Below are 57,671 nucleotides of genomic sequence, written 5' to 3' on the forward strand. Positions count from 1 at the left end.
GCTCCGTCAGGCTTTCGCCCATTGCGGAAGATTCCCTACTGCTGCCTCCCGTAGGAGTCTGGGCCGTGTCTCAGTCCCAGTGTGGCCGTTCACCCTCTCAGGTCGGCTACGCATCGTCGCCTTGGTGAGCCATTACCCCACCAACTAGCTAATGCGCCGCAGGCCCATCCCCAAGTGACAGATTGCTCCGTCTTTCATTATTCCACAATGCTGTGAAATAAATTATCCGGTATTAGCTACCGTTTCCGGTAGTTATCCCAGTCTTGAGGGCAGGTTGCCTACGTGTTACTCACCCGTCCGCCGCTAACCTTCAGGAGTGCAAGCACTCCATCAAGTCCGCTCGACTTGCATGTATTAGGCACGCCGCCAGCGTTCGTCCTGAGCCAGGATCAAACTCTCCAATAAAGTTTGACTTGCTCATTTCAAAGCTAACGTATTAACGTTTGCTTGTGTTACATTGACGTGATCCATTTGTTCAGTTTTCAAGGAACTTGTTGGCTGCTTTGCCGATCATTTTCAATCAGCAGCGCAGGATTATATCTTATCAAGTAATTAACTTGATGTCAACACTTTTTTTCGACGCCGTTCGACAAGCTTCAGAAGCTTTCGTCAAAAGCGACAGTTAGTAATATACCATGATACAAAAGATATAGCAAGCATTTTTAAAAGAAAATATGTAAAGTTTCGCATAACATCGATCCTATCATGATTTATATCTTATAGAGATCGATATTTAACCCAGTCTGTAGGCAGCCTTGCTATGAATGTGCTTAATCATAGACCTCAAATTTCTGAAGTATCATCTCGAAATGTAATTGATTTCCTATAGAAAAGGTTTTAAGGTTAGTTCATCGCTTTTTAACAGACCGACCATATCTATAAGAAAGGAGTTCGCCGAATGGCAGACAAAGGCATCGCTCTCCAGAAGCCAAAAGAGACCCCAAGTCCTGCGCACGGAGAGGCACATCAGGCCACCGTATATAAAATTCTGATCGCCATCAGTTTCGTGCATTTGTTTAATGATTCAATTCAGTCCGTGATTCCTGCAATATTTCCTATATTAAAGGATAATCTGCTGCTTACCTTTACGCAGATCGGTTGGATCTCCTTCGCTATTAATTTTACTTCATCCATTATCCAGCCAGTTATCGGGTACGCCGCGGATCGAAGGCCGACACCGATTCTGCTTCCGATCGGTATGTGTTTCACGTTTGCAGGTGTATTCATTCTTGCATATGCACATACATACATCCTGGTTCTGTTCGCCGTCGTTCTGATCGGATTAGGCTCTGCGACCTTCCACCCTGAGGGAATGCGGGTCGCACATATGGCTGCAGGCATGCGAAAAGGGTTATCCCAATCCATCTTTCAAGTAGGTGGCAATGCCGGACAGTCACTTGCCCCGCTTTTGACACGATACATTTTCGTACCGTTCGGACAGTTTGGCGCGATCGGTTTCACCTTCGTTGCCGCGGCTGGTATCCTCGTGCAATCCTATGTTGCCCATTGGTACCACGGCATGCTGAAAGCTGGTTACACGTTTAAAAAGAAAACTGCCGGACGCATGCTCGATCCCGCTCGCCGGAAAAGCGTACGTAATGCAACGCTGGTTCTCGTCATTCTCGTGTTTATCCGCTCCTGGTATGGCGCAGCCATCAGCAGCTATTATGCCTTCTACCTCATGGATGCATATAAGATCACGATTGATAATGCTCAGATCTATATTTTTCTGTTTCTAGCTTCCGGAGCTGTAGGCACCTTCTTCGGCGGTCCGCTGGCCGACCGCTTTGGCCGCCGCAATATGATCATGCTCTCCATGATCGGCACGGCACCCATTGCGTTGATTCTGCCGTTCGCCTCCCCGTTCTGGGCGGCTGTATTGCTGCTGATCGGCGGTTTTGTCCTATTGAGCAGTTTCTCGGTCACCGTTGTGTATGCCCAAATGCTGCATCCGGGCAATATCGGTACAGTATCCGGGCTGATCACCGGGTTTGCTTTTGGCATGGGTGGGGTCGGTTCGCTTGTGCTCGGTAATCTCGGAGATGCTTGGGGAATCGGCAATGTTATGATCGCCATCGGCTTCTTGCCGCTGCTTGGTCTGCTTGCCCTGCTTCTTCCCGGTGATGACAAGCTGGACCAGTGGTCGAAGGAATAGTCGTACTATGGAAAAAGACACTCATCGGGCTGCACAATGGTGCGTTGGTGAGTGTCTTTTTATTTCATTTTTTTGACGAGTTTTATGAACCAGTATAGGAATATCCATGGGAGCACGTACTTCGTCAGCCACTCGAAGCTCATGCGAATCATTCCAGCAGCATCCTCAGCCGCGATATCCCCGAGCACCGTAACCATAATAAAAAATAGAACTATTCCAATGGTTACATAGAACACTGTATTATATTTCATTCCCTTCCTCCTTTCATCCGACTTCACACGCTACCGAAATATTACATATCACGGGATGTATAATCAACATTTTTGTTGACGGTTCCAATAAACGAGGGCCAACTTTAAAAGGAGCAACGATGTTAACATTGTAATACTTGTATCAAAGCGAGCGCCAGTAAAAAGAGGAGATGTCCCGTCAATTCGCATGACATGGAGCAGCTCCTCTTTTGCTTAACCACGATTGTATTCTAGATGAATCTGTTTAGGCTTTCATCAGATTTTGTTCAGATAATCCAGCAAACGGTACACAATCACGGATATCTGAGCCCGAGTGGAAGTCTCACCAGGCGCAAAGCGGTTGCCGTTCACTCCCTTCACCAGACCTTGGTTTACAGCAAAGGCTACGGCAGCACGTGCATCCTCCGAAATTAGATTCGTATCGTTGAATGACAATGAGCCTGCGTTGGAGTCAATCTTCAACGCTTCCGCGATCATGACCACCATATCCTCACGGGTCAGCGGATTCTTCGCCCCCGCTTCTTTGCTGCGTGTTTCCCAATCGATACCTGTCTCGAAAATACGATCAAGCAGCGTCGCAAATTCGGCACGAGTCACCGCATTGTTCGGAGAAAACCGGCCTGCACCTGTGCCGTTCGTGATATGCTGCGAGGCAGCAACCTCGATCTCATCCTTAGCCCAGTGGCCGACAATGTCGTTAAAGGCCACGTTATTCTCGGCAGCCACGTAAGATCCCGGTCCGTTAATGCGGAACGTGATCGATCCCCGCGCAGCCGATTGCAGCAATCCTGCGGATTGCAGGTCTTCTTTTTCCGACTGCACATAGGCACCAACCTTACGTGCATCCTTCACTTTTGCCGGGTCATAGTTCAATGTCAGCAGAAGTGGGTGTTTGAACTTGTCTGCATGTTTCACCGTAACGATCGAAGAAACAGCGTTTAAAGTATTTCCGGATCCCGCTTTGCTTGCAGCTACAGAAACCGCTAAGCTGAATCCGCTGCTCGTTGTGAAATCATCCAAGGCATCGGCAGGCACCGTCAGGGTAAATCCGTTACCCGTAATAACAAGTGGTTTGCCGGATGCTTTCAGTTTATCCACGGCAGTCTTGCCGAGAGTAAAGGCTACCTCGCTATATTTGCTGAAATCCAGCTTCGATACGTCCAGCTTCACTTCTTTGCTGTCACCAGTAATTCCTGCAGTAATCGCTGCTTCCGACAAGGCTGCCGTTGCAGACTCTGTGCCATCCGCATTTTTCTTGGTGGTTACTTTGGCATCCCCCGATACTTCAGGAGCCGGAGTGGACGGAGTTCCTGTAGAACCGCCACCGGAGGACGAGCCTCCACCGCCGCCGGATCCGCCACCTGGGTTACCGGGATCAGGGGTGCCTGGTCCAGGCGCGCCCGTCAGCTGCAGGTCAACCGTCGCTTTTCCTTCAAGACCTTGACGGTCTTTGACGGAAAGCTCAACGGTATAGTTGCCTGAAGATAATCCGTCTAAGGCAATGTTAAATCCACCATCCTGCTCGACATCGAAACTACCTTGCTTGGCAACGGTTTTGTTAGCTCTTTTAATGACATAACTGGCATCCAGCCATTCGCTAACGTCAAAATCAATGGCCCATTCATCCCACATCGCTGGAGCAGCCGTTACATAGAGGTCATCGACCGTTCCGGATAATGCAGGATGGCTCTTGCCGGAAATTTTAACATCAAGCTCGGTATTGATCTCAGGTGCCGCTCTCTTCACGAAGAAAGGAATCGTCGCATAATCCGAGTGGACTAAGAGATCGGTATCCAGGGATAAAAGCTCGATCGAATACAATCCGTCCTGAACCTCTACCTCTTTCTCGGTCTCATAATCGGCATATTTCCCGTTCCAGCCGATCGTAAATGAGGTGTTGGCATCAAAATAGGCTTCTGCACCAAATATTTGGCCAATAATACCGTCGCCGTCAACACCCGCTCCTGGATTAAGACTGTCATACAAGTCCACGATGACAATCTGCATCGGATTGTAAAATTCGAAAGCCAGGTTGAGCTTGCCCAATTCACCCGTCTCGGTTAACGGAACATGCGGTAAGTAGTTTTCGGTATCACTGTAGGCTTTCGTATACTTCACGCCGGTGATCTCAAGATTAAAGTACGCAACATACGGAACCGAATAAGTATGGGTACCATTCGTAAAGGTAATATAGCCTTGCTGTTCCGATACGCCCTCTATCCCTTCCGGCACTTGGAGAGTTACCGTGAGTTCTTCTTGACCGTTGAGGGTAAAGGTGCTTTTATCCGTTTCAACACTTACCCCCGGCGTGACCTGCGTGTTATTGATTTGCACATTAAAAGTCCCGCCCGCATTTCCAATACTCTCTACTTTTATTTTTTTCTGAACGGTCTTAGCAGCTTTTCCGGTAAAATTACCAAAATTAATGCTTCCAGTAATGTTCTCCTTATGGTTAGCTGATCCATTCTCCTGATACGAAGTCTTGTCCAGGACCTTCACCAGAGCCTCTGCCTGGATGGTATGGAGTGCTTGTACGCGCCCGGCTCCTTGATCCGTTACACCGTAAGACTCGGTATTCAGTACTTTGGCGATGTTCATCAGTGCGACTTTGACATCGAATGGAGTCCAATCGTTATGTTTCTCCAAAATGAGAGCCGCAAGCCCGGCCACATGCGGGGATGCCATACTGGTACCCGTAAAGCGATCATAGGATTGGCTGTAATCTGCATCTGCAATGTCTTTCCCGTAGGCCGGAACGGATGACAAAATGCTCGTTCCCGGTGCTACAACGTCTGGCTTAATGTCCAGCGTCTTTTTAGCCGGGCCACGCGAGCTGGAATCATTCATTTCATCGCCGGCGGTTCGGTTTTTAATAAAATCCGTAAAATTCACTTTCAGATCCGGGTTGGCATCGAGCAGCGACTTGATATAATCGCCGTCTTCTTTGCTCATACTAAAGGTTGGGATGAAGGCAAAGCTGTCCCCAAGTAAAACACCAATTGGCCCAGGGTTCTGATTGAATACAATGACGCCCGTCGCGCCTGCTGCCTTCGCATTGGCGATTTTATCGACAAAGGCGAGCTCGCCGCGTTTAATCAAAGCGATTTTGCCCGTAACGTCTTTATCTGCGAAATCCTCGGGTTTGCCCAGATCGGCATAAACCAGTTCAAAATCTCCATCCAGAGCGACTTCTGGATCCTCTGCGAGATTCCAAGCCATTAATTCAAGCTTATACGTAGCATCTACCACCGTAACCGGAGCGTTAACGTCTGCCGGAGGCACCTCTTCATCCTCGATAGATTCAACAGGGACTTCATCAGTGACCGGCCCCTCTTCTGGGCCATCACCCGATTGAACTGGCGTGGCATCCTGCTCCGTATCAACGGAAGGCGTAGTCTCATCGATTGGTGATGCAACTTCACTCGATGTTGGCCCAACTGCTTCGTCTGCCTGTGCTCCTACATCCGTCTGCACTTCAGGTGTAACGGGCTGTTTTGGCTCAGCTCCAAGCTCCAACGGACCCTCATTGTTATCAATTGGCTCAACCGGCAATTCCGCATCCGTGAAAAAGTGCGATGTTGCCGCCATTTCGTCACTTGGACCCGTTGAGTTTCCTACCGTAATCGGAAAAGCCGCTGCCCCTGGCGATCCAACCGTCCAGCGGTTAGGCCCTGAATTGCCGCTTGCAACGACTGGCGTGACACCAGCCAGCGCAGCATTATTGAGTGCTACGGACGTAACATAGTCCGGATCATTGCGTGAATTGCCCAGCGAGAGGTTAATTATATCCATTCCGTCCTGAACGGAACGGTCAATACCACCCAGTACCCAGCTGGAATAGCCGCTTCCGTATGGCCCAAGAACACGGTAAGCATAGATATCCGCTTCCGGCGCAATGCCCACGACTCCATATTCGCCAGCATCGCGGGCTCCGATGGTACCCGCTACATGCGTTCCGTGATCTGTCCAATACGTACTTCCCCTGTCATCGACCTGTGGGGGATCGGAAGGATCATTCTCCCAGTCGAGCGGAGTCGTCTCATAGGGATCGTTATCATTGTCGACGAAGTCATATCCGCCCTTATAAGCATCCTTCAAAACAGGGTGTACGTAATCAATACCCGTATCGATAACGCCTACTTTAATGCCTTTACCTGTATAACCGAGATCCCATACTTCCGGAGCACCGATGAACGGCCCCGTATCCTTCATGTATGGATTCACTTCGCCCTTCGGTCCAACCGTTACCTCCAGATCGGGATATACGCCTAGAACGCCAGGGAGATCAAGCAGCGATTCAATCTTGCTGCCGTCAATCTCCATGGACACCCCGTTGAATGCGTAACTATATTGCTCCGAAATTTCGTGCGTTATATTCTTCGTGCTCAGGCTGCGTATAAAAGTCTGCTGCTCCAATTGCACCTGTGCCTCAACCTTCGCCTCTGCGGAAGAACTAAAGGATTGACCCTGAATAGAGGAAAGTCCTTTGGCTAAGGCCACTGGCTCAGTAGACAGCTCTACAATGACTCTTGTAGGACCCCCGGCAGATTTCTGCAGGCTTTGTTCAAGCACCGGAAACTCCGCAAGCTTAGCTCGCTGTTTCAGAATATCCCTTATCTGCCTAGCTTCATCGGCACTGAGCTGATTGTCCAGCTCGACTTGCCGTTCTGACGGAGCGGCCCCAGCCGCTGGTGCAACGAGTGATAGCGTTAATAAAAAACTTAGTAGTGCGGACCATAACTTTTTACTCAAGGCTTTGCCCCTCCCATAAGATAGATTTCCCAATCACATTAGGGTCTGGGATGTCATCAGCATATCTGTGCTGCCTTTCGATGGTATCCACTCCTTTCGGCATTAGACTGACCCGTGGTAAATTATTCTAGATTCTAAAATTAGATTCCTCCATCCTTTTCTGTATGTTTTTGTTAAGTTCAGTCGAATGTATAGGAGGTTTTGACGAATGCCAGGAAACGTCATAGATTCAAGGGAATTAAGGCTTACATAGAAAGTAAGGGAGGAGAAAGGAAATCGAGGAAAAAGAAAAACCGAGGCTATGAAATAGCCTCGGTTTTTAAGGGGTCCAACTGATTCTGCAAGATATATCCAGATTGTATTATGATTCGTCTAGCAACCGTACGAACTCTTCCTCATCTTCCAGGATGTCGATGCCGAGCTGCTGGGCTTTAGCCAGCTTGCTGCCGGCTTTTTCGCCTGCAATGAGGAGGTCCGTTTTCTTGGACACGCTACCGGTGACTTTGGCGCCGAGCGCTTCCAAGCGTTCGGTTGCCTCTTCGCGGGTCAGCAGATGGAGGGTGCCTGTCAACACAACCGTTTTACCGCTGAAATAGGAATCGGTGCTGACCGGCGTCGGTGCCTCCGGCGCTTTCGCTTGGACACCCAGTGAGAGCATCTTCTGAATGCTCGCTTGGGCAAACGGGTCCGCGAAGTATCCAGCAATGCTTTCGGCCACGATGCCGCCCACATCCGGCAGCTCGACCAATTCTTCTGCGGTCGCAGCCATCACGCGGTGCAGATCACGGTAGTGATCGGCCAGCATTTTGGTTGTGGATTTACCGGTATTCGGAATCCCCAGTGCGAAGAGGAACGATGCAAGATCCCGCTCCTTGCTCTTCTCGATAGCATCCAGCAGGTTCTGGGCTTTTTTCTCCCCAAAGCGCTCCAGCTTCAGCAAACTGTCAAAAGAAAGCGTGTAAAGATCAGCCGGTTCTCTCACGCCCAGTTCGTCGTATAACTGGATCGCGGTTTTATCGCTGAACGTCTCAATGTCCATGGCATCCCTGGAAGCAAAATGCGTGATCCGGGCCACGATTTGCGGCTTGCACCCCGTTTTGTTGTTGCAGAAGAGGTGGGCGCCGCGCTGTTCCAGCGGGAAGCCGCAGGATGGACATTGTTCCGGATACAGGATCTCTTCGCCATCCTGCTCCTCCGTTACTTTGCCAAGGATCTCGGGAATAACGTCATTCGAACGGCGAATGAAGACCCGTGAGCCGAGCGCGAACTTGAGGTTCTTGCGCTCAATATCCCCGATATTGTTCAGCGTACAATTTTGCACGGTAACTCCGGCAAGCTCAACAGGCTCTACACGCGCCAGTGGCGTGATTTTTCCGGTCCGTCCCACATTCCAGGTTACCGACTGCAGCACGGTTGTTGTTTCTTCCGCTTCGAATTTATAAGCAACTGCCCAGCGCGGGAACTTGTCGGTATATCCAAGAACTTCGCGGATGCGGAAATCTGTAACCTTCACCACCGCTCCGTCGATGAGATAATCGAGCTCGGAACGGCGTTTCTCAATATCCGCCAGTTGCTCCATCACATCATCAAACTGCTCAAAATAGAAAATGTATGGATTGACCTTGAGCCGGTTCTCGCGTAGGAAATCCATCATCTCCTTGTGATCAGCAAAGGTGATTCCATCCGAATAACCTACATTATAGAAGTAAGCGTTCAGTTTACGCTCGGCCGTTACCTTTGGATTTAGATTGCGGAGCGCCCCTGCGGCGGCATTGCGCGCGTTTTTGAGCGGCTCTGCCGCGGTTTGGTTGTATTGTTCCAGCACGGACAGGTTCATGATGCCTTCGCCCTGTACTTCAATCGTACCTTCCGTGTACGGGATCGTCATCGGCACCGACTTGATGGTTTTCACCTGAGCCAAAATGCCTTCGCCAACCGCACCGTTGCCCCGTGTCGACGCCTGAACCAGCTTGCCGTCCTGATAGGTCAGATTCAGTGTCAGCCCGTCAAACTTCAGTTCCAGTGCATAACAAGGATTCGGCAGTGGATTGCCGGGATTCTTCGTATTGTAGTCATTGACCAGCCTGACGACGCGATCATGCCAGGTACGGAGCTGCTCGATGTTCTGAGCCTTATCAAGGCTCCATAACGGAGCCAAATGGCGGTGCGGGGCAAAACCCTTCAGAATCTCCCCGCCCACCCGCTGGGTCGGAGAATCCGGAAACGTCACTCCGGTCTCGGCCTCCAACGCTACCAGCTGGTCGTACAGGGCATCATACTCCTTGTCGCTTACAAGCGGCTGATCCAGCGTGTAGTAATGGTAATTGTAATTGTTTAGCTCCGCAATGAGCTTCTCCATCTTTTCCTTGAAATCCATGCAGGGGCAATCCTCCTTCAATAATATAAGGCCATAATAGGTTGCGTTAAGATTTTCTGCCTATCATCACGTGCGATTCGGATCGTTCTTCCGTTGATGCCGATTCTCCTAGTTGTATCCTTATTCCACTTTCGTAATCGGCGCAAAGCCGGCAAGCAGGCGTTTCACGCCCACAGGCGCCGGGAATGCTATCTGCAATTCCATGTCGTTGCCGCTGCCTTTTACCGCTACGATTGTACCGGTTCCCCATTTGCCATGGGCTACTTTGTCGCCGGCTTTAAATTCCCCGCTGCCGGAAGCGGCCGCTGGACGGGATGCAGCACCGGTTGTCATCGTCACCCGGCTCTTCGGTGCGGCTTGCGCGGATGCCGTCGAACCGCTGAGGGAGAGGTCCACGCTGCGGCTTCCTCCAAAGTTGCTGCCTCCACCGCCGCCGAAGCCGCGTCCTGCATAAGATCCGCCCACATTGCCCCCGCTACCACGGCGGTATCGGTCATGCGCCATCTGAGTGTCTTCCTTCAGCTCTTCCGGGATTTCCTCCAGGAAGCGTGAAGGCGGGTTCGCCGTCGTGCGGCCAAATAGCGTACGCATGCGTGCACAGGACAGGAACAACTGCTTCTCTGCTCGCGTGATCCCTACATAAGCAAGCCGGCGCTCCTCTTCCAGTTCTTCGTTATCCATAGAGGCACGGCTGTGTGGGAATACCCCTTCCTCCATGCCGATAATGAACACCACTGGAAACTCCAGACCTTTGGCACTGTGCATCGTCATGAGTACGACAGCGTCGTCGCGGTCTTCTTCGTCATCGTTCATCGAATCGATGTCCGCGATCAGCGCAAGATCTGTAAGGAAGGAAATGAGGGATTTATCCTCGTTATTCTTTTCAAACTCTTGCGTCACCGACAGGAACTCGTCGATGTTCTCAAGACGGGATCTGGATTCGATTGTATTCTCGTTTTGCAGTTCGAGGCGGTACTCGGACATCTCGAGTATTTTTTCCGTAAGCTCAGTGACCGACAGAAACTCGACCATTCGGCTGAGCGCGGCAATCATGTCGTAGAAGCCGACCAGCGCGTTGCGCGTCCGTCCGGCAAAACCGAGGTCGTCTACGATTTCCAGCACGCGGAAGATCGAGATGCCCCGCTCTGCGGCTGCAGCCGCCAGTTTCGCGACGGTGGTGTCGCCGATGCTTCTTTTTGGCACATTAATGATCCGCGTCAAGCTGATATCGTCGTCCGGATTGGAAATCAGGCGAAGATAAGCAAGCATGTCCTTGATCTCTTTACGATCATAGAACTTGATGCCCCCGACGATCTGGTACGGGATATCCGACTTGATCAGAATTTCCTCAATGACCCGGGACTGGGCGTTGGTCCGGTACAGAATCGCATGATCCTGATAGCTCTTGCCGTCCTTGATGTTCTTGCTAATTTCCGAGGTCACAAAATACCCCTCATCATGCTCCGTATCCCCACGGAACACTTTAATCTTCGGTCCTTCACCTTGCTCGGTCCACAGATTCTTCGGCTTGCGGCCTGTATTCAGGCCAATGACATTGTTGGCAGCGTTCAAAATATTCGCTGTAGAACGGTAATTCTGCTCCAGCAGAATCGTCCGCGCCTCGGGATAATCCTGCTCAAAATTCAGGATGTTCGTGATATCCGCGCCACGCCAGCGGTAGATCGACTGGTCGCTGTCACCGACAACGCAGATACGGTGATGGCTGTCCGCCAGCATGCGACAGAGCATGTACTGCGCCCGGTTGGTATCCTGGTATTCGTCCACGTGGACATACTGGAATTTGCGCTGGTAGAAATCGAGAACCTCCGGCACTTCCTTAAACAGCTGAATCGTGGTCATGATCAAATCGTCGAAATCAAGCGAATTGTTACTCTTTAAGCGTTTCTGGTATTCGGTGTAGACCTTGGCTACAAGAGATTCAAAATAGTCTCCGGCTTTCTGTTCATACTGCTGCGGGGAGATCAGCTCATTCTTGGCGGCGCTCATGGCGGCTTGAATCGCCTTCGGCTCGAATTTCTTCGGATCGATGTTGTGCTGCTTCATCACGTTCCGAATAACGGACAGCTGATCGGTCGAATCCAAAATACTGAAATTCGAGGTAAAGCCGATCCGTTCAATGTCTTTACGCAAAATCCGCACGCACATCGAGTGGAACGTTGATACCCAGATGTCCTGGCCTTCCCGGCCAACCAGTTTGGATACCCGCTCCTGCATCTCGCGGGCTGCTTTATTCGTAAAGGTAATCGCAAGGATGCTCCATGGTGCGGCTTTGCGCGTGGCGATCAGGTACGCGATCCGGTGCGTCAGCACCCGCGTCTTGCCGGAGCCGGCGCCCGCCATAATGAGCAGCGGTCCGTCGGTTGCTTCAACGGCTTGACGCTGCTGTGGATTCAGACGTCTGACGGCGTCGTGTATATCAATGGAATGCATAGTGTTGCCTCCTAATAGGTGTAGATTTGATAAGGGAGAAACTTGGGTAAAGGTGAAAAGATGAAAAATGGTTCTGGTCTGGCAGATCAATTACATTAAAGAGAATGGATAGGGTATAGTTTGCTGCGTGTCTAAGACACTCTGATTTCTGCGCTGCTTAGCTTAATGAATTACAATATTTAAATGAAATAAATACATGCTTATCCGTCACAAGACAGATGGAAAAGACACACTAATTATAGACCCTAAGGTTACCGTAACGCGTCTCTATTTTTTTGCAGATGGAATACAGAAACCACTCAGCCCTTCACGGCCTTGACCGTTTCGAGCGCCTGCACCAGATGTTCGTACACCACGTTGCCCACAACGATCGTATCACTGATAGCTGCAGCCTCCTGTGCCTGCTCGGCATTGGTTATTCCGCCACCGTAGAACAAACGGGCATTATCCAGCGATCTTCGAACCGTACGGACAGTTTCCATATCCCCGAACGTGCCGCTATATTCCAGGTACACAACTGGCAGATTCATCAGCTTGTCCGCGATCTGTGCATAAGCAGCGGCAGCACTCGCTTCAATCGAAGTCTCTGCTCCGGTCAGCTTCGCCACCGCGGCATTCTCGTTCAATACGATATAACCTTCGGTCACAACGAGATCCCACGGGATCATATACCCGTAGCGTTCGATTCCTTCGCGATGCCGGCCCATGATCCAGGTCGGATCCTGCGTATTCATGACCATCGGGACCATATATAGATCAAATCCGGGTACAACGGCTTCCAGATCGGATACTTCCTGCACGCACGGCAGCTCGTAACGTCGAACTCGGGACAGCAGGTCCACGGTATTTTCATAAGTGACTCCGGTTGAGCCTCCGATCATGATGGCATCGGTTCCTGACAAACATACCGCATCAAGGGTCTCGTCATCGATCTCCTTGTCGGGATCCAGCTTAAACACATGCCTCCAGGATTGTATCATCTCTTTCAAGCGTCATTCCTCCACGTTCACGGGTTACTATTATACTAAAATAAGTCTATGCTAGCACGGTAAGCAAGTCAATTTATGTTCGCATAAAATACGAACATTTTTTTGGTAATTGTCATTTATCCGTTCAGTCGATATCCGAACCGGGCCGCTGGAAAGGAATTTGGGCGGGTACTTAGCTAAGAAAAACGTCTTCCGACATACAATTCCAGACCGCATTTAGATGATGATTTTCTTGTGATACCAGATAGGCTAAGCTTCGAAGATTAGACTTTCTGATATCATAAAAAAGCCCGCGTCTCTTTGGGAGACAACGGACTCCAATATTCAGCATCACTATATATGAAATTAGCCTTTTCAATTGACGGGCGATGCAACATGGGGGAAAACCATGAAAAGCACCCTCTATGCGAGTCACTTTTTAATGGTATATCTCAAACTGTTCTGCTCCAGCTCCGGCTCTGTCAGCAGATCCGAGTAAACGCCGTACACGCCCCATTTTTCATAATTGTTCACGGTGTTCGTGTCATTGATGGTGTGGACATAGGTCACGGCACCCGCTTGCCTCAGCTTCGCTACAAAATTCGGACTTACCTTGTACTCCGGCATGGTAACGGCGTCAATGCTGTTTTCCTGCACGAAAGCCGTGATCTCGGCGGGTGAATCCTGCGTGGCATACAGCGTATAGATAATAGACTCAAACGGATAGATATCCTGAACCATATCAAGCATCGGCTCATTGTAAATTTGGACGACGACCCGATCCAGAAGTTTCAGATCCCGTTCATTAGCGGTACTTACAATCTCCGTGAACAGGTGCTGAATATCCTGATCCTCCTGCTCCTTCGTATCCGTCACGATATAGATATCGGGATGACGCTCCATCATATCCATAATTCCCTCAATATCCATCGGCTGATATTGTTCCAAAATCGGCGTATTAATGAATTCCTCATGGCTCAGGCGGGCCGCCTGCTTATCCTCGGGGAGTTTCTCCTTCTGACCCAGCTGCTGGGTCATGCTCTCCGTCCACTCGTGCCTGGCTACGACTTTGCGATCCTCCGTCAGCATCAAATCAATCTCGAATACCCTGGTGCCTTGCTCGTAGTTAACGACCATGGCTTCGTAGGCGTTCGTGTAGGGCTGTTCCCCGATGCTTCCCATGGCATGGGCGATCAGGCGATAGGCTGCAAATCCTTGCGGCGCTTCTTCTTCCAACTCCAGATGAGTCAGAAGCAGTATCATAATGGCGGAAAATAATAGAAGGACAGCTGCGATCCGTTTCATGGTATCCCCACCCTTTGTTTCGTTCAATGCTGTTGCTAGGTAAATACCCGGTTGAAGGGTGGGCAAAACAAATAACCGCCACTTGGGGGCTGCCAAGTGACGGAATGACTTATATAAATACTGCTGCTGATCACTAGCTCTTGGTCTTCAAAAGATGAATATACCATTTCAAACCCGCATTGTGGTTAAACACGCTGACTTTATCCACGACATCAAATAATCCGCAGCTTTCAATCTCGCCAATCTTATGTTCTACCATGAGATAATCAGGATCTTGGGTGTTCTTATGAGAATATAGGGAAGAGATGATGACGCCATCCGGTGTCAGGTAACGAGCATATTCTAACAGCTTGCTTGGGGTATTGGGCACATACTGCAACGATTCATTAAAAACGATGACGTCGTAGCGTTTATGCGGAACATAGTGATTGATGTCTGCGTTCTGGAATTGGTCCCTTGATGTTTTGCCGGATGCGATTCTGATTGCTTCCTCGGACAGGTCAACACCTGTGTAATTCGACTTTTCATTGTCTAACAGCATTTCAAACAATAGGCCGGCTCCGCATCCCATATCCAGAATGCCCTCGTCACCGTTAAACTTTCTGATGTAACCGTACACGACCGAGTATCTGGCATATTCCGTGATGTCCGATAAATAATCCCACATGCGGGATCTGTACTCTTCGTCCCATTGCTCTTGGCTGCTTTCGATGAAATCCTGGACCTTGGCGTTTTCCATATTGATTCCTCCCATAAAATGCTTATTGGATGTGATCCTCCTGATAGGCAAATGAAGCGGCAAATGAAAACACGATCATTTCGAAAACATTAGAAATCCCCGTAACACTGAGATTGGAGCATCATAACTAATCTGCGACTCTACGTAATGGATAATCTAGCAATGCATCGATGAGTCCACTATTTCATTATAATAGTATTACAGTTATATTTTGTAAATCATTCCAGACTACTATTGTCCGCTGTGTTGTACATGCATGTTTAAGTGAGAGGAATGAATCGAATGTCCGAAGTTTTTCTCGGCTATATCACAGACTTACAGGAAGCGACAGCATTCGATATCATTATAAGAGGCGTCGGCACTTGGTAAGCATCTTTAGTCGAAATATGCTTCTAGGACAGGTAAATAAAAGACGCCATCCGGCTCATGCCAGAAGACGTCATCATTTAAATTACAATCAATATGCGTTTTTGAATCCGTTGCGGATCGTGCGCAGAATGATTTTGATATCAAACAGAATGGACCAATTCTCGATGTAGAAAATATCGTGCTTGATCCGCTCCTCAATCGAAGTGTCCCCACGCAGGCCGTTGCTCTGCGCCCACCCCGTGATGCCCGGGCGTACGTGGTGTTTCACCATGTACTTCGGAATCTCCTCTTTGAACTGTTCAACGTAATAAGGGCGTTCCGGTCTTGGGCCCACAACGCTCATATGTCCGAACAGGACATTAAAGAACTGCGGCAGCTCATCCAGACTGGTCTTCCGGAGAAACGAGCCGAACTTGGTGCGGCGTGGATCATTCTCCACGGTCCAGCCCGTATCCGGCGCCCCTTCCGGCAGCGGCTTCATCGACCGGAATTTATACATATAAAAGTTCCTGCGGTTCAGCCCGACCCGCTCCTGCTTAAAAATGACGGGTCCCCGGGAGGTTATTCGGATACCGAGGTAAATCCCGATCATCACCGGCAGGGTGAGGATAATCGCCACTAACGAGAATACAATATCAAACGCTCGCTTGAACAGTCGATTTGCTGCTAAATCCAGCGGGATATCACGCACGTTTATCATCGGCATCCCCGCGAAGTTATCAAACACCGGCCGTGCCGGGAGGTAATCGAAAAAGTCCGGGATAATCAGCGTCCGAACACCGGCCTTTTCACATGCGGCGATGATCTCCGGATACTTGTGATGCGCATTTAGCGGAAGTGCTAGTACGACCTCATCGACGAGCTTTTCGTTTAGCACCTTATGTAGATCGCTAACCGAACCGAGAATAGGTTTAAGCCGTCTCGCTTCGATGTCGTCCCACTGCTGGTAATCGTCCAGGAAACCGATGACTTCATACCCCAGCTCCGGGTATTGCTTCAGGTTTTTGAAGAATCTCTTGCCCAGCGTACCTGCACCCACGATGAGCACGAATTGGCGATTGTAGCCTTTTTCCCGAAAATGCTTTAAAGATTTCTTTAAGAAATATCGGTATAGGATAATGAAGGCTACGTTAAGAATCATGTAGATGGCAAGATACCACCGGGAGATATTCACTTCCTTCACGAAGAACATTAAACTCAGGAGGACGAACATCCCAATGAAATGCATCTGGAAAATCTTCATGAACTCGTCAGCAAAGCGTTTTTTCCTCTTCGGTGAGTATAAGGAGATCATGATGCCAACAGACAAGGCTACTGCACCATAAACTAGACTCCACAAAGTATAGGTTTCAAGAGGGAGCGGTTTTTCGTACGGAAACCAGCTGCTCTCAAACTTGATCCACCATGCACACAAAAATGCCAGTTGGATAAAAGCAAAATCGGTAATCATATACAATTTGGTCAAAAAGCCTTGGTTCTGGCGGATCATGATTTCACCTCCACTCCACCTGAAGATTGCGTTATGGTTGCCGGACGAATGGGCTTAAGCCGGTTCATAAGCAAGGATAGGAGCAATTTTAAACCCACGCCTGCATAGACGGCTCCATTAACGAATATGTTGTATTTCTGCCGGTAATGCTTCCGATGAAAAAGTATCATCGCCCGGTGGAACTCATAAATGATCTTGAACGGCCTGCGCCGGGCGCTGCCGCCTTTATAATGGATAATCGTGGTCCGAGGATAATAGTGAATTCCCCATCCCGCCTGCTTGATGCGATAACACCAGTCGATATCTTCCCCGTACATAAAAAACGTCTCGTCCAGCCCGCCTACCTGCTCGATCGTCTCGCGGCGTACCAGCATGAACGCACCAACCAAACAATCCACCGGATACTCGACGTCCGGATTCAAATACCCCAACTGATACTGGTTAAACTCCGGCTTGTTCGGGAACAGCTTGCTGAGCCCAAAAGCATAATAGAAGGACGCTGAAGGCGTCGGGAACCCTCTTTTGCAAGCCTTATCAAGCGAACCGTCCGGGAGGACGATTTTACAGCCGGAAGCACCAATGATCGGATTGTAGTCCATAAAAGCGACCATCGTCTGTATCGTATCCTGCTGGATAATCGTGTCGGAATTTAGCAGCAGCATATATCGCCCTTCCGCCACTTCCATCCCCTGATTGTTGGCTTTGGCAAAGCCGGTATTCTCCGTGTTCTCGATCAACTTGACCTGCGGGAATAACTCCCGAATGGTCTGAACCGACTCGTCCTTCGAGTTGTTATCTATCAAAATGACTTCATATGTATACTCCGTCTCTGATGCAAACACGGATCGCAAACAGTCCACCGTCAGCTGACAAGTATTGTAGTTCACGATTAAAATGCTTAAATCCATTGCATAACGTCTCCTGACAAATATAGTAATCTATCGACATTATAGCATAGTTCATGGGGAAAGAAGGAATATCAGATAATTGATGCTTTAGTTTTTATGAAAGGTGCCCCCTAATATAAGCCAATAATCAAAAAAAGCCTAATCATTAACAGACTAGGCCCTTTTAATTATTCTCATATTCAATCGAGGTATGTCGGATTGCCCTTTACTTCAAGCATAAATCGTTTCAGGGCATCTCTCCAATGAGGTAAGTCAGTTAAACCGTTCGTCCGAATGGACATATTATCAAGAACAGAATTAGTCGGCCTTGGTGCAGGGCGAGGGAATTCTGCAGTTGTGCAAGGAGTTAGTTCGGCTTTCATGGCCAATCCAAGAATCTCTTGATACTCTTCAAAAATCGCCTGGGTGAACTCATACCATGTACATGTTCCCTGATTGGACGCATGATAGATTCCATACTTCTCTGTTAAGGCGAGCTCTAACAAGAAAGAAGCCAAATCCGTTGTGTAGGTGGGTGAACCCTTTTGGTCGTTAACAACCTTTAACAGCGGTTTTTCTTGACCTAGACGGAGCATCGTTTTAACAAAGTTATTCCCTTGCAGTCCGAACACCCATGATGTTCTCACGATAAACCACTTGGAGCAGAGTGTTTGGGTAAGGATTTCGCCGGCTAACTTAGACTTTCCATAAACACTCTGAGGATCAGTCTGGTCGTATTCCACATAGGGCATCTTACCTTGACCGTTAAAAACATAATCCGTGCTAATATAGATCAGTTTGGAGCCTGAAGACTCAGCTGCTGTTGCAAGATTTCGTGTTCCCACGGCATTAATGAGATAGGCCTGATCCATATCAGACTCGGCAGCGTCAACAGCAGTATATGCCGCACAGTGAATGATGCAATCAGGCTTGTTTTCCTTAATGATTTTATGGCATTGAGCCAGGTCAGTGATGTCGAGTTCACTTCTTCCATACCCTAACACATCATGCTTAGAGTCAGTAAATATACGTACAACATCCTTCCCAAGCTGCCCCTGTGCTCCGGTTACAAGCACCCTCATGAATGACCACCCAAACGCTTCCCGTATTGCTTGGTTACATATTCCCTATAAACACCTGACTGAATACGTTGCCACCAATCTTTATTATCCAGATACCACTGAATCGTTTCTTTGATACCCGTCTCGAAATTATGCTTGGGTTTCCAACCAAGTTCATTCATGATTTTCGTTGGATCAATTCCATAACGACGATCATGTCCCGGGCGATCATCTACATAAGAAATCAGAGACTCGGGCTTCCCAAGCTCTTGGAGTATTTTTTGAACGATATGAACATTGGTGCGTTCATTATTTCCGCCTATGTTATACACCTCTCCATTAACGCCTTTGTGTATAACCAGGTCAATAGCACTGCAATGATCTTCAACGTACAACCAATCCCGGATATTCAACCCATCGCCGTAGACAGGTAGCGCTTCATCATTAAGTGCACGGGAGATCATAAGCGGGATTAGCTTTTCTGGAAATTGAAAAGGGCCGTAGTTGTTAGAACAACGTGTAATATTGACCGGGAGTCCAAAGGTCTCGTGATAAGCTCTAACCAGCAGATCTCCTCCTGCTTTACTAGCGGAATATGGACTGTTAGGAGCCAGGGGCGTCTCTTCAGTAAAAAGTCCAGTTTCACCCAGTGACCCATAAACCTCATCGGTTGATACTTGTACAAACTTCGTTACATTATGTTTTTTGGCCGCATCCAACAAAACCTGAGTTCCAAGCACATTAGTGTTCACAAATACTTCTGGCTCTAGAATGCTTCGGTCCACATGAGACTCAGCAGCAAAGTTAACCACAACCTCAATCTGATGCTGCTCAAAAATTTGCTCAACCGCTTCTTTATTCGCGATATCTGCTTTAACAAACGTATAGTTAGCATTATTTTCAACGGATTTGAGGTTCTCCAAATTCCCTGCATAAGTTAAGGCATCCATGTTGATGATCTCATATGTGGGATACTGCTGTAACATGTATATAACAAAATTGCTTCCAATAAATCCAGCACCGCCGGTAACAAGTAGTTTCATTGAAGTCCCCCCTAGTTAAAGTTCAATTCTGCGTTCTTCAGTAACGGGTGGTTTTTATCTTTATCTGAAAGAATCGGATTTGAAGTTGGCCAATCGATCCCTAAAGCCGGATCATTCCATAATATTCCCCTGTCGTGTTCTGGGGAATAAAATTCATCTACTTTATAAAAAACTTGTGTATTTGGAACAAGTGTACAGAATCCATGTGCGAACCCTTTTGGTACCAGTATTTGGCGTTTATTGTACTCGCTAAGAATCACACCAACCCAATTGCCAAAAGTGGGGGAATTTTTGCGAATATCAACAACAACATCGTATATTGCCCCTGAAAGGACACGAACCAATTTGGTTTGTCCTTTAGGGTTTAGCTGATAATGCAACCCTCTCAAGACACCTGCATCGGATGAAAGAGAGTGATTATCCTGAATGAAATAATGATCAATATTATGTTCTTTTAAAACAGCGGTGTTATAGCTCTCCATAAAAAAACCCCTATTATCCCCATGGACTTTTGGTTCAAGCAGGTTAACACCATTTAAAGACATAGAGGTGATAATCATAGTCCCACTCCTCCTAAATTTTTAATTTACCGAATTCCTCTGTAAACACCAAGTCATGAGCTAATTCATTGGCCCTTGCTAAGGAAGCATGTGTACCCGCATCAGTCCACCAACCATTTAGGACATCATAAGTCAGCTCACCTCTAGCAATATATGCATTATTAACATCTGTGATCTCTAATTCACCACGTGCGGAAGGCTTCAATGTTTTGACAATTTCAAATACATGATGATCAAACATATAAATTCCAGTTACTGCATAATTGGATTTTGGATTATTCGGCTTTTCTTCTATGGATACAATGCGGTTACCTTGTATCTCAGGGACGCCAAACCTTCTCGGATCTTCAACTTGTTGAATTAATATCTTAGCACCCTTCTCCTGTTCTCTGAAATTTTCAACAAACTTAGAAAGGTCATCTTCGAAAACATTATCTCCTAGAATAACAACCATTTGATCAACACCAACAAAATTTTCAGCAAGATCCAATGCTTGAGCGATTCCACCTGCTTCATCTTGAACTTTATAAGTAAACGTAACTCCCATCTCTTTGCCACTTCCAAGGAGATTTACAACATCACCCATATGCTCTTTACCAGTCACGACAAGAATATCCTTTATTCCTGCATGTTTAAGTTTAAATATCGAATGAAATATCATTGGATATTTACCTACGGGAAGTAAATGTTTATTGGTAACTTTGGTTAATGGGTAGAGGCGTGAGCCTGTGCCACCTGCTAATATAATTCCTTTCAATGAACTCATCTTCTTTCTTTTTTTATTGCTTAAATAAATTTTCTTCACTAAACTTGTCTCCAAACAGTAAATCATATTCCAACAATTCGTATTTATCCAAAATATCTTCCTTACCTACTTCTACTTCATTTAATAATTCTCCATTACTTTTAATCATTAGGTCTTTGGATAAACCAATGTATTCTTGATTAAGTTCTTGAAGAAAATCATAAAATAGTGGCGGCTGTAAGTTTGCTAGTTGAAAAACTTTAGGAAGAAGAAGAGAAGGACTAATCCCATCTAAGTGTGTATCTATACTTTTACCAAGATTGTTCCATATTAATAATGGAGTACTTTTTAAATATTTTTGTTGTTCAAGCCCTTCATTTTCACCAGAATCCAAATCTTGGTAAACATCCGAACCTAAATTCGGTAAATGATCACCAAAAAAAACTACAATTGTAGGCTCGTTAATATTATCTATTAAATATTTTAATGCTTCGTCTGCATCTTTTACTCCTTGCGAATATATCTCTAAAACTTCCTTTGTCTTTTCTCTAATTTCACCAGTAATTTCAATTTCTGATGGATACTTAGATTCTTTGTTATAAGCTGAGTGATTTTGCATTGTTATTGCATATATGAATGTAGGCTTTTCGCTTCCATGTATTTCTTCAATTATTCTTTTAGACACTTCAATATCCGCAATATATACTCCCCGTCTCTCAGGATTAACAAAATCGTCTTCACCAATAAATTTATCGAAATTAAAATGCCGGTAAACATTATCCCTATTCCAAAACCATTTTACATAAGAATGTAAAGCGATGGTTTGATAACCGCTCTTTTTCAATACATCGGCTAGAGAAGGATACGGTCTTTTAATGTATTGTTGATAAGGCATTGACCCTTGCGGTAAAAACCGCATGGACAAACCTGTTAGAGCTTCAAACTCAACGTTAGATGTACCGCCTCCAAATTGAGGCGATAACAACCAACCTGTCGTACTACTATCTTTTAAGGAATTATAAAAAGAAAGGGGATTCTCTGAAAAGTCAATATTTTTGGATATTGTTGGATCCCAGAATGCTTCATTCATAATATAAATAATATTAGGAGCCTCTTCCATAGCGTTATATATTGTCGAACTCGTTGGACTATTTATGGAATTGACTATCTGAAGTATGTTTTCTTTATTATAGTTCGCGGGCGGAACAACTATTGCATTAGGAACATTTAATACAAAACCTAACAAGGATCCGTTCTCCTTGTAATTCAGCGTCTGCTCCCAATTAATATTTACAATATTCATTTTGTTTAAGACACTTTTTGATAAAGGGATTTTATCCCATAGGCAGAATGAAATAATTATACAAACTGAGAAAAAGAATACTACTCCCCTTTCTAGAAGGGATATTCTAACAGCTAATACTCGCTTCCTGAATTTAATTGAAGCAATTAATAATACAGCTAAAAAAAGCAGATATATAAAGTTTATTTCTTTATACATACCAGGCAGGAGATTTAAAATTTGTTTGGCAAATATAAAATCCCATGGGAAGAAGGGCTCCTCTAAAAAATTCATTTTATATTTCTGAATTAATCCAAACAATGACATTAACAACTGATATAAACTAAAACCAACAATAAAGTTCGGAATCACAGACACTAATATCAATAGAATTGATATACATAATAAATAATTGATAATAAAAGCCCCAAAGCTATCGCCGATCCATACAAATGTTAAAGTTAAACTGCCTCTGACTATAGATTCTAGGATAATCAGACCAACAAAAGTTCCTAATAATACCGTGAGCATTCTATGGATGCGCTTATTCCTGATTATGTTCATTACTTTATAACTGTTCTCCTAGTGTTTATGATGTTTTCAAAAGTTTCAATCACTTCTTGATCGGATAATTTACTGATATCAATATTGTTACTGGAATATATATAATCATCATCAATGATTAATTTATAATCAAAATAAAATTGCGCCAATGATCTCAACATCAATTGAGGATTATATCTAAATCGGATATACTCTTTTTCCTTTTTATTCCTCTCCTCGTCAAACATAATATGATGATGAATTAATAGAGAGTTTGGAGAATTAACAAGTCGTTTCCCTGATTTCCGCAATATGTATGAAATTGCGGAATCTTCATAGACATTTGGGTAGCCCTCAACCTCTGGGAACCACCCCTTAAACAACGTTGCCCCTACCGGATTCCAATCTGTATCATATCTTTCTAATGTTGAGAGGTCATACACTGATTTGTTAATATTGTACAACTTGAATTGAACTCTATTCCCTGAAATTTCTTCATATCCGCCTGTAAATTGTAGTACATTACTTGGAAATGTCACTCTACAAGTTACTGAGCCTATATCATCTGATTCTTCAGCACGAACTAACAATTCTTCAAGCCAACCTTCAGTAACCTCTATGTCGTTATCAAGGGAGATATAATATGAATTTGGTGTTGCATACTTCATCGCTTCTTTTCTTCCACCAGCTGGGCCTAAATTTGATGAATTGTATATAACTTTCACACCCGGTATGCCCTCAATATGGTCTTTTATAAATGATACGCATGATTCGGAAGAGCCATTTTCGAATAGAATAATCTCATGTGGAATCTTGACTGTATTCTTAATAGATTGGATACATTGTAAAGTTTGATCTTCTTTACCAAAAGAGATCATTATAAATGATATTAATTTATGAAAAACACCATCTCTAATTGACCGACGCAGTTTTGCTTGATCGGAGATGACGATAGACATATTTTTCTGCTTATCGTTAGATTTTATTGATTTTTGATTGGTATGGATACGATGTTTATATAGGAATTCTGGTACATGAACAAATGCGGAGTTTGGATAATGAAACGCTACTCTCAGTACCATGTCATAATCTTGTGCACCATCATATTCCGAATTAAAAACCCCTACTTTTAGAAACACATCCCTACTAATCATTTTGAAGTGTGACGCATACATTCTAACATCCAAATGATCTTCAAATATATTATCTTTCGGTAAGTGGTCACAAGAAAACCTTCCAATTTCCTCCGAATCCTCATTAATATGAATTCTATTTGTGAAGGAATATTTAGTTCCAGGTCCCCAATACTCTAAGCACTTCTCGATAGCATTCAACTCCAAAATATCATCACAGTCCAAAAAAGCTATAATGCTCCCTTCTGATTTTGCCATACAGATATTTTGTGTCTTTGAAATGCCTTGATTATGTTCATTCTTAAATAATCTAACCTTCTTATTATTTTTGTAGGTATTTAATATCGTGCTTACTTTTGGATCTGGTGAGCAATCATCTACAATAATAACTTCAATATGTCGATACGTTTGATTGATTGCTGAGTCAATGCAAGAAGCTAAGTATTCGACATTATTATAGACGGGAATAATAATTGATACTAAAGGATACTCATTTTTTTCACTTGTATTAACTTCTGTAACTAAATTTGCTTCAGGTTTATATTTTATTTTTGTTTTAAGGGAAAGCAGTTTATAATATGTTTTCTTAAATTGTGATCTAAATGGTTCAGGTGTTCTTCTCATGACGTTGAAAAATTTCCCATGAGCCTTTCTTATTGTTTTTGAATTCTCTGCTTTTACTATCACTGGTTTTATGATACTTTTAAGTGCACTATTCGACTTTCTATAAAGAGCTTTATTATATTCATTAATTACTCTTAAAGGTTTGGTGAACCTCCAAGAGGTGGAGTTCAATAATTGATTAACTAGAGCATTCGCCTCCAAATTAGCTTCCACCAAAACTTTATTAACTTCTTCAGCTCTATTCATTTTTTCAACTAGCTCATCTTTTTCATTCAACAGGACTTCCTGTATACCAGTTAGCTCATCTATTAAACTCCTATTTCGAGCGTCCTTTTCACTTAACTCTTGTTCTTTGAGTTGATGTGTTTCTATTAACGATGCAATTTCATTCTTCTGTGAAGCAATCAATTCCGAAATGCCGTTTACTTCTCCGGCAATTGATGTAGGAACATCTTCGGACAAACAGAGCGTGATTATAAATATACCCTTCGTTCTTTTGATTTCCGGAAAATCACAAATGATCTGAGTAGACTCATCCAGAATCAGAAATCTCCGTGTTTGCATACTCGGTAATTTAATTGCACCTTCACTATATCTAAGTAATGATTCTGTGATAGCTGGGTTAAACCAATTTAAAATAAGATTATTGTTTTCATCCAGGAATTCAAGCTTTGTTATTTCTAAAAACGCGGGTGCAATGCAGTCAATCAGGATATTTAGTTGTTCAGTTCCTGATCCCACGACCTTAAAACTTAGTTCGGTATAGCCACCATTACTAGGCAAAGATACTACTTCTGTTTCGCCTTGAAAATCGGGTGTAAATTTCAGCGATGCTTGATGGTACAGATTTACTTCGTTCACATAATTATTTACTTCCGTGGAATTGACAGTCTTTTTCCTGGATACGTTAATAAATTGATACACATCACTATCAGATTTCCTTTGAAGATATTTTTGCAAACTATTAGGAAAATCACTATATCGTTGCCTTAACTCTGTTTCTTCAGGTTTTAGAACTGACTCGTAAGAATCAACGATCTCTAATCCCGCACGTTCCATAAGGCTGTGTACGCTTTTTCTTGTAAAAAAGCGGATATGGGTGTTATCTAACAGCCCTAAATTGGTATAATCAAATTCACCAAGGAGCAGTTTCATGATTACAGCATTATGTCCTATATTAGGAATAGATGTTAAGACCTTCCCTTCTTCATCAAGGAATTTTTTGGAGTATGTCAATACATTCCATGGATCCCTTAAATGTTCTAGCACATCCGCAAATATAAGAAAGTCAAATTGCCGTTCTCCTAACTGAGAACCCCAATATTCTAGTTCATCCAAATCTGCCACAATCATTTTATCGCAAAACTGAGAAGCGATAGAAGCTGCATCAGCATCTATTTCCACACAATATACGACGCATCCAAGTTCCTCTTTGAGATACTGGGTCATATATCCAAGTGCCGGTCCAAACTCTAGAACACGTGATCCAGGCTTAACTTGTCTCAATATTAATGAAAGAGAATTGTCACTCGACATATCAATGTTATATTTATACTTCATTGCTGATTGCTACCACCTTACTTTGCCAATTATGATCTAGCAAAACTAAACCTTCCGCAACATACTCCGGATGTTCAACCCAAAATGAATTCACACGACTTTTATAGTCATATCTAATAAGAGCTGAACTCTCAAAAAAGCCTACATCAACTAGGTACGAACCCGGTAACAAGTTTAATTCCTTATACTCAAGAATTAATTTATAGGTTCCACAACTTCCTTCTAAAGCTTTTTCGTCAATCTTAGTGTTTAGTCCGCAAATGTAAGTGCCCTGATTATCGAAAATTGCAACACCGCCTACAAGACCATCAATTGGTTTGTGGATTGTGTATGTTACTTCAACAAATATATTCCCACCCATTTTAAACTTCGAATTTACTGTACCTGTCTTATCAAGAAAAACAACTTGATCGATGGAAAGATGCTCTTTCCTTTCAATTGCTTCTACTTTTTCATTAGACTCTTCTACTTTTTCAAGTCCATATTTTACGAAGTCTTCATACTGTTCAATTACAGTATTCACATCACCTCGCGCATGAACTTGACCATCCATCATCCAAATTACCTCATCACAAAAATTCCTAATCGAATATGAATCATGACTAACAAACAGTATCGTTTTCCCCTGTTCTTTAAATGATTTCATTTTCTCGATACATTTTAGTTGAAATTGCATATCGCCTACAGCTAATGCCTCATCAACAATTAAAATATCAGGATCTACATGCACTGCACAGGCAAAAGCCAACCTAACCAACATTCCTGATGAGTAAGTTTTAATTGGTTGTTCAATGAATTCACCTATCCCTGCAAATTTTTCGATTGATTCCATTTGATCAAGGATTTGTTTTTTTGTTAATCCCATAATTGTACCTTGCATAATAACATTATCTCTTCCTGTAAATTCCGGATTAAAGCCACTCCCCAGTTCTAGTAAAGCAGCTATTCTACCGTTTATCGTTTTTTCTCCGGATGTTGGGTTAAGTGTTCCTGCTATAATTTGAAGTATTGTGCTTTTTCCCGAACCATTCTTACCGATTATACCTATAGTGGTGCCTCTCTTTACCTTGAAAGACACATCTCTCAGCGCCCAAAATTCATCATATTTTTTTTTGTTTTTCGAGAAGCTCTGGATAATCCGATCTTGTGGCCTATTATAAATTCTATAACATTTGTTTATATTTGAAAGTTCAATTGCGTTATCAAAGAACATCTGCAAACGCTCCTTTAGTTTTTCTAAACCAAGCAATACCCAACATAAATATAATCAGACCTACCAATGTCCCCACTAAACACCATGTCCAATTAGGAGTAGATCCCCAAATTAAGATGTTACGCATATCTTCGACAACATAACCTATAGGATTAATGTAATAAATCGGCCTTAATGTTTCAGGAATTATACTGATAGGGTAGAATATTGGACTCAGAAACATAAGTGCTTGGACTACGACCACTAAAATATGTTGAATATCTCTAAAAAAGACACCTACAGAAGAAAGAAACCAAGCAATGCCCAACGAGAGCAACACAAGAGGTAGAAGGACAAGCGGCAGGAAGACAACAGTCCAATAAATTACCCCATTTATGATTAAATTTCCAATCATAAGAATAACTAAGCTAATTATTAGTTGAACAAATGCAGAAAAAAGAGAGACGACTGGAAGTACCTCCAAAGGGAAAACTACCTTTTTTACATAATTCACATTACTTAAGATCAAAGAAGGAGACTTGGTGACAATCTCAGAAAAAAAATTAAACGTAGAAATACCGCAGAATAATATTAGTGCAAAGTCAAGTGTACTCGTTCCTTGTTGCCCCCAACGAGACTGGAGAACAAAGCTGAAAAAATAAGTATAAATGACTAACATAAATAATGGGTTCAAAATAGACCATACTACTCCAAGATAGGAGCCTTTATATCTAAGCAATAAGTCTCGTTTAGTTAGTTCCATTATTAAATCTTTCTTATCCATAAAATAACTGATAGGATTTCTCATAATTCCTCCATAAATTAAATCTCTAAATGTGTATTAGAATAATTATTATGCTAAAATATTGTCGTATCTACAAGAAAAGGAGCTAATTACGTTGTCGAATCCAGTATACGGTAAAAAAGCCGCTGAGTCGAGGATAGAAGGAAAGCGATCCGCTTTGTTATGGGTGTTAATTTCAGGAATTATCTTATTTCTGTTCTGGACGCCTTTCCAGACAGCTCTATTCAACGGACAAGAGCTACAATTCGAGAAACCAATCTTCTGGGCTGCTATACTAGCAACTCTATTATTATTTCTTTGGATTGCACAATTTTATAAAAGCATCCAACTCAAGGATGAAAGAGATTGGCTTGCTGTGGGTGTGCTTTTACTACCTCTAACTTACATACTCTCACTCATCAGTGCGGCTTCCCATAGTCTTGCCATGAATATGGTCGTCATAAATTGCATTTATGCCATTATGTTCATCATTGGATTATATGTACTTCGTGACAAATTAGGGAACCGAATCATTCAAAGTACAATTATGACTGTAGCATATCTTATTGTTGGTTTCGGCCTACTCCATTGGTTCGGCCAAGGTAAGACTGCCGGTGCTATTGCAAAATGGTTTTCTAACACGGTCTTAAACGGTACGTATACTCATGCGGTCATGACCGACTCTAATGGTCTTCGTCTGACTTCGGTATTTCAGTACGCGAATACTTATGCAGCTTTTCTAATGGCTTTCTTGTTCGCGGCAGTCTTTTTTGTTACAACATCTAGAAAATGGTATGGGCAAGCGTTTCATAGCTTCATGCTGGTGCCCATCATTGTTTCGTTGCTCTTAACGTTATCTCGTGGTGGTTTGGTCATGCTGCCGGTAGTATTTGTTCTGCTGCTCCTATTCCTGAAGCCGGCCAAACAATTATTGTGGATTCTTTATTGTGGTATAGCGGGTGTAGCTTCGCTGATCATTTCTAAACCGGTAACAGAGTTAGGGTTGAATTTGAATGAAACCTTCAGCAGCAGTGGCGCCCTTAAGGGTTGGGGAATTTTGCTCAGTGCGTCCGCTATTGTAGGAATCCTTGGATGGGTCATTCAAAGTTTCATTGCTCCAAAACTGGAAAAAGCATTAAGCAATTGGTCCGCTAAAAAGGCCTCCAACATGTGGATTCCCATCGGTTCCTTAGTTTTGGGTGGCTTGCTGATCTTCCTATTCATCGGCACCAATCTCAAAAAAGTATTGCCACAAAATATCAGCGTCCGGCTCGAAAACATTAACTTCAACCAACATAGTGTCCTTGAACGGTTCACATTCTACAAGGATGCCATGAAAGTTCTGGCTGACTACCCTATTATCGGTGCTGGCGGAGGCGCTTGGGCTTCACTGTATGAGCAGTATCAGAACAACCCCTATACAAGTACTCAGGCCCATAACTTCTTCCTTCAATACTTGATAGAGGTTGGTCTTATTGGCTTTCTAGTATTTATGTCATTCATTGTGTATATCTTCTATAAATACATCCGAGGGTACGTTCAAACTGATGATGAGGGACGCAACAGTCACTTCCTATATCTCATCTTGGTACTGTCGATATTGATTCACAGTATTTTGGACTTTAACATGAGTTACGTGTTCATGGGAATCCTTGTGTTCCTTGGACTCGGTGGCATGGCATCCGTAATGAACAGCAAACCAATTAAAAAATGGAATGTGCAAGATTCGACAGCAAGAAATATCTACTCTGCTGTTGTAGGCCTTGCTTCTATTATTTTACTAATTACTTCTATCCGTTACGTACAGGCTGCTGAAGCTGGTTTGGAGGCTCGAAAAATTGTCCAGGTTAGTACATCGTTCGAAGAGATTAAGGCACCACTGGACAAAGATCTCAGCATTCGACCTAGCCACCCGGAATCCGTCCTTCTATTAAACTCATTGTATCAATCTCTTTATCAGCAGAGTCAGGATGAAGGCTTTTTCCAACTATCTACTAATCTCTTAAATCAAGTTCTTGAAGATGAGCCTCATAACAAATCTATGCTGAATCAATTAGTTAAGAGTTATGAAATGAACAAACAGCCTGAACAAGCTTATGAAATTCTTATCAATAATGCCTACAAGTTTAAATGGGATATCAATTGGTACGAGCAGATAATAAATAAAGGGTATGACCTGGGAATGAAAGCCTTAGGGGAAGGGGACACTGCCGGAAAAGAAAAGTACTTTAATTCGGCAACATCAGCCTTTGTTAAAGTACAAGAAGGTATCAAGCATTTAGCTACATTACCTGAAGGCCAACTACAAGGTAACCCTTTCGAAAACACACCCGACATGATCCTCCATACAGGAAAAATGCACTTCATGATGAATCAGCCGAAGCAAGCATCAGAAGCTCTTAAGCTCGGCATACAAGAAGATCTCTCGCAGACAACCCAACAGGAGATTGTACGTTGGTATCTGGCAGCATTACAAAAACAAAACTTGAGTGATGATGCCCTTATGGGGAGACTAACCCAAGTTGATCCGAATGCGAAGGACAATGTTCAACAACTTGCTAATCTTCAATTTTAACTAAAAAGGAGGCAGTTCGTGGTAGAAATCTTCTACCCAACTGCCCCCTTTTTTTCTTATGTGTATAAAATCGCTTTTACCGAACTTTCCCCAAAACCCCGCTTAAATATGCAATCAAATCATCTTTCAAATCTTCCCGTTGCAATGCATAATGAATGCTGGTTTCAATAAATCCCAACTTCTCGCCGACATCATGACGCATCCCATCAAAATGATACGCATAGATGGGGCTCCGATGAGCTAAGGTGGAGATCGCATCTGTCAGTTGAATTTCCCCGTTCTTTCCAACCTCCTGATTCTCTAGCAGGTCGAAGATTTCCGGCGGCAAAATATAGCGGCCCATGATGGCCAGGTTAGAAGGCGCCTCGGCACGGAACGGTTTCTCTACCAACCTCAACGTTTCATAGATTCGTTCTGATTTCTGAAGTCCATCTACAATCCCGTAACGGTCCACTTCATCCCAGGATACCGGCTGAACGCCTACAATGGCAGATTGGTAGGTGTCGTAGACTTTCATCATCTGTTTTAGGCAAGGGATCTCCGACTCCACGATATCGTCGCCTAGCAGCACGGCAAACGGCTCATCCCCGATGAATTTGCGCGCGCACCAAATGGCATGACCCAGCCCCTTAGGCTCCTTTTGACGGATATAATGGATATCTGCCATGTTGGAGGGCTTGCGCACTTCTTCGAGGAGGTTCCATTTCCCTTTCTCAGCTAGGTTATGTTCCAGCTCAAATGAAGAATCAAAATGATCCTCAATCGCCCTCTTCCCCTTACCCGTCACAATAATAATGTCCTCAATGCCGGAAGCGACCGCTTCCTCGATGATGTATTGTATGGTCGGCTTGTCCACAATGGGAAGCATCTCCTTCGGCATCGCTTTCGTGGCTGGCAGGAACCGCGTACCAAGTCCAGCGGCCGGTATGATCGCTTTACGAATGTTCATTTTATCTTCTCCAATCCCGTAAGTCTCCCATATTGATGACATTGTATCATGAGTCCGGCCAACCCATCGATTAAAATCGGTTTTTGTCAAAGGCAAGCGGCTTCAGCGAAAAGGCCAAGAATGTCTCCTGGTAGTCGGAGAGCATAATGGTCACCACCCCTTCGGGAAGCGTCAGATAGAAAAGATTACCCCAGTAATGGTCGTACTCCATCTTAAAAATGCTTCCCTTTCGGTATGTATAGAAAGACGAAGGATAGGCACCTGGTAGGTTCCCCCAGGCCTTACTTTCATTTTCCCATCCGCTGGTGTAAGTAAGAACTGTGCAGAACCATAATCGTTCATTGTTGCCACCGTTTTTCTGTCAGGACGAACCAGTAAACTTACACACCTCTTTCCGTTACCACATACCCAAGATTCTGGAACTTGTTTAGAAATATACCCGGTTGTTCACTTTTTAGGGCGCGTAAGGTAGGTATAAAAAGACAATCCACCTGATATCAGGAACGTGGATTAACTGTCCTTGATCTTCATGGATTTTACAAATTGATTTATGTCATCGGTAAGGGCAAAAACGACCTGGTTTGCTCTTTTTATGTATTAACTCCGTTATTATATTACAATGTAGTGAAAGTTTTTTTATGCTTCTCCTCCACACTGTTGTTATTACCCTCTGTAAAAACAAAACTTAAGTTTGGTTCGATTATCCAACTCGTGCAACGCCTTACCAAATTAGTAGATAGAAAAATCGTTATCATAAGACCAATTCCAATGAGTATTAGCTTACCTATTGTACTTGTGAAATTTCTATAATATTCAATGTGTTCAAGATATTTAATAATAAATCCGTGAAGAATAAAAACATACAATGTATTTTTACCTAAGTTTGATATAATAGGCAGTTTCTTTGTTGGCGTTAATGTTAGGATACAAGTTCCAACAACAACAGAGAATAGATAACCTATGAGTCTATATACTCCTGAATACCAGTCTTCATATCCCAAAGATTGATAAGGTAGTGTACCAAAAAACCATTTAACATGAATCGAATCATTTACCATTAACAGTAGAAAAAAGCATATTAAAAGCAGAATCACAGCTCCTATTTTTATTCGTGGCTGATCTAATTTGTTTATCCATTCTCTTTTAGAGTAAAAACCTAAAAGAAAAAACGGGAAGAAATACAATATACGAGAAATGCTTGCATAGTATTCCACATCCTTAGCGTAACCTGCTAATAGGGAAATAACGACACATACCAAAAAAATAAATTTTATTTTAATTAAATAAGGAGTAACTATTTTCCAAATAATCATACTGAACATAAACCACATGATCCAATAAGGATAGAAATAAGTAAACTCGAGCTTTTCTTGCTCAAAAATGAAGTAATCAAAAATAGTATAGATGGTTTCAAATATTAAATAAGGAATCACAAAATTGATTATGACCTTTTTATTATAGTTTTTGTTATCGATATTTTTAGAAAAATATCCTGCTATAAAAATAAATAACGGCATATGAACCGAATAAAGGAATTTAAATATTGGGCCAATCGTTATCCCTCCATTGAATGGTTGAAACAAATGACCCATCACTACCATTAATATAAGTATGAATTTTAGATTGTCAAAAAAAACATCTCTTTCTTTCACAAAAAATTAGCTCCTTTAAAAGTTTAATATTCTATTTTTCGACATAGTTCATGATCTTTCCTCTATTTACGATGTTTACACACGATTAGAAAATTAATTACGACACTTAGAAAACCACCATTTACAAAAATCCTATTAAAAGCCCCTCTCATCCTATTCAAAAATACAAAAAACATGCCTGACCCTTTCAAAGGTCAGACATGTTGTATACAATCCGTTCCTTACTTCACCAACTGCCCCCGCGTAACTCCAAGCTGGTTGGTCGCCTTCAGCTTTTTCCACACCTGGGTGCCGCTGATCTCGCCGCGCAAGGCGCGGTTGTAGAGATCGATGACCTCGTGGACTTGCTCCGGTGTTTCCTCGAGGAACTCCACACGGTAGCTGGATACGCCCAGCTCCATGAAGTTTGCCAGGTACTCGGCTCCGGATTGCTCGATGGCGTTGTACACGGTATTACGGCAGCCTTCGTCTACCCGTACCGGGTGGGACATGCCGATCCGGTCCTGCAGGGACACGCGGCTCTCTTCACAAGGACGACCACAGTTCGTAAAGTCCGTTCCTTCGCTGAGGAACGTACAGTACACGCAGTGCTCCGTATGGAACATCGGCAGATGCTGATGAATGACGATCTCCATCTTGGATGTGTCGGCCTTCCCGAGAAGATCCACCATCTGCTGGATGTTCAGGTCATAGGAAGGCGTGACGGCGTCGCATCCGGCTTCGACAAACAGGTCAGCCGCCTTGTGGTTGGCAATGTTCAGGGAGAAGTCGCCGATCAGCCGGGGATGCTTCGCCCCCGGGTTCTCCATCCGGTGGCGCAGGTAGAAATACAGCGCACCGGTGTTGCGCACCAGCACGGCGTCCGGCTGGAGGCGCAGGATGTTGTTGTGGTAGCCGTTCTCGCCCGGCATGTGGATGCGCGGCGTTGCCAGCGCAATCTGCTTGCTGGCTGCACGCACGGCTTCCACCGCTGCCGGGAACTGCTTGATGAACTCGAAGTCGGCGTAGATCATCTCGACGCCGGCCGCAAGCGCAGCCTCAACCTGCGGCAGGCTGCGGCACAGCGCGGTGAGCTTCGCCTCACCGCGGGCCACGGGCGCTGCGGGCACAGCCGCATCGCCATACACCGACACCGCCCGTTTCACGTACACGGGCGGCTTCGGCCGCTCGCCGGCGAGCAGCTCCACCGCACGGCGGCGGATGCTGTTGAGCTCGCGAATCGGCACGATGACGTCGCCGTACAGGTCGACGTCGAGTGCCTCGAGCTGGAACACCGTTCCGCCCAGGCGGCCAAGCTGCTCCTCCAGGATCTCCTGGCTGAGCGGCCGCTTCTGGGCAATCTCCAGTTCCAGCTCCGAATCCACCTGGACCGTCGTGCCTTTCTGCACATCGGTCCACCAGGTCGACAGCAGCTGTCCGGGACGGCCACTGACGCGTACATGTACCGGGAATACCCGGTACGGCTTCTCCGTCTCGTACGTCTGACGGAGGCGCTTATCCAGCGCGGGATCGTTCGTCTTCCAGATCCGGTCGCCGACGTGCAGCTTGCGCAGGTCCACGTCGCTCCGGCCGGGAACGATATCGACGATCCAGCCTTCTTGCGCCTCGCCCTCCAGCTTGACGCCTTTGCGCCGGACGTCGTAGACGCGTCCGCCTTCTTCTTTTTTCGTTGGATCCCCGGCATCAAACACGATACCGTCCCCGCGCTTCAGCGGCGCATCCAGCTTGCAGACGACGCCGTCGCGCAGAATCTGTTCCACCCGGCCGAGGTACACGCCGCGGCTTTTCGGGAACGTGCCTTCAACCAGCTTTTTATTGTTCGTTCCATCCAGGAAGCCATGCGTGAAGCCGCGGGAGAAGCTCTGCTGCAGCTCGCGCACCTCTTCCTTGCTCGGTCTAGCATCCTCGCCGTCAAAATACCGGTCGATCGCCTTCCGGTACTTGCTCACCACGTTGGCCACGTATTCCGGACTCTTTAACCGGCCCTCAATCTTGAACGAGGTCACGCCTGCTTCAATCAGCTCCGGCATCAGATCGATCGCGGCTAGATCTTTAGGCGAGAGCAAGTAGGCAACGTCGCCCATCGGCTTCTGCTCGCCATCCACGATCAGATCGTACGGCAGACGACAGGCCTGCGCGCACTCTCCGCGGTTGGCGGAGCGGCCGCCCCACATTTCGGAAGTCAGGCACTGGCCCGAGTAGGATACGCATAGTGCACCATGCACGAATACTTCCATCGGCAGCTTCGCCTGCTCCCCGATCTTCTGGATTTGCTTCAGATTGTTCTCGCGCCCGAGCACGACGCGTTCCATGTTAAACGGCTTCGTGAATTCAACGGCCTCCGGCGACGTAATCGTCATCTGCGTTGAGCCGTGGATCGGGAAATCCGGGGAAATCTCGCGAATCATTTTCACCAGGCCCAGATCCTGCACGATCACCGCGTCGACGCCTGCATCCACGCACGCATCGATCAGCTCCTTGGCATCCTCCAGCTCGTTCTCGAACACCAAAATATTGAAGGTCAGGAACCCCTTAACCCCATAACTGTGCAAGAAGGCCATAATTTCGGACAGCTCGTCCATCCGGAAATTGTTCGCCCGTGCGCGAGCATTAAATTTTTCGACCCCAAAAAAGATCGCGTCCGCCCCGTTCGCCACCGCGGCCCGCATGCAATCCCAATCCCCTGCCGGCGCCAGCAGCTCCACGTCTTCTCTTCGTAGTGCTTTCGTGTCCATCTATATCCTCCCAGACCGGTCCAAGCCGGCGTGCTGTGTACTACTATTCTTCCATTGAAACCTGCAAGCCATACTCTATGTTCATAGAACAGGGCATCCGACATCTATATCAATTGTTTGTAAATACTTTGAAAGCTTTTCAACTTATCTAGTGTACCAAAAGTCCGGCTTCTCTTCTACCTGCTAACTTGATTTCCACACATTTGATAGTGTTGCCATAATCCGCATGGCACTCGGTTATTTACAAAAACAAAAACAAGCCCTCCCATTGGAAGGCCTGCCTCACATTATCCTCTGCGGCTGCTACTGGTGCATGATCACCATGCGGGGCTAGTGCTCTTAACTCTTTTCTTTGCCTAAGGAGATTGCTTTCCCTTTCCTTACCAGGGAAATTGCATTACGATCTCCGAATCCTGTAGTCAGAGCCTCCTTAACATCTCAACGGTTGACAGCCATCCAAGCATGCCCCGGACTACGCACCGTGCGCACAGGAAGCAATGCACACGATGTACAAAACTTTAGATCGGAATCGCCTCGAACCGTCAAGCGGTCCAGGAATCCTTCACCACAGGTTTCCGAGTGCACGTCCTGCACCTAGTTTTGCCAATGCACATCCTGACCACATGCCCTCCCCTTACTCCGCGCCCTCCAGCACAAAATCCATGCTGGCCAAACGCTTGCCGTTCACAACAATGTGAAGACGGTGATCGCCGGAGTAGAAACGGCGGGTGGAGATCGGTTTAAACGATTGCTTCTTCTCCACCTTCCAGCTTCCCGGTGCATAGATCTTGTCCGAGCATTTATAGCGTTTCGGCGCAAGCTTACCGCTTGCCTTCATATAATCGATCTCGTAATCGATGCGGAGCGCCATCGGATAGCCGGTTTCGTTGACCACTTGAAAAGCGAACTCCAAATCGTCTCCCATCGCTATGACGGATCGTTTGATGCGCAGCTCGCGCACCTCCAGTCCTTCCAGCTTCTCAAGCTCCTCGTATCCGAAAATAGCCAGCGCCCGGATATCTCCCTTCCGCAGTAGCGAACGCAGCGCATGCCGTACGATCCAATCCGTTAGCGGATGCTTGCCATACCATTTGGCGGCGATCTCCAGCACAAGCTCCGGGTGATCCTTGGAGATATCGTTCAAGTGATTGGCGACGCTTTTTCTAACATATAAGGAAGGATCCTCTTTCAACTGCTCCAGGATCGGCAGCGCCGGGCGCGGATCTTTAATCAGAGCCGGCAGCTGCGGCGCCCAAGGCAGACGCGGTCTGCAGCCTTCACTCGCTAATCGGCGCAGATGCTCATCATCGGACTGTGCCCAAGTCATCATCTGAGCCAGCATCCGTTCCTGATCCTGGTTGATGAAAGGCCGAACCGCAAACTCTGCCGTTGAAGAATGCGTGAATACCGCCAAAGCCTCCATCGATGTCTCCAGATCCTCCATCCCATTAACCTCTACATAATCCGGAAAGAAGACATATTCCACGCCTCTAAAATGCGGGGCTACCTGCGTCAGGATCCCAATGGCTTCCGGGTAAGAAGCAGGCAGCGTGTCCGTTAAAGCCAGCGTAATATGACGGATGCGCTGCTTGAACTCCTCCTGACCCCAGGCTTCATTATGAATCAGCTCCATGAACCGGTTCGAATCGAATGCCGGATAAACCTCTTTCAACCGGTCGGTCACTTGCTGGAACAACGTATTTGAATATAGATCCTTCAGCGTTTCTCTCATATAAGATCTCCCTAAAAAAATAATTTTTACGATATTGTATCCACGTCTTATGGAATCCTGAAAGCCCTTTATTTATGCGATAACCCGGCGGTTCCAACCCATCTCCAAAAGTGCCGTCGACCGCTCTAACCCTGTGCCCCGCCTCTTCCCAATCCAAAACATGTGGTGTAGGATGAAGTTGCACGCCTTTCGCTTTAGTGCGGCAGTCTGGTTAATTCCAGTTTGCCAAATTAGTGGGGCGTTTTGCTTTATCCGAACCCGGCCTCCCCTGGGGGGTCGCCATACGATACATAAATGGATTGGTCCATTAACAATTTTCTTATCTCGAAAGAAAAACCTCTATCGACGCACGTTCAAAGATGACAGACCGCATGTAGAGGAAGCTTTCCTTTCGAGATAATCGCAGTGCCTTCTCCAAGATCCGACGGTAAACCGACGGATTCTCCTGCAGGAACTCCTGCAGCTTCTCGGCGAACAAGGACTCAAGTCTCGAAGTTTATGCTCTTGGTTATCTCTAAAAATGTAATACATACATCATTACCCCATTTAAAAGACAGGAGGCGAAGCTCGAAGGATTACAACAAATCGCACATCAGGAGATGAAGAAGACATGGAAAGTTGGAAAAAGAATTTATGGATACTATGGTTCGGCTCATTTATCGTTTCATCAAGCTTCTCGATGGTCATACCATTTCTCCCGCTTTTTCTGATTGAGCTCGGCGTTACCAAGCATACGGAAATGTGGTCGGGACTGCTGTTCAGTTCCGCTTTTTTTGCGGGCGCCTTGTCCTCTCCCTTCTGGGGAGCCGTCGGCGATAAATATGGACGCAAACCGATGATAATCCGCGCGGGGCTGGTGCTCTTTGTCATCTATATTCTGATGGCATTCGTCACGAATGAGTATCAGGTATTGGTTCTCCGCCTGCTGCAAGGCCTTCTCTCCGGTTTTATTCCGGGCGCAATCGCCATTGTAGGCACCAACACCCCTGAGAAAAAAGTTGGCTACGCCCTCTCCATGATGTCCACGGCAACCGCAACCGGCGGCATTATGGGCCCGATGATCGGAGGCACCCTGGCCTCCCTGTTCAGCAACCGAATGGCATTCGGATTGGCAGGGATGCTGTGCTTCGCAGCCACGCTGCTTGTCATATTCTGGGTCAAGGAAGAGAAATTCGTGCCCAGCAAAGAGCGCGTCTCCGTCATAAACACCTTTAAGGTCGCCGGACATAACAAGGCGCTGATGACCGTGCTCATGCTTACGGTGCTGACGCAGTTTTCCGTCATGACGATCGAGCCGGTATTGCCGCTGTATATCGCTCAGATCGGCGGCTCTTCATCGCATACCTCGATGATTGCCGGCTTTGTCTTCTCCATCGTCGGGATCGCCAGCATCCTGTTTGCGGCCCGCTGGGGACGCTTATCCGATAAAATCGGGTTCCAAAAGGTGCTGCTGATCGGTCTGCTCGCCGGCGGAATCGGATCGCTCGCCCAGATCCTGTTCAGCAACATTTGGGCATTCTCGGCCATCCGCTTTGCTTACGGCGCGTTCTTCTGTGCCGTATTCCCGGCGCTCAACGGCCTTGTCGTCAAACATACGCCAAGCGAATTCCGCGGGCGTGCGTTCAGCCTCAATCAGACAGCCAACCAAATCGGCGGGATGGCTGGACCACTCGCTGGCGGCATGATCAGCGGCATCTTTAACATTCACTCGGTATTCTTAATGACCGGCGTCTTAATGCTGATTACGACCGCCATTACTTATTGGACAATGCGGCCAACGCGACAGCAGCCTGTTGAAAAAGGATCGCTCTCTTCATAAAATCTCTTTACTTTACGCACGCGGGATGATTTCATATCTCGCGTGCGTATTTCATTACGGATTTGTATTGAATCATCGGGTGGGCTTATATAGCCCACCATCGTTAACTCATAATCGCTCGATTGTCTATATACTCCATTACATAATTAATGTCATTGATATTTAATCCTGCTAATAACGGCTTCGTTACGCATGATTGCCTTTCACAGCAGCATTCTGCCTCGCTACATATCATTCAATTCATTGCTGCACCATTCACTTGTCACGAGCAAGATGAAATCGGCGAATATTCCACTAGCGCGCACATCTTGCCTGCATACCTATTCTCCTCCGCCACTTCACGCATGCATATGACGATCCGCTTCATCCCAAGGCACCGCGTAACCGCTGCCCTTCGCGCAAAATATCGAAGAGGAGCTGTATTCCGGGTCCGCATTTTTATCGTATCCTTTACGTTCAATGACCTCGGCCTCGTTATGGCACCGCCCATACCCGCCGTAAACCAGGGAGATCGTACCTCTTCCCTTGGTGTAGGCGGCTAATTCCATGCTGTAATTCATCATGGTCGATACGGGAGCCGATCCCGTGACTGTCACCTTGTTTCCGACCGTTTCCGGCGGCTCAAAGCTTGCCTTCGCCATGGTCAAATCCGACATCAGCCGTCCGATATACTCGGCATCGACCTTCACCTTGAAGTGATAGTAAGGCTCCAGCAGCATATTGACTGTCTTCTCCAGCCCTTGGCGTAATGCACGGTAGGTGGCTTCCCTAAAATCCCCGCCGTGCGTATGCTTGTTGTGCGCCCGTCCCTTCAGCAGGGTAATCTTGATGTCCGTGACGGGAGAGCCTGTAAGCAGCCCGTGATGATCCCTCTCACCGATATGCTGGGCGACCAGATGCTGATAATTGACCGGAAGCACGTCGGGATGGCAAGCATTGGCGAACACGATGCCGCTGTTCCGCAATCCCGGCTCCAGCCGGAGGTGCACCTCCGCATAATGCTTCAGCGGTTCAAAATGGCCACAGCCCACAACGGCTTCTGTTATGGTCTCTTTATATAAAATCTCCGGTTCACCGAAGGTGATCCGGTAACCAAAGCGCTCGAACACGATTCGTTCCAGTACTTCAAGCTGAATGATACCCATCACATGGATATGAATCGCCTGAGCGTGCTCATCCCACTGGACAGACAGGGAAGGATCCTCCGCATCCAGCAGACGGAATTCGCGCAGCATATCCTTGGGATGAATGGAGGACTCGAATTGCACCTTCGACTTCAGTGTCGGTACAAGCTCATAAACGGTCCGGCCACCACTCAGTGTCCCGAGCCCGTCGCCTGCCGCAGCTGATGAAATACCCGTCAATACAAACAGATCACCCGCTTGCACCTGATCGACATTCGTTACGCGCCCTCCATTGATCAAACGGATATGCGTCACCTTCTCCGTGATCGTCTCCGTTCCGGAGAAATAAGCCATCTCATCGCGCACCCGCAGCATTCCGCCCATGGCTTTGATATACGTCAGTCTTGTGCCCTGTTCGTCATGACGAATCTTATATACCCTTCCGGCAAAATCAACGCTGGGGTCATAGTCCGTAACCGTCAGCAGATCCAGCTGATGCAAGAAATGGGACACGCCCACGTTTTGCAGAGCTGATCCGCTGAAGCAGGGGAATAGCTGTCCTCTCTTTAGCATCGCTGTCATCGTATCCAGCCACCGTGAGACCTCAACTCCCTGTTCCATATAGAGCTCCAGCAGCTTCTCGTCCCGCTCCGCGATAGCCTCCATGAGCGAGGACTGCATCACGCCTTCGTGCAGTACATCCTCCTCCGTGATCATACAGACGTCTGCGGAAAGCTCGCTCTGAATCTCTGCAAACACACGCGCCACATCCGCGCCTTCCCGGTCGATTTTATTAATAAACAAGTACGTAGGGACGCCATGCTTACGCAATAACTGCCACACCGTCTCCGTATGCCCTTCGACACCTTCCACAGCGCTAATGACGACAACTGCGGCGTCCATGACCTGAATGGCACGCTCCATCTCCGGCGAGAAGTCGACGTGACCCGGCGTATCGATTAAATAATAAGTGGAGCCGTTAAAATGCATGGTGGCCTGATCGGCAAATACGGTGATGCCCCGTTCCTTTTCAATGTCATGTCGATCGAGAAAAGCGCTCTGATGATCCACGCGGCCCCGCTCCTGAATCGTATCGGTCATATATAACAACTGCTCCGCCAACGTGGTTTTGCCTGCATCCACATGGGCGAACATGCCTATCGTTTTTTTCATCCGCTTATTCCCTCTTCTGCAAGCCTGGTTTAATTACTTATCCATTGCTCTCACGATTTAATTTTAACATATCAGATCGCATAAACGTACGTATGTTCTATATTTTTCGAACGAGGGTGAACCATTCCGCTATCTAAACCACAATAGCTGCCCATCCGCACCCCATGTGTGCAGCAGGACAGCTATCGGTGTTATCGAAAATTCATTCTAATCCATGTGATCTGAGCTCATAATTCCATCCTGCGGATTATTTCACCAGCTCAAACGAGGACAGCGCACGCGCCAAGGCGGCTTGCTGCATTTCCGTTGCATTGGCATCATTCAACGTCGTCGTAATCGTGTACGCGATATCTCCGTTTTCAAACACGATTTCCTGAGTCGTAAAACCAACGCCGTTCTTCACCTGATGCACCTTGAACGACACGGCAGGCACACCGGCAAACGTAATGTTATCCACGCCAAGCAATTTCACCGTCGTCCCTGAAGTCGAGCTGGCTTCATTATAATAACGCTTCAGGTTGCTGACGATGAATTCTGCGGATGTATCCTTCTGAGCAAGAATTTCAAACCCGCCTCCGGCAAATCCATATTCCACCGTTCCCTGCTCGAACTGATCATTCAGCGGTTCCCAGTACTTTGGAATATCGATATGATAGCGGTACGTTTCGGAGTTTTTGCTTCTCATCTTGGTTTTATCGGTCAGATAGCCTTCATCGCCAATGCGGCCGAAGTTCTCCGGTACCACATCGTAATCGATCTCGATCGATTCCAGCACCTTCTTCCAGTTGGAAGCCGTCCGTTCCTGGCCATCCGGTACCGCATACTCCAGATAATAGCGGTAGCCGTTCTTCTGGATCATCACTTCATATTCCGTCACCCATTTATCTCCGAAGTTGTACCGAACCTCTTGAATCTGCCCTTTGACGCCGGATATCTCGACAGGCGTAAGTCCGACGTATTCGTAAGAATCTGGGACAAAGGATTCCGACAGCCAGTCTTTAAGCCGCTGCCCCCAAGCTGTGAGCGTGCCATCAACCCCTGTGGGAGCGGATGTCACCGAGACGGACAGATAACCTTCCCCTTCGCTGCCGTATAACATATCCTTGTTGTTGATTTCCCAGCCTGCAGGAATGCCAAACCATATGCCGTATTCTTCATTTCCTGCTTCACGGAGTCCACCTACGATAGAGGAGACGTCTTTTAATGATTTGTCTCCCGCCTGATAGGTCGTTTTGAAAGAACCCAGCAAGCTCGCGTGTTTGTCCATATCCTTATAGTGAACCGCTTCGGCATCGGCAAAATACAGCTCATAGACGCGATCATTGGCATAATACTGCCTGCCTTCCCATAGGACGCCGTCGACATCGCGGGAAATGACTCTGGCATACGGTCCGCTTGCGACCGTCTCTTGGTGAAGCACAACATCTCCAGAATCGCTCAGTTCTTTCAGGAGCCGTTCTAACAGATCGTCAGGACTCAGCTTTACTTTCTGAGAGGAGGCATGAACCTCAAGATAATAGCGGCCCGTCGCATCATTGAAAGCAGCACCGCTCTCGTCGTCGGTTCCTCTCCCAACGATCATCCAGGAAGGATAATTCATACTCCATTCATAATAGCTATTTCCGATTCGGGTCTTCCCGGTCGTATTGTTGATCTCGCCCTCGTCAAGCTTCTCTTCCTTATCCGTGACCATGAGGCTGATGGACAGCTTGCCTTGGGAGGAGCTTACCTTGGCACCAATCCCCCCCGCAACCGGACGTAGCGGTACCATCAGCGTTCCGGACACCATCGTCGGTTCTACCGGCAGCTGTACCTTTTTCCCGTCAATCCATGCGGTTTTGTTGCCGATAACGAGCACAACCGTATGCGGTCCTTGCAGCAGTCGAACCCGGTTCTCGCCCTCCAGCTTGATCTCGCTGCCAAAAGCTTTTTTAAACACGCCCAGCGGTACCATCAATACGCCCTGCTTCAGCTGCGGCTTGGCAATCGTATACGAGGTGCCATTGACCGAAGCTGTGCTGCTGCCGCTTTGCACGGTCAGTATACGCTTCTCCGGCACACCGTCATCTCCCCATACGGGGAGTGACAACGACGTAAATAGCATTAAAGCCGATAAGGTTCCGGCTGTCATCTGCCGCAAACGTCGGCTTGATTCCGTTTTTTCTCTCTTCACCATTACTCGGCCTCCCCAACGCTTGACGAAGCAGCTTCGTTACCATCCTGGCTGAGCGTCAGTTTTACATTCACGATATCTCCATCCCGCTGCATCAGCAGCTGAACCTGCTGGCCTGGGATGAAAGGCTTTAACCGTTCGTTGATATCAACGACGGAATAGATTCGTTTTCCGTTAATTGCATATAACACGTCATCCTCTTGGATTCCAGCTTTCCGCGCTTGCTCGGACAGCACCTTCGTAACGGTCAATGGGTCGTCCGAAGGCAGGCCCACGATGGCGGACCAGCTTTCTTCCAGCTCCAATCCGAGGCCGGCTCTTCGAACCTCGCCGTATTCCAATAAATGATCCACAATATAATGGACCGTTTCCGCAGGGATGGAAAAGCCCATATTTTCAATGCCAACGGCGGCAAACTTCTTGCTGTTGATGCCAATGACCTCGCCTTTCAGATTGACGAGCGGCCCTCCGCTGTTGCCAGGGTTAATGGCGGTATCAGTTTGAATCAGGCGATAAGAGCCGTCTACACTCCGGTTTAAGCCGCTTACCACACCCACGGATGCCGAGTTTCTTAACGAGAAAGAGATTGGCGTACCAATGGCAACCACCGTTTCTCCAACCAGCGCATTTTGCGCGGATGCGGCAAATTTGGCCGGTTTCAGAGACTTGGCGTTAATTTTGACCAACGCGATATCACTCATAGGATCGCTGTATACGCCCTTGGCTTTATAGGATTTACCGTCTGAGGTTACGACCGTGATTCCGGTTAGCCCGTCCACCACATGAGCGTTCGTCACGATCCAGCCGTCTGACTTCCAGATCACACCCGTACCGTGCGCCAGGTTATATCTGTCATCCACTTCGCCGCTTCCTTGTGCTGCCTTCCCGATAATGCCGACAACCGACGGCGACATCCGGCTGATCACCTGCGGCACCGCATTTTGTTCATATGTATTCTTGGGCTTAGCGCTTGCTGCAGCCGCAATGTCTGTATGCATAAGCACATCGCCGCTTCCTGCCAGAATGATGGCCCCCAGCAGCGCAGCCGCCGATCGTTTTTGCCATTGTAAATTCTTCAATTCGTTTGTTCCTCCCCCGGTTCCATCCTCAACCCAACTTGTACTCCTCAATTTATCATGTTTTTCCATTTGTAGCCATTGCTTCTAGACCTATTTCTTTTACGTTTTTCCTGCGGAGCATGTAACTTTTCCCCGAAGAAACAAAAAGACGCCTCCATACTGCCAACAGCAGACGGGCGTCTTGTTTGTATGTATTTCATTACATTCGTCATATGAAGCCGCTTTAAATTAGGTACCTAGGCCAACCTAATTGTTAAACCATCCTGTAATCATGGCATAGTCAGAGTACAAGAACACAAATAAGCTGACGAGACCGAAAGCGATTGCGAATTTATTTTTTTGGCGGGCCATTAACAAGCGAACCACACCAACAAAGATCAGAATCGTAAACAGGATCATGAAAATATCAAATGTCTTAAACGTCGCGCTCGCATCCGATGCTGCTGCAAGGATCATGAAACGTACCTCCTCGTGGGTTTCTTCTCGGGCAAATTTACATATCTTCTTCTATGTTATCCATGTGCCCGTCCAGATGCAAGCCCTCCGCCCCTAAAAATGAAAAAAAGTCATAGAAATTTCTCATTTTTAACCAAATTTTCAGATATTAGCATGACTTTCATCACGGCAAAGGCGGGATCAAGCTTGCGTTAGGGAGTCAGGCATAGGCTGCTTCGTATATCGAAGTGACTCCGGACAGGATCGAGAAACGTTCACTCCTGTTCTTCATACTCCTCAGGAATCGATTCCTGCTCTATTGCCGTTTCCTTCTCCAAGTCTTCACTTGGCCATGCCACGGAAGGATCCGTGATCGTAATCCGATCCTCAGGTTCCTTTTTGACATCCAGCACAACCTCATTGGACGGTTCACTGCTTACATTCAGTTCGTTCACAGCTACTACATGGATCGCATATCTGCCGGACGGACCTGCCAACATATTGCGGTTCGGAATAAGATAGGAACGGCTCACTAAAGGTTCATCATTCAAACGATACAGTACTCCGTCCGGTCCTATGTAGTATACATGATAGTTTATGCCTTCCTGCGCATCTGACCAGATTAAACCAATGGATTCATCTTCCTCATGTAGGATGGCCTGAAGATCGGATATTTTATTCGGACGGCTCGAAACTTCGTTAGAATAGCCACTCTTGCCGACGCTGTTCACAGCCTCAACCACATAGTAGGCGGTCTCCTGAAAACGCACATCGGATGTTACGTAAGCGCCTGACTTCACATTCGCTCCGTCAGCCAATAACGTATAACCCGTTCCGGACTTCTCGCTGAAATAAATATTGTAAGTTTCCCCTTGTTGCTCTGTCCAGGTTAATTGAATCTGACCCTTCTCATATTGGAATTTCAAATCCTTCGGAGCGATTGGTGCCGTTATCGGCAAATCCGGCTGAGATGCCAAGGTCTCTGTCCCCGCATGAGACTGTGCTGACCCCGGAACGGCAGGAGTTGTGGATGATAATCCCGAAGATGAGGTTACGACACCTTGGATTACCGGGCGGGAAGTTTCTGGTGGTGTCTCTACCTCCCCCTCCGCAGTATCCGAGCTGATGTGCTCCACGGCTTTCAACCACTTCGCTGTAGCCAAAGCCGCCTCTTCCCGGGTAACGGTACCCTTGGGATTCAGAACATCGGCTGCGGATCCCTGAAAGAGACCTAACTCCATGGCCAGTACGATAGCATCCTCAGCATAATGGCTGAAGGAGCCTTCATGTAACTCCAGCTCCAGCTGCGTGGCTTCCCCGTCCGAGGTTTCCCGATCGGTAGTCCCTTGCAGAGCTCTTTGATACAGCACAGCCATATCCTGACGTGTCAGCAACTGTCCAGGTCCAAATCTTCCATTTCCTATCCCCTTCACCAGCCCTGCATGAACCGCAGCTTCGATTGCGGAGAAGGCATAGTGATCATTAGGTACATCCTTGAAGGTAGCGACTTCCGGAAGCTCAGCCGTGTTCAGGTTTAGAGCATTCACCATCAATATGACAAAATCCTGTCGGCTGATGGCCACTTTCGGATGGAGATCCCTACCACCGTCACCGGGATGGGGTCCTCCTTCAGTTAACCGGAGAATGGCTTCCTGCGCATCGAAGAGCCCCATATCTGAAACGGGTACACCCTCTTTTGCTTGAACGCTATCGGATGAGTTTATGTATAAAGCACTTGCTGCCAGAGCTATCAGAACGGAACAGGTGATCCTCTTCATACAATCCCTCCATTTTGTCGCAATCATCAAGATCATACCATATCCTGGAATGCGAAGATATTGAAGGATGAAATGAAAATAGAAAAAAAGAGCCCCCGTTATCAAACCGGGGACTCCGTTATTACACTAACCTTATTCATCTGCTGAAATATGAAATGTTATAAGCTGTGTGCTTCACAGTTCACTTCCAGCATGGAACAGATTCGTTTAAGATACTGTCCATTCATCCGGTCTCCCTTGCAGAAGCAAGGGAGCAGCTATTAACGTGCCGCTTCCACCTTGTTCAATTCCTTGGTTCGCTTTGTATCGCGTTCCAGGATTGGCTTCAGGTACTTCCCTGTATAAGATTCCGGCACCTTCACCAAATCCTCAGGCGTTCCGGTAGCGATGATGGTACCGCCGCCGCTGCCTCCCTCAGGACCCAGGTCGATCAGATAGTCCGCGGTCTTAATGACATCGAGATTGTGCTCGATGACAAGGACGGACTCCCCGGATTCCACCAGACGGTGAAGCACAACGAGCAGACGGTCGATATCGTCCACATGCAGGCCGGTGGTCGGTTCATCCAGAATATACATCGTTTTGCCTGTGCTGCGGCGGTACAGCTCGGAAGCCAGCTTCACCCGCTGCGCTTCACCACCGGACAATGTGGTGGCAGGTTGGCCCAACGTAATATAACCCAGACCGACATCCATCAGCGTCTGCATCTTCCGGTGTATCTTCGGAATGTTCTGGAAGAAGTCCGTTGCATTCTCAACGGTCATCTCCAGTACTTCAGCGATATTCTTGCCTTTATATTTGACTTCCAGCGTTTCGCGGTTGTAGCGTTTGCCCTTACATACTTCACAAGGCACGTAGATATCCGGCAGGAAGTGCATCTCAATTTTGATGATACCGTCCCCGCGGCAAGCCTCGCAGCGTCCGCCCTTCACGTTGAAGCTGAAGCGGCCCTTCTTGTATCCGCGAATCTTCGCTTCATTCGTCTGGGAATAGATATCCCGGATGTCGTCGAAGACGCCCGTGTAGGTCGCCGGGTTGGAGCGAGGCGTACGGCCAATCGGTGACTGGTCGATGTCAATGACCTTCTCGATATGCTCCAGACCTTTCATCTCACGGTATTGCCCCGGACGTACTTTGGCCCTGTTCAAATCACGAGCGAGTGTCTTGTAGAGGATCTCGTTAACCAGTGTCGATTTCCCTGACCCAGACACGCCGGTTACCGCCGTAAAGACACCAATCGGAATTTTCACGTTGATATTCTTCAGATTGTTCTCTTTCGCGCCTTTAATCTCGAGCCAGCGTCCATCGGTCTTGCGTCGCTTGCTGCTGACCGGAATAAACTTGCGGCCACTCAGGTACTGGCCCGTCAGAGAATTAGGGTCGTTCATAATCTCCTTCGGGGTTCCCTCAGCAATGACCTGGCCTCCATGAATACCAGCGCCGGGACCGATATCGATGATATAGTCCGCAGCCATCATGGTGTCCTCGTCATGCTCGACCACAATCAGCGTATTGCCCAGATTCCGCATATGCTCCAGCGTCGAAATCAGGCGGTCATTATCCCGCTGATGCAGCCCGATGCTGGGCTCGTCCAGAATGTACAGCACGCCCATCAGGCTGGAGCCGATCTGCGTGGCTAGCCGGATCCGCTGCGCTTCCCCACCCGACAGCGTTCCCGCCGAACGACTGAGCGTCAGGTAATCCAGACCCACATTGACAAGGAAGCCCAAACGGCTGTGAATTTCCTTCAGAATGAGATTGGCAATCTGTTTTTCTTTCTCGCTAAGCTCCAGGTGATCGAAGAATTTCAGGGATTCTCCGATCGACAGGCTGGTCACATAAGCCATGTTGCGATCATTGATTGTAACGGCCAGGCTTTCCTTCCGGAGACGATGACCTTTACAAACATCGCATGGCTTGCTGCTCATATAACCTTCGATGTATTCGCGAATCCCCTCGGAATTGGTATCGCGGTAGCGACGTTCCAGGTTCGGAATGATGCCCTCGAAGGTCACATGCGCTTCCTTGCGCTGACCGAAGTCATTCTCATAACGGAAGTGAACCTTCTCATTGCCCGTACCGTACAACAGTTTATTCATCTGTTCCTGACTAAAGGTACTGACCGGCTTGTCCAGCGGAATGCCGAAATGCGCGCAGACCGATTTCAGAAACTGCGGATAATAAGTCGACGTGCCCCCGCTCCATGCAGCGAAGGCACCTTCCTCCACGCTCTTGCTCGTATCCGGTACAAGCAGCTCCGGATCCACGATCATTTCGACGCCCAGACCGTCGCAATCCGGACAAGCACCGAAAGGGGTATTGAAGGAAAACATCCTCGGGGTCAGCTCTTCCATGCTGAAGCCGCAGATCGGGCAAGCAAAATTGGAGCTGAACCGCAGCTCCTCCTGACCCATAATATCAACCAGGAGCTGACCGCCTGACAGGTTCAGTGCCGTCTCGATCGAATCGGCCAGACGTGCTTCGATATCTTCCTTAACTACGATCCGGTCCACAACCACCTCGATCGTATGCTTTTTGTTCTTCTCCAGCTCGATGCTTTCCGACAGATCGCGCAGTTCTCCATCGACGCGCACCCGAACGAAGCCCTGCTTCGCAATATCGGCAAACAGGTTCTTATGCTCGCCCTTTCGCCCGGAAATGACCGGCGCGAGAATTTGCAGTCTCGTCTTCTCGGGATACTGCATGATGCGGTCTACCATTTGCTCGACCGTCTGGGAGGTAATCTCGATGCCATGCTCCGGACAGTGCGGGTGTCCTACCCGGGCAAACAGCAGACGGAGATAATCATAGATTTCCGTTACGGTACCTACCGTAGAGCGCGGATTTCGGCTCGTGGTTTTCTGGTCAATCGATATCGCCGGCGATAGGCCTTCAATGGAATCGACATCCGGTTTCTCCATTTGTCCGAGGAACTGGCGTGCATAAGCGGACAAGGATTCCACGTAACGGCGCTGACCCTCGGCATAAATCGTATCGAATGCGAGAGAGGATTTGCCCGAGCCGCTAAGCCCCGTAAGAACGACGAACTTGTCACGCGGTATCGTGACGTCGATATTTTTCAGATTGTGTGCACGTGCGCCTTTGATCACAATATTTTCACTTGCCAAACGATATCATCTCCTACTCCATATGGCATGCATGTGGTGCTTATATTTTCACAAAGAGAACGACCACTTAGGCCGTCCCCCCTGTCATTCATCTCTCCTAATTTATTCAGCTTGCAGCTCCAGCAGCGCATCACGAAGCTCGGCCGCACGCTCGAATTGCAAATTCTTCGCTGCTTCCTTCATTTCGGCCTCGAGACGCTGGATCAGTTTCTGGCGATCTTTCTTCGACATCTTCTGTCCTTCGCCCACCAGATAATCCGCCTTGCCCTCCGCAACCTTGGTTGCTTCGATGACATCGCGGATCTTCTTGCGGATCGTTTGCGGCGTTATGCCGTGCTTCTCGTTGTAAGCAACCTGGATGCTGCGGCGGCGCTCAGTTTCCTTGATCGCCCGATCCATCGAATCGGTGATCTTATCGCCGTACATGATAACTTTACCTTCCGAGTTCCGGGCTGCCCGGCCGATCGTCTGAATGAGCGAGCGATCCGAACGGAGGAAGCCTTCCTTGTCCGCATCCAGAATCGCTACCAAGGAAACCTCCGGCAGATCAAGACCCTCCCGTAGAAGGTTAATACCCACCAGCACGTGGAATGTACCAAGCCGCAGATCGCGCAGAATCTGCATCCGTTCCAGCGTCTTGATATCGGAGTGCATGTAACGAACCTTGATTCCAATTTCCTTCAGATAATCGGTCAGATCCTCTGACATTTTTTTCGTCAGGGTCGTCACGAGCACACGCTCGTCACGTTCCACCCGGTCATGGATCTCGCTAATCAAGTCATCGATCTGCCCTTCTGTTGGGCGCACATCAATGATCGGATCAAGCAGGCCTGTCGGCCGGATGATCTGTTCAACCATCGTATCGCAGTGCTCCATCTCATACGGACCAGGCGTAGCCGACACGTAGATGATCTGATTGACCTTCTCCTCGAATTCCTCGAACTTCAGCGGCCGGTTATCCAGCGCGGACGGCAGGCGGAAGCCGTGATCGACCAGCACCGTTTTCCGTGCCCGGTCACCGTTGTACATCGCGCGGATTTGCGGGAGCGTCACGTGCGATTCATCAATGACGAACAGCATATCGTCCGGGAAGTAGTCAAGGAGCGTATATGGCGTAGCTCCAGGCTCCCTGAAGGTCAGAGGGCCGGAGTAGTTCTCGATGCCGGAGCAGAATCCGACTTCCTTCATCATCTCGATGTCGTAACGGGTACGCTGCTCCAGGCGCTGCGCTTCCAGCAGCTTGCCTTCCGAGCGCAGCAGCTCAAGGCGTTCTTCCAATTCGCGTTCGATATTCACGATTGCTACCCGCATCGTCTCTTCACGGGTAACGAAGTGAGACGCCGGGAAAATGGCGATATGCTCGCGTTCTCCAACCAGCTCGCCCGTCAAGACGTCGATCTCCGTGATCCGCTCGATCTCGTCGCCGAACAGCTCGACGCGAACGGCCTGTTCCCCCTTCGAGGCCGGGAATATCTCGATGACATCCCCGCGGACGCGGAAGGTACCGCGAACGAAGTTGATATCGTTCCGCTGATACTGGATATCAACCAGCCGCGACAAGATCTCATTCCGCGGCTTCTCCATGCCTACCCGGAGCGAAAGCAGCATTTCGCCGTACTCATGCGGCGAACCCAAGCCATATATGCAAGATACGCTTGCCACAATGATGACATCGCGCCGTTCAAACAGCGAACTCGTTGCAGAGTGGCGGAGCTTATCGATCTCTTCATTAATGCTGGAGTCCTTCTCGATATACGTATCGGAGGAAGGGATATACGCTTCCGGCTGATAGTAATCGTAATAACTCACGAAATAATCCACTGAGTTGTTCGGGAAGAATTCCTTAAACTCACTGGCCAGCTGTGCAGCCAGCGTCTTGTTATGCGCAATGACGAGTGTGGGACGGTTTACTTTGGCGATTGTCTGCGCGATCGTAAACGTCTTCCCCGTTCCTGTTGCACCTAGCAGCGTCTGATGTTTTTTCCCTTGGCGGAGTCCTTCGACCAACGCATCAATAGCCGTGGGCTGATCGCCCTGCGGCTGGAATTCAGACTGGATCTCAAAGGATTTGGTACTGACAACTAAATCGCTCATTGCCCTTCATCACCCTCATACTCTAAAATGAAATTCATGCTAAAAGATATGTCGAAACTTCCCGATGATATACTATGGGAAATTAGTGGTGTCTACGTAAGGAATAAGAATATTTGTTCCCGTCTCATTATACCCTTTACGTTTTTTTGATGCAAACAGTTTAATTAAAATTTCAATAAGTTCCAGCGCGAATGTTCCGGGCCACACCTTCTAGGGCCCGGCAGCCTTCAAATTCCATGTCGGACTAGCTTCAAGCAAACCCATGATCTACAATTAACTTCCTTAAGGAGATGGTACAGCGTTATGGATATTACGATTATTCTTGGCATTCTCGCCGGTTTGGCCGCGTTGATCGGAGGGTTTTTATGGGAAGGCGGGCATCTGAGCGGCCTGCTGCAAGGAGCGGCTGCGCTTATCGTATTCGGCGGCACCATCGCCGCCGTCATCGTCAGTTTCCCGGCTACCCGGCTCCGCACCATCCCGGCTGCCCTCAAGCTGGCCTTCGGCCGCAGCAATCGTTCAACGGACGAGCTGATTGACGCCATTGTCGATATGTCGGTAACGGCCAGAAGAGACGGGGTGCTGGCGCTCGAGCGCATCTCGGCCGAACACGGGGATCCATTCCTGCGGGAAGGCATGCAGATGGTCGTGGACGGCAACGACCCGGAAATGGTGCGCCAAATCCTGGAGCTTGATATCAATGCCGCCGAGCAGAAGCACGAAGGGTATGCCAAGATTTTCGAGTCCGCCGGGGGATATGCTCCTACCATGGGAATCATCGGTACCGTCATGGGCTTGATCCACGTGCTGGGCAGTCTGCAAGATCCAACGGGTCTCGGACCTTCGATCGCGGTCGCGTTCACCGCCACTTTATACGGTGTCGCAAGTGCCAATATTATCTTTTTGCCCATTGCGACCAAGATTAAAGCACGTTCCGAAGAAGAAATTGCAAATATGGAGCTGCTGCTTGAGGGAATTATGGCTGTTCAGAACGGAGAGCACCCGCTGTTGGTTCGTAAAAAGCTAGCCTCCTTCGCTTCCGCCGGCACCACGGACATTCCGTCCTCAAGGGGGATCGCGCATGAGACAGCCGAATAGACGGCGCCGTCAGCGCAAGCAGGCTGAAGGCGACCAGCGGGACCGCTGGATGATCACCTATGCCGACTTGATTACGCTGCTCCTGATTTTTTTTGTTGTGATGTATGCCATGAGCCGGCTCGATACGGAAAAATACAAACTCGTCACCCAATCCCTGCAGGCCACCTTCCAGAGCGGAGACAGCATACTGGAGATGGGTTCAGGCCTCACCGGTACAGCCGATACGGAGAAGCATAAGAATCCTCCGCCGAAGCCTCCAGCCGATGAGGAGGGCGAAGGCAAGGATACAGCTGCGGAACCGCTAACCGAGCGAGAACTCGCTTTCCGTGCCCAGGAGGAGGAGCTGGCAAACTTTATGGGACTCATTCAGCAATACGTGAAGGACAACCAGCTTGAAGAGGATATCTTCATCGCGGACGAGCCGCAAGGGATTGCCATTACGCTAAGCGACCGCTTCCTGTTCGATGTCGGCAAGGCCGAACTTAAACCCGGGGCCGCTCCGGTTCTGGGCAAATTAGCCAGTCTGTTCGGCGATTTAAACACCACGGTGAGCATCGAGGGGCATACGGACAATGTGCCGATCGGCCGCTACTCCAGTTACAAAGACAACTGGGAGCTCTCCGGTGCCCGGGCGATGTCCGTGCTGAGGTTCTTCCTTGACCACAGCAAGCTGGACCCCGAAGGCTTCCAGTATGCAGGTTATGCCGATACGAGGCCGGCCGCGGATAACGCGACTGCCGAGGGCAAGCAGAAGAATCGGCGGGTTGAAATTACGGTGTTGCGGCAGCTTAAGGAGTAGGGAGATAGCCTCCATTGGCTAAACTCGCTCCCATGCTTTGCCTTAGAAGAAAATGCTTAACCCATCGTCTCCTATATTAAATAAGCGCCCGGCAGACTGAATCAACATGCATTCAGATCTGGCCGGGCGCTTTCGCTTTAAAAAAATGATTCGATCACTAACAACGTTCCTATGAGCCAAGAGGTTTCCAACATACTTGTTTTAAGCGCCGTGCCCAACTCCGCTCTCGCTTGGCCGCAGGATAGCGGAGCCGACGGCCAGCAGAATGACCGCCATCAAGCCAAGAACGGCCAGCGGAAGTGCGATATCGGACAACGTGCCGCCCGTGGCCGCAATCTCCACCGCCTCAATGGCCCATTTTTGCGGGATGAAATTGGCGATTTTCTGCATGAACTCTGGCATGATGGCAAGCGGCCAGAAGCACCCGCCCAGCATGCAGGTCGGCGTGACGATCATGGAATTGATCATGGCTGCATTCTGCCCGTTCCGGATCAACCCAGCGACCGTGCTTGCCACGCCTAACGATACCAGCATGAAGGCCATGAGAATAAGGAAATGCAGCAGTAACGGAACCCCGTAATCGTAACGGAGCACATACCGGCTCAGAACAAGCACGATGATCACCTGCAGCGAGCCGACCACCAAACTGCCTAGAAAATTACCTAAAGCGATCTGGTAGGCACGCACCGGTGCCGTATACATGCGGGACAGCGTTCGCTGCCTCCGGTCATCGATCATCATCGACACCACGCTGGAGATGAGGGTCATCATGAACATCAGGGTAAAACCCGTCACGTTCGAGAGTCCCGGCTTGGCGTACAGATTCAAATCCGTGACCTCCGTATCCACCCGATTCAGCGCGGATTGCTTGAGCACTTCTTGCAGCATCAGCATTCGGTCAACATCCGGCTCCGAGGTTTCCCGAATCAAAGCTGCCGTTCCGCTCAGACGCGTAACTGCAGAGTCCGCCGTCATTCGTATCATCACCGAAGCCTCTGAGGTTGAAACTTCGTATACCTGAACCGTCGGCCGCTGCCCTACAATCAATCCGTCGCTGAAACCCTCCGGTATATAAACGCCTACGGTGCTTTTATTCTCCACCAGGTCTTCTCTCAGCGTATTCTCGGACTCGGACTCCTTGAGTACGTATTGGCCGCTGCGCTCCAGCTCATTCATCAGATACTGACCTGCCGGGCCATCATCTTCATTCACATAGGAGACCAGAATGCTCGCAGCCGTGGTCTGCCCCAAGAGAAACACCGTCAAGGTAACGACCACGCAAGGAACCAGCAGATAGACGATCCAGCCTCTTTTGCGCCCCAGTGTGCGTCTTACCATATGCCAGGCTATGGTTAAGCTATGCATGGTATCCCACCTTTCTGTACGTAATCATGGCTGCAGCCGACAGGGCTGCGGTAATGGCCGCCAGCATGCCGAGACAAGTGACAATCAAATGCACGTCGCTGTTCAGCATCATCCGCAGCATGCTCTGCATGGCCCAATGATTGACGGTGAAGGAAGCGATCTTCTGGAAAAATTCCACGGGAAGCGGCATGAATCCCCCGCTCACAAATGTCATGGCGATAATGATCGCCTGCATCAGCCCTCTGGCTCCTGCCGCCGTTGAGGAGACTAGGGTGATGAACGTGGAAATGGTCATGGACGATAATGTGATTAAAACGCAGACCACGATGAGCAGCAGGGGGTGGGGGCCCCATTTCACGCCGTACAGCCACATGGAACCCAGCACAATGGCTGCTGCCTGTACAAGCGTGATCAGACTGCAGCCGATAATTTTACCGGCAAATACGGTTCCGGGGGTGACGGGTGCGCTTTGCAGGCGATACAGGGTCCGGCTTTCCCGCTCTCCCAGCAGACTGCTGCTTGCCATCAGACCCGAATACAAAAGAAACATAATCAGCATGGAGGCAGCGTAATATTGGGCTGCTGAATACGTGGCTCCTTTCTCGCTCAGTTTCCCAATCGTTACGTTCGGGCCAGACGAGGTTTCCACAGGCGCTGCCGCTTGAGCCGCAAGAACTTGATCTCCGCCCATGACGATAACCTCCGCCTGTTTGTGATTGGCATCTGCGATAAAGGTCTTAAAGATCGTGTCTGCTACCAGGTTGAGATTACGGTCTCTTCCGGGCAGCAATTCAAGCTTCACGTCCGCTCCCTGACCCATCCGTTCATCTAAGGAAGCGGGAATCACTACCGCGTAATCGACCTCGCCCCTGCGCAGCTTCCCTTCAACCTCCTCACGGCTGGCTGCCATCTCTTGAACGAGAATCTCCTGGATTTCCGGCGAGCCTGTTAGAGCCTGAATGCTTCCCGGCAGCTGGCCTCCTTCCGCAGCATCCAACACAAATCCCACTCTGACCGATGGCTGTTTAAATTCCTGATCGTTTCCGAACCAGCCCGAAAGCGCGTTTCCCAATATAAAAATAAGAATGAGCGGCAGCAAAAACTGGTTGATCAGCACCGTTCGGCTGGTCGCCATCCGCTTTAGCTCAAACCAGGCGATAATCATCGTATTCATTTTCGGTATTCCTCCTTCATGGATTCCTCTGCACGTGCCGTTATGATCAATCGCGAAGTGTTCGCCCGGTTAGGCTGAGAAACAGCGTTTCAAGCCCCGGCTCCTCGCACTGCAGGGAGCGGAGAATTGTATGATGTTTACTGCAGATGAACAAAATATCCTGCAGCTCATCCTGAGCCGACGGTACATATACTTCGATCTCGTTATCATTCTGGGTGACGCGCCGAACACGCGGGTGAATGGTCAGCTCCTCCACCAGGTCGGGTGTGATCCCATCAGCAGTAATGATGATTTTTTCCTCATGCGCCACGCGTGCCCGAAGCTCCTGCTGCGTCCCGCAGGCGATAACATGACCTTGATCCATAATCGCTACCCGATCACTGATCGCAGCAACTTCCTCCATGTAATGGCTTGTATAAATAACGGTAGAGCCCATGCGGTTCAGCGTCTTCACGGATTCCAGAATATGATTCCGGGACTGCGGATCAATCCCTACCGTAGGCTCATCCATAATGATCA

General features: G+C 47.6%; 37 protein-coding genes and 1 rRNA gene (1 of these 38 running past the window's edge). 5 read left to right on the plus strand and 33 right to left on the minus strand.

Annotation, left to right across the window (positions count from 1 at the left end):
- A 16S ribosomal RNA gene (locus PAEVO_RS28465) occupies positions 1 to 405 on the minus strand; the annotation flags it as partial.
- Positions 406 to 898: 493 nt separating this feature from the next.
- On the opposite strand from PAEVO_RS28465, the gene PAEVO_RS28470 reads away from it, so the two are divergent.
- On the plus strand, positions 899 to 2,155 hold the full coding sequence (locus PAEVO_RS28470) for an MFS transporter (RefSeq protein WP_100540865.1): 1,257 nt from the start codon (positions 899 to 901) through the stop codon (positions 2,153 to 2,155).
- A 59-nt stretch (positions 2,156 to 2,214) separates the two neighbouring features.
- Here the strand turns inward: PAEVO_RS28470 and PAEVO_RS28475 are convergent, their stop codons facing one another.
- The 17 genes from PAEVO_RS28475 to PAEVO_RS28555 form a co-directional block, all read right to left on the minus strand.
- Positions 2,215 to 2,406: a hypothetical protein gene (locus tag PAEVO_RS28475; protein ID WP_100540866.1), complete on the minus strand. Its 192-nt coding sequence runs from the start codon at positions 2,404 to 2,406 to the stop codon at positions 2,215 to 2,217.
- Between the two features lie 255 nt (positions 2,407 to 2,661).
- Positions 2,662 to 7,158, minus strand: a complete 4,497-nt coding sequence (locus PAEVO_RS28480) for a S8 family serine peptidase (protein WP_100540867.1) — start codon at positions 7,156 to 7,158, stop codon at positions 2,662 to 2,664.
- A 361-nt stretch (positions 7,159 to 7,519) separates the two neighbouring features.
- Entirely contained in the window at positions 7,520 to 9,535 is a 2,016-nt protein-coding gene (gene ligA / locus PAEVO_RS28485; protein WP_100540868.1) for an NAD-dependent DNA ligase LigA, read from the minus strand.
- 120 nt (positions 9,536 to 9,655) lie between these two features.
- Positions 9,656 to 11,986, minus strand: coding sequence for a DNA helicase PcrA (gene pcrA / locus PAEVO_RS28490; protein ID WP_100540869.1), 2,331 nt, complete (start codon positions 11,984 to 11,986; stop codon positions 9,656 to 9,658).
- A gap of 299 nt (positions 11,987 to 12,285) precedes the next feature.
- Entirely contained in the window at positions 12,286 to 12,975 is a 690-nt protein-coding gene (gene pcrB, locus PAEVO_RS28495; protein WP_100540870.1) for a heptaprenylglyceryl phosphate synthase, read from the minus strand.
- A gap of 411 nt (positions 12,976 to 13,386) precedes the next feature.
- Positions 13,387 to 14,259, minus strand: a complete 873-nt coding sequence (locus tag PAEVO_RS28500; protein ID WP_100540871.1) for a phosphatidylinositol-specific phospholipase C/glycerophosphodiester phosphodiesterase family protein — start codon at positions 14,257 to 14,259, stop codon at positions 13,387 to 13,389.
- A 133-nt stretch (positions 14,260 to 14,392) separates the two neighbouring features.
- Positions 14,393 to 14,998 (minus strand): class I SAM-dependent methyltransferase, encoded by a 606-nt coding sequence (locus tag PAEVO_RS28505; protein ID WP_100540872.1) that lies wholly within the window; start codon positions 14,996 to 14,998, stop codon positions 14,393 to 14,395.
- A 457-nt stretch (positions 14,999 to 15,455) separates the two neighbouring features.
- Positions 15,456 to 16,856: an undecaprenyl-phosphate glucose phosphotransferase gene (locus PAEVO_RS28510; RefSeq protein WP_100540873.1), complete on the minus strand. Its 1,401-nt coding sequence runs from the start codon at positions 16,854 to 16,856 to the stop codon at positions 15,456 to 15,458.
- Positions 16,853 to 17,764: a glycosyltransferase family 2 protein gene (locus PAEVO_RS28515; protein WP_100540874.1), complete on the minus strand. Its 912-nt coding sequence runs from the start codon at positions 17,762 to 17,764 to the stop codon at positions 16,853 to 16,855. The genes PAEVO_RS28510 and PAEVO_RS28515 overlap by 4 nt, the downstream gene beginning before the upstream one ends.
- A gap of 179 nt (positions 17,765 to 17,943) precedes the next feature.
- A complete protein-coding gene (rfbD, locus tag PAEVO_RS28520) occupies positions 17,944 to 18,825 on the minus strand; it encodes a dTDP-4-dehydrorhamnose reductase (protein ID WP_100540875.1) in 882 nt (293 codons plus the stop codon).
- Complete coding sequence (gene rfbB / locus PAEVO_RS28525) at positions 18,822 to 19,847, minus strand: dTDP-glucose 4,6-dehydratase (RefSeq protein WP_100540876.1); 1,026 nt, start codon at positions 19,845 to 19,847, stop codon at positions 18,822 to 18,824. The genes rfbD and rfbB overlap by 4 nt, the downstream gene beginning before the upstream one ends.
- 11 nt (positions 19,848 to 19,858) lie before the next feature.
- Positions 19,859 to 20,407, minus strand: a complete 549-nt coding sequence (gene rfbC, locus PAEVO_RS28530; RefSeq protein ID WP_100540877.1) for a dTDP-4-dehydrorhamnose 3,5-epimerase — start codon at positions 20,405 to 20,407, stop codon at positions 19,859 to 19,861.
- Between the two features lie 13 nt (positions 20,408 to 20,420).
- On the minus strand, positions 20,421 to 21,164 hold the full coding sequence (locus tag PAEVO_RS28535) for a sugar phosphate nucleotidyltransferase (RefSeq protein ID WP_100541348.1): 744 nt from the start codon (positions 21,162 to 21,164) through the stop codon (positions 20,421 to 20,423).
- Positions 21,165 to 21,186: 22 nt separating this feature from the next.
- Complete coding sequence (locus PAEVO_RS28540) at positions 21,187 to 22,965, minus strand: LTA synthase family protein (RefSeq protein WP_165789773.1); 1,779 nt, start codon at positions 22,963 to 22,965, stop codon at positions 21,187 to 21,189.
- A 32-nt stretch (positions 22,966 to 22,997) separates the two neighbouring features.
- Positions 22,998 to 26,294 (minus strand): glycosyltransferase, encoded by a 3,297-nt coding sequence (locus tag PAEVO_RS28545; protein ID WP_100540879.1) that lies wholly within the window; start codon positions 26,292 to 26,294, stop codon positions 22,998 to 23,000.
- The gene (locus tag PAEVO_RS28550; protein WP_100540880.1) at positions 26,284 to 27,507 is read right to left on the minus strand and encodes an ABC transporter ATP-binding protein; all 1,224 of its coding nucleotides are present in this window, start codon (positions 27,505 to 27,507) and stop codon (positions 26,284 to 26,286) included. Before PAEVO_RS28550 ends, PAEVO_RS28545 begins: the two co-directional genes overlap by 11 nt.
- The gene (locus PAEVO_RS28555) at positions 27,497 to 28,294 is read right to left on the minus strand and encodes an ABC transporter permease (RefSeq protein ID WP_100540881.1); all 798 of its coding nucleotides are present in this window, start codon (positions 28,292 to 28,294) and stop codon (positions 27,497 to 27,499) included. The genes PAEVO_RS28550 and PAEVO_RS28555 overlap by 11 nt, the downstream gene beginning before the upstream one ends.
- 91 nt (positions 28,295 to 28,385) lie before the next feature.
- Between PAEVO_RS28555 and PAEVO_RS28560 the strand changes: the two genes are divergently transcribed.
- The gene (locus tag PAEVO_RS28560) at positions 28,386 to 30,845 is read left to right on the plus strand and encodes an O-antigen ligase family protein (RefSeq protein ID WP_100540882.1); all 2,460 of its coding nucleotides are present in this window, start codon (positions 28,386 to 28,388) and stop codon (positions 30,843 to 30,845) included.
- Between the two features lie 76 nt (positions 30,846 to 30,921).
- On the opposite strand, the gene galU is transcribed toward PAEVO_RS28560, so the two are convergent.
- The 5 genes from galU to PAEVO_RS28580 all read right to left on the minus strand — a co-directional run bounded on the left by galU (position 30,922) and on the right by PAEVO_RS28580 (position 37,913).
- A complete protein-coding gene (galU, locus tag PAEVO_RS28565) occupies positions 30,922 to 31,794 on the minus strand; it encodes a UTP--glucose-1-phosphate uridylyltransferase GalU (protein WP_100540883.1) in 873 nt (290 codons plus the stop codon).
- Positions 31,795 to 31,864: 70 nt separating this feature from the next.
- On the minus strand, positions 31,865 to 32,005 hold the full coding sequence (locus PAEVO_RS34025; RefSeq protein WP_165789774.1) for a hypothetical protein: 141 nt from the start codon (positions 32,003 to 32,005) through the stop codon (positions 31,865 to 31,867).
- Between the two features lie 403 nt (positions 32,006 to 32,408).
- Entirely contained in the window at positions 32,409 to 33,446 is a 1,038-nt protein-coding gene (locus PAEVO_RS28570; protein WP_100540884.1) for an acyltransferase family protein, read from the minus strand.
- A 221-nt stretch (positions 33,447 to 33,667) separates the two neighbouring features.
- Complete coding sequence (locus tag PAEVO_RS28575; RefSeq protein WP_100540885.1) at positions 33,668 to 36,181, minus strand: U32 family peptidase; 2,514 nt, start codon at positions 36,179 to 36,181, stop codon at positions 33,668 to 33,670.
- A 634-nt stretch (positions 36,182 to 36,815) separates the two neighbouring features.
- Positions 36,816 to 37,913 (minus strand): DNA alkylation repair protein, encoded by a 1,098-nt coding sequence (locus tag PAEVO_RS28580; RefSeq protein WP_100540886.1) that lies wholly within the window; start codon positions 37,911 to 37,913, stop codon positions 36,816 to 36,818.
- Between the two features lie 610 nt (positions 37,914 to 38,523).
- Here PAEVO_RS28580 and PAEVO_RS28585 point away from each other — a divergent pair.
- Positions 38,524 to 39,732 (plus strand): MFS transporter, encoded by a 1,209-nt coding sequence (locus PAEVO_RS28585; RefSeq protein ID WP_100540887.1) that lies wholly within the window; start codon positions 38,524 to 38,526, stop codon positions 39,730 to 39,732.
- 338 nt (positions 39,733 to 40,070) lie between these two features.
- Here the strand turns inward: PAEVO_RS28585 and PAEVO_RS28590 are convergent, their stop codons facing one another.
- The 7 genes from PAEVO_RS28590 to uvrB form a co-directional block, all read right to left on the minus strand.
- A complete protein-coding gene (locus PAEVO_RS28590) occupies positions 40,071 to 42,029 on the minus strand; it encodes a GTP-binding protein (protein WP_100540888.1) in 1,959 nt (652 codons plus the stop codon).
- 247 nt (positions 42,030 to 42,276) lie between these two features.
- Positions 42,277 to 44,205, minus strand: coding sequence for a copper amine oxidase N-terminal domain-containing protein (locus PAEVO_RS28595; RefSeq protein ID WP_100540889.1), 1,929 nt, complete (start codon positions 44,203 to 44,205; stop codon positions 42,277 to 42,279).
- On the minus strand, positions 44,205 to 45,281 hold the full coding sequence (locus PAEVO_RS28600; protein ID WP_100540890.1) for a S1C family serine protease: 1,077 nt from the start codon (positions 45,279 to 45,281) through the stop codon (positions 44,205 to 44,207). Before PAEVO_RS28600 ends, PAEVO_RS28595 begins: the two co-directional genes overlap by 1 nt.
- Before the next feature lie 246 nt (positions 45,282 to 45,527).
- Positions 45,528 to 45,737: a hypothetical protein gene (locus tag PAEVO_RS28605; protein WP_071219760.1), complete on the minus strand. Its 210-nt coding sequence runs from the start codon at positions 45,735 to 45,737 to the stop codon at positions 45,528 to 45,530.
- 254 nt (positions 45,738 to 45,991) lie between these two features.
- Positions 45,992 to 47,494, minus strand: a complete 1,503-nt coding sequence (locus PAEVO_RS28610; protein WP_100540891.1) for an S-layer homology domain-containing protein — start codon at positions 47,492 to 47,494, stop codon at positions 45,992 to 45,994.
- A gap of 260 nt (positions 47,495 to 47,754) precedes the next feature.
- Positions 47,755 to 50,622, minus strand: coding sequence for an excinuclease ABC subunit UvrA (gene uvrA, locus PAEVO_RS28615; protein ID WP_100540892.1), 2,868 nt, complete (start codon positions 50,620 to 50,622; stop codon positions 47,755 to 47,757).
- A 102-nt stretch (positions 50,623 to 50,724) separates the two neighbouring features.
- Positions 50,725 to 52,716, minus strand: a complete 1,992-nt coding sequence (gene uvrB / locus PAEVO_RS28620) for an excinuclease ABC subunit UvrB (protein ID WP_100540893.1) — start codon at positions 52,714 to 52,716, stop codon at positions 50,725 to 50,727.
- A 303-nt stretch (positions 52,717 to 53,019) separates the two neighbouring features.
- Between uvrB and PAEVO_RS28625 the strand changes: the two genes are divergently transcribed.
- On the plus strand, positions 53,020 to 53,814 hold the full coding sequence (locus PAEVO_RS28625) for a flagellar motor protein (RefSeq protein WP_100540894.1): 795 nt from the start codon (positions 53,020 to 53,022) through the stop codon (positions 53,812 to 53,814).
- Positions 53,798 to 54,613, plus strand: a complete 816-nt coding sequence (locus PAEVO_RS28630) for an OmpA/MotB family protein (RefSeq protein ID WP_100540895.1) — start codon at positions 53,798 to 53,800, stop codon at positions 54,611 to 54,613. The genes PAEVO_RS28625 and PAEVO_RS28630 overlap by 17 nt, the downstream gene beginning before the upstream one ends.
- Before the next feature lie 201 nt (positions 54,614 to 54,814).
- Here the strand turns inward: PAEVO_RS28630 and PAEVO_RS28635 are convergent, their stop codons facing one another.
- The 3 genes in view from PAEVO_RS28635 to PAEVO_RS28645 are tightly spaced (at most 46 nt apart) and all read right to left on the minus strand, a layout consistent with a single transcriptional unit that may run on beyond the window.
- Positions 54,815 to 55,978 carry an ABC transporter permease gene (locus tag PAEVO_RS28635; protein ID WP_100540896.1) on the minus strand — a complete coding sequence of 388 codons (1,164 nt, stop codon included), beginning with the start codon at positions 55,976 to 55,978 and terminating at the stop codon, positions 54,815 to 54,817.
- Complete coding sequence (locus PAEVO_RS28640; protein ID WP_100540897.1) at positions 55,971 to 57,152, minus strand: ABC transporter permease; 1,182 nt, start codon at positions 57,150 to 57,152, stop codon at positions 55,971 to 55,973. The genes PAEVO_RS28635 and PAEVO_RS28640 overlap by 8 nt, the downstream gene beginning before the upstream one ends.
- 46 nt (positions 57,153 to 57,198) lie before the next feature.
- Positions 57,199 to 57,671: the final stretch of an ABC transporter ATP-binding protein gene (locus tag PAEVO_RS28645; protein ID WP_243390978.1), read on the minus strand. Its footprint extends 502 nt past the window's final position; only the last 473 of its 975 coding nucleotides appear in the window; its start codon lies beyond the right edge, outside the window; it ends in the stop codon at positions 57,199 to 57,201.

The sequence above is a fragment of the Paenibacillus sp. GM2FR genome, from assembly GCF_002803325.1.
Classification (GTDB): domain Bacteria; phylum Bacillota; class Bacilli; order Paenibacillales; family Paenibacillaceae; genus Paenibacillus_AQ; species Paenibacillus_AQ lautus.

Coding starts and splice junctions, on each gene's coding strand:
- PAEVO_RS28470 (WP_100540865.1), top strand. CDS start 899: ATGGCAGACAAAGGCATCGCTCTCCAGAAGCCAAAAGAGACCCCAAGT.
- PAEVO_RS28475 (WP_100540866.1), bottom strand. CDS start 2,406: ATGAAATATAATACAGTGTTCTATGTAACCATTGGAATAGTTCTATTT.
- ligA (WP_100540868.1), bottom strand. CDS start 9,535: ATGGATTTCAAGGAAAAGATGGAGAAGCTCATTGCGGAGCTAAACAAT.
- pcrA (WP_100540869.1), bottom strand. CDS start 11,986: ATGCATTCCATTGATATACACGACGCCGTCAGACGTCTGAATCCACAG.
- PAEVO_RS28500 (WP_100540871.1), bottom strand. CDS start 14,259: ATGAAACGGATCGCAGCTGTCCTTCTATTATTTTCCGCCATTATGATA.
- PAEVO_RS28505 (WP_100540872.1), bottom strand. CDS start 14,998: ATGGAAAACGCCAAGGTCCAGGATTTCATCGAAAGCAGCCAAGAGCAA.
- PAEVO_RS28510 (WP_100540873.1), bottom strand. CDS start 16,856: ATGATCCGCCAGAACCAAGGCTTTTTGACCAAATTGTATATGATTACC.
- PAEVO_RS28515 (WP_100540874.1), bottom strand. CDS start 17,764: ATGGATTTAAGCATTTTAATCGTGAACTACAATACTTGTCAGCTGACG.
- rfbD (WP_100540875.1), bottom strand. CDS start 18,825: ATGAGGGTGCTTGTAACCGGAGCACAGGGGCAGCTTGGGAAGGATGTT.
- rfbB (WP_100540876.1), bottom strand. CDS start 19,847: ATGAAACTACTTGTTACCGGCGGTGCTGGATTTATTGGAAGCAATTTT.
- rfbC (WP_100540877.1), bottom strand. CDS start 20,407: ATGATTATCACCTCTATGTCTTTAAATGGTGTTAACCTGCTTGAACCA.
- PAEVO_RS28540 (WP_165789773.1), bottom strand. CDS start 22,965: ATGCTCACGGTATTATTAGGAACTTTTGTTGGTCTGATTATCCTAGAA.
- PAEVO_RS28545 (WP_100540879.1), bottom strand. CDS start 26,294: ATGAAGTATAAATATAACATTGATATGTCGAGTGACAATTCTCTTTCA.
- PAEVO_RS28550 (WP_100540880.1), bottom strand. CDS start 27,507: ATGTTCTTTGATAACGCAATTGAACTTTCAAATATAAACAAATGTTAT.
- PAEVO_RS28555 (WP_100540881.1), bottom strand. CDS start 28,294: ATGAGAAATCCTATCAGTTATTTTATGGATAAGAAAGATTTAATAATG.
- galU (WP_100540883.1), bottom strand. CDS start 31,794: ATGAACATTCGTAAAGCGATCATACCGGCCGCTGGACTTGGTACGCGG.
- PAEVO_RS34025 (WP_165789774.1), bottom strand. CDS start 32,005: ATGGAGTACGACCATTACTGGGGTAATCTTTTCTATCTGACGCTTCCC.
- PAEVO_RS28575 (WP_100540885.1), bottom strand. CDS start 36,181: ATGGACACGAAAGCACTACGAAGAGAAGACGTGGAGCTGCTGGCGCCG.
- PAEVO_RS28580 (WP_100540886.1), bottom strand. CDS start 37,913: ATGAGAGAAACGCTGAAGGATCTATATTCAAATACGTTGTTCCAGCAA.
- PAEVO_RS28585 (WP_100540887.1), top strand. CDS start 38,524: ATGGAAAGTTGGAAAAAGAATTTATGGATACTATGGTTCGGCTCATTT.
- PAEVO_RS28590 (WP_100540888.1), bottom strand. CDS start 42,029: ATGAAAAAAACGATAGGCATGTTCGCCCATGTGGATGCAGGCAAAACC.
- PAEVO_RS28595 (WP_100540889.1), bottom strand. CDS start 44,205: ATGGTGAAGAGAGAAAAAACGGAATCAAGCCGACGTTTGCGGCAGATG.
- PAEVO_RS28605 (WP_071219760.1), bottom strand. CDS start 45,737: ATGATCCTTGCAGCAGCATCGGATGCGAGCGCGACGTTTAAGACATTT.
- PAEVO_RS28610 (WP_100540891.1), bottom strand. CDS start 47,494: ATGAAGAGGATCACCTGTTCCGTTCTGATAGCTCTGGCAGCAAGTGCT.
- uvrB (WP_100540893.1), bottom strand. CDS start 52,716: ATGAGCGATTTAGTTGTCAGTACCAAATCCTTTGAGATCCAGTCTGAA.
- PAEVO_RS28625 (WP_100540894.1), top strand. CDS start 53,020: ATGGATATTACGATTATTCTTGGCATTCTCGCCGGTTTGGCCGCGTTG.
- PAEVO_RS28630 (WP_100540895.1), top strand. CDS start 53,798: ATGAGACAGCCGAATAGACGGCGCCGTCAGCGCAAGCAGGCTGAAGGC.
- PAEVO_RS28635 (WP_100540896.1), bottom strand. CDS start 55,978: ATGCATAGCTTAACCATAGCCTGGCATATGGTAAGACGCACACTGGGG.
- PAEVO_RS28640 (WP_100540897.1), bottom strand. CDS start 57,152: ATGAATACGATGATTATCGCCTGGTTTGAGCTAAAGCGGATGGCGACC.